Raw genomic sequence first — 57671 nt, forward strand, 5'->3', positions numbered from 1 at the left:
CACCTTACCCAGTCGCCACGCCTCGTATCCGCTTCCTGTTCGTCAGGCCAGCGCTTTGCCATCCGGCTTCCTTCAGACTCCCAGTCACCCGGGAAACCCTTGCCTTCGGCTAACTCTTCCCCTTGCCGGCCGAGTAGAGGATTTTCACCTCCGAGTGAATGCGCCCTGCCGGGCGCACACAAAAAATAGCCCGCGCTTCACGAGAAGCGCGGGCAAAACCGTCGCCCTACGAGGATAGGCGACGGGGCCACCGAGACCCGCGCGAATGCGCGGGTCATCGTCCAGTACGGCAGTTCGCCGGTAACGGCGACTGCCCGAAACGTCGACATCCACACTAGGTGGGAGGCACGCGAAGTCGAACCGGGCTGTTTTCTGGCGTCCTCCCTGACTGCTTGGTTAACGATAGAGAAAGCACCTTCCGTGCCAACCGAGAATAAATCCGTAAACGTTTGATTTTTAATCATTAATTCTCAAACGCCTGGCGAAAACGAGCATTCCTTCCGTTCGTTACGGGGTGACGTTACGTAACACGCCGGGCGTACGACAGGTTCGCGCACATATGCTCGAATCCGACGCAGTTGCCGGCGCGGACGCAAAAAAAGCCCGCCGAAAGGCGGGCTTCGCAGGCTTGGCGGCGAATGCCGCAGGCAGCAGCGTCAGCGCAGCTGATTGACGAGGAGCGACATGATCTGCCGCGCGGGCACCGACGCGTCGACGTTGCCCTTGTCGTCGACGATCGCAACGCGCGTCTGAGCCTCGGTCACCGCCTTCACGTTGACGAGGTACTGCTTCGCCTTCTTTTCCTTCTTGCCGTGGAACAACTGGCTCCAGAAGCCCTGCTCCTCGACGCTCAGATCCTTCGGATCGACATAGCGGACGTAGTACAGGCCCTTCGTACGATCGCGGTCGTCGACCGTGAAGTTCGCGCGATCGAGCGCGAGACCGACGTGCAGCCACGAACGGTCGTACGGCTCGGCGAGCGTCACTTCGGGCGGCACGTCCGGCACCGCCGCTTCGCTCGGACCGCGCGACGTCGATGCGCTCGCGACGTTCTGCGCGGCGATCGCCGCCGCCGCGTCCTTGCTCTTGCTGCTCGACCCCTTCGTGCCGCTCGCAGGCGCCGCATCGTCCGTGATCGGCACGCCGCCAGCCTTCACACGCGCATCGTTCTGCGCAAGCACGGCCATCAGGCGCTTCAGGTATTCGGTTTCGAGACCAGGATCGTTCGGCTTCGGCTCCCACTTGCTCGAATCGTTGTTCGCGCCCGTCAGCGCCTCGCGCATTCCCTTCTGGCTGATGAAGATGTACGTGCCGCCATTCGGCGCCGCGTCGAGGCGCGTGCGGTACTTGTTGCGCTCCGCCGTCACATACGAATTGCCCATCGCCTTCGAAATCACGCCGCGGATCAGGCCGTCGTTGATCTGCGGATGCGTTTCGTTCCAGTCGGTTTCCATCACCCCCTTGTCGCGCTGCTCGACGACGAGCAGGAAGCCCTGCTCCTGCCAGAAACGACGCACCTGGGGCCAGACTTGCGCAGGCACCTTGTCGTCGATCACGAGCCAGCTTTCGGTGCCGTCGCGCTGGATGCGCATGCCGGGCACGGCGGGCGCGACCGCCTCGGCGGGCGGCGCGGCCTGCTGGACCTGCTGCAGGCTGGAGAGCGAGGTCGCCCCGCCCTGCGGCGGCAGCGAACGCTGATCCGGCGTCTCGTCGAGCATGTTGGGCGGCACCGCGAGCGACACCTCCTTCGATTTCGAATCGCTCTTGTAGTCGATTTTCGTAGGCGACGGCGAACTGCAGCCGGCGACGAACACACCGGTTGCAAGCAGTGCTGCGAACCGCTTGGTAAGACGAAGATCAGTCATGTTCAGGGAATCCTTCCACTAGGTCACGGCGACTTTTCCGTGAGTCAACTTTGTATTTTACCGATCCGGCGGCAGACCGTGCAAAAAGCGCACAGTCTTACTCAGTCTTATTTACGCGACTGCGTTCTTTCTTGGTCCGCGCGCGCCCTGGCGGGCATGCCGACGCCGAATCGATGCGCAACGATTCACGGTGCCGCCTAGGGATAACGAGCATCCGATTTCCGAAAATCGCACCGATGCGCGCGCCGGGACTCACTATCATTGATTGGACAGTGACCCCAACCGTATTCACCTGCGGAGGGCAGTCGCATGAACAACAAGAGATCATTTCTCCCAACGCGCCGCCGCCCGGCGAGCGCCCTTCTCGTTGCCGCCGCCGTCGCACTCGCGCCCGCCGCCGCGCAATCGCAACTCGGCAGCACTGCGCCGAACCCGTCCGCCCGCACGTTCGCGCAAACGTCGACCCCGTTGTTCGGCGGCGCCGTCACCATGCGCAGCTACGTCGACACGGGTGGCACGACGATTCGCGAGTACGCGACGCGCGCCGGACTGGTCTTCGCGTACACGTGGGACGGCCCGACGTCACCCAACCTGCGGCAGCTTCTCGGCGAACGCTTCGCGACCTACCAAAGCCACGCTGTCTCGCCGGACGCGCGCGCCCGCACGGGACTCCATGCCGGGCGAATCACGCAATCGGATTTCGTCGTCGAAGCCGGCGGTCGCATGCGCGCGTACGTCGGCCGTGCGTGGCTGCCCGGCGCGGTGCCGTCCGGCGTATCGATCGACGATCTGCGGTAAGGAGGCGGCCATGACCATCAAGATCGCGTGGTGCATCGCCGCATTCGCGGCAATGCTCGCCGGATGCGGCGGCGGTGGCGGAGGCGGCGGATCGACGGCGTCGAACACCAACGGAACCGGTGTCGCGCCGTCCACCGCGGCGAACGTGCAGCCCGTCACTGTGTCGGCGGGCGTCACGGGCGCCGCCAACATGCTGATGACGACCGTCACCGTCTGCGTGCCGAACACGGGCCAATGCCAGACGATCAACAACGTGCAGGTGGACACCGGTTCTGATGGCTTGCGTATCCTCGCGTCGGCGCTGCCGTCGAGCGTCGCGCTGCCGATCGTGCCGGCCGCGGGCGCGCCGATCACGGGCGCATGCGCTGTGTTCGGCACGGGCTTCACGTGGGGCGCCGTGCGCCGCGCCGACGTGAAGATCGCGGGCGAAGTCGCGTCGAGCGTTCCGATCCAGGTGATCGCCGATCCAAGCACGCCGAACGCGCCGGCAGACTGCACGCAAAGCGCCGGGCCGATGCAAACGCAAGGAACGCTGCGCGCGAACGGCATTCTCGGCATCGGCCTTTTCGTCACCGATTGCGGCTCCGCGTGTGCGAGTGCCGCGTTGTCCGGCTGGTATTACGCGTGCACGACGAGCGGCGCATGCACGAGCGTGGCGCAGCCGATTGCGCAGCAGATCGCGAATCCGGTCGGCGCGTTCGCGAGCGACAACAACGGCTCGGTGATCGTGCTGCCGGCGATTCCGGTGACGGGCTCGGCGACGGTCAACGGCTCGCTGATCTTCGGCATCGGCACGCAAGCGGACAACGGACTCGGCTCGACGACGCCGCTCGCGACGACCTCGTCGGGCGCCTACGTGACGAGCGTACTGAACGGCAACACCAACATGCACACGTTCTTCGACAGCGGCTCGAACGGGATCTTCTTCGCGGATGCGTCGCTGCCGCAGTGCGGATCGTGGTTTTGTCCGGGCAGCACGCAGACCTTCGGCATCGCGCTCGGCAGCGGAAACGGCGCGTCGGTGAAAGCGACGACGTTCCAGGTCGCCAGCTCGCAAGTGTTGTTCTCGACGTTCAACTTCGCGTTCGACGATCTTGCCGGTCCGATCGGCAACGTCGTCGATCTGGGACTGCCGTTCTTCTATGGACGCAGCATCTACACCGCGATCGAAACGCGGCCGACGCCTGCGGGGCCCGGGCCATACTATGCGTTCTAGCGCGGACGCTCGCGCATGATCGTTTCCCGCCACCCTGCTCGTCGCGCAGCCTTACGCTCATCGCACAGGAGCGGAACTGAAGAAGCGCGTGAAAGTTCTGAACGATGGCGCTCGATTGGAACGATGCGCATGCCGATTCGTGACATTCAACCCGGCTTTTACAAGAGACGTTGCGCAGCATTCGACTAGGTGCATTTGAATCACGTCGTCACGCGATATCGGACATCGGATACCGACGGCACCCAGCTTGCCCTAAAACTCACGCGCAAAAGAAAAACCCGCGTCAGCCATGACTGACGCGGGTTCGATCCTGGTCGGGGCGAGAGGATTTGAACCTCCGACCACCTGCACCCCATGCAGGTACGCTACCAGGCTGCGCTACGCCCCGAAAGCGTGAAAGTATAACAGACACTTTGAGCAAATAGAACTGTCGAGATGCAAATTCCATTCAACGCAATGCCGCCACGAATCATGCACTGTTACATGCGTATTCGTTCATTGCTCACGCCCGCTTCATCGCCAGCATCACCAGCTTGTCGAAGATGCGATCGCCGAGCCACTTGCGCGCAAACATCGTCGGCCTCGCGAACCTGCCGGCGACGTAGCGCGTCCTCGGCCGACGGGCGCGCACCGCACGAACGATCAGATCGACGATCACTTGCGGATCGGAACCGCGAGCGTCCTGATAGAGCATCTTCGTCGCAGTGGCAACCGCGGCTGCCATCTTCGCGTACGGACCGTTGCCCGAACGCTCGAGCATCGGCGCAAGCATCACGTCGCCGAACTCCGTGACGATCGCGCCCGGCTCGACGATCACGACGTCGATGCCGAACGGCTGCAGTTCGAGCCGCAGACAATCGGACCAGCCCTCGACCGCGTGCTTCGTCGCGTGATACCAGCTGCCGAGCGGCGAATAAATCTTGCCGCCCATCGACGAGATGTTGACGATGCGCCCCGCACGCTTCGCACGCATCGACGGCAGCAAGAGCTGCGTCAGCCGCGCCATGCCGAACAGGTTGACTTCGAACTGGTAGCGCGCGTCGTCGATCCTCGTCTCTTCCATCGCGCCGAACATTCCGAATCCGGCGTTGTTGATCAGTACGTCGGCGCCGTGCGCCTCTCGCTCGATTCGCTCGACGGCCGCCCGCAAGTCCGCTTCGCGCGTGACGTCCATCTTCAGAACGGTCGCGCCGAGCGCGACCAGATCGGCCATCTGCTCGACCCTGCGCGCCGCCGCATAGACGGTCATCCCTTCGGCGAGCAACGCCTTTGCGAATGCCTTGCCCATCCCCGACGACGCGCCCGTCACGAGCGCAACCCTTTTGCCAGATGCGTGCGTTGTCATGCGAACTCTCCGATCGATCGAGACGAGCAACAGGACGATCGTAGCGCCTCGCCGATCGCCCGGCGCAAGTCAAGCGCGCCATCGTAGAAACCGATCACGCGAACTACGCAGTTGCCGGCGACGGAGCCGGCGGCTGTCTCGCCCGGCCCGCTCCGCGACGGGACGCCGAGCCCGAATCGCCCGTTTCCGCAACGCTCTGAATGCTCGAACGTCGATCGCATCGCGTGCCCGAACGGTGAACGGCGCGCGATCCGGACATCGCGGACAGCGGCGCGGCTCCGCCGCAATCCCGCGCCTGCCGGGCGTTTGCCGCTGCGCACACGATCCGCCCGATAGCGTCCGGGTATCCCCTGAAACGACCGCTTCTCGCCGAACTCGCGCGCCGCTTCTCGCCAACCGCACCGCCATGCGCGCATCATACGGGCGACATACAGGCGTTTGATTCATATCATTGTCATTGCGTCCTTCCCGCCGCAATGCGCCTCCTTGCAGCGCAGCACGACGCGCCGACGTTTGGTGCGGCTCCTCTAGCCAGGCTATGCCACACTGCGCCAAATCATCGGCGTCAAGCCGACGCGCGCGCTCGCGCGCCAGTCACGACAAAGATAGGGAGACATCAACGATGCGGACACCGGTCCAGCGCGTCCATCGCACGCCATTTCACCGCGCGCCTGGCGCATGGCACGCCCTACGCACCGCCATTTCGGCTTCGCGCTGGTTCTTGCGCTCGTGCGCGGGAACGGCGGTCACGCTCGCCGTCCTGAGCGCGGGATGCGCGGAATCGACGCCGAAAACCAGCAGCGGGGCCACCACCTCGACGACGATCGAACGCACGAAGGCCGACCGCCTCGCGCGCGAGCAGCAGATCGCGCGGACCGTGCCGGCGCTCGCGTCGATCAAGCTCACGCAGCCGCGCCCGTTTACGCTGCGCGACTCCGGGCAGAACGGCACGCTCACGTTCCTGCGCGAAGTCGACTTCCGTATCGTCGGCGACCTCGGCTTCCTCGTCCATGAGCTATCAGCGACGCTCGTGCCGACGCATCCCGGCGCGCCCGCCGTGTTCGACGACCCGACGAGCTTCGACATCGCCGTGCACCGCGGCACCGTGACGCTCGACAACACGAAGCTCAACGCGCTCTTCGGCGGCTACATATTCGGCTACCACAACGCGCCGCTGCGGCACGTGCGCGTGACGGCGGGCGACGGCGTCCTCGACATCCACGGCGAAATGCAGCGCGACGGCTGGGTGCCCTTCTCGCTGAAGGGCAAGCTGGAGGTTCGCGACGGCTCGACGCTCGTCTTCCGTCCAGTCGATGTGCACGTATCGGGCATCGACGCAGGCCCCGTGATGCGGGCCGCAAAGGTACAGGTGTCGGATCTGCTGAAGATCGACACGCCGATCGTGCGGCTGAACGGCAACGATCTCGTGCTGAATGTCGACAAGCTGCTGCCGCCCCCGCATCTGAAGATCAACATCGTCGCGCTGAAGTTGACGCCCGCCGGTCTCGACCTCGTGCTCGACGACGGCACGAAGGCGGGCTTCACGATGCCCGAAAACGCGCCGAAGCACGCGATATATCTGCGCGGCGGCGACGTGAAGTTCATGCGCACGATGCCGATGAACGCGGACATCATGATCTATCCGCCGCGCGAGTCCGCGCCGGATGACGCGTTCGTGTTCGACATGTATCACTATCGCGACCAGCTCGTCGCCGGCTATTTCAACTTCGAGCCGAGCGGCGCGCTGTCGATCCTGATGCCGTCATATTCGCAGGTCGCGCGCCCCGCCGCGCCGGGCGTCGGCAGCGCGTCCGCGCGGATGAACGACAGCCTGATTGCGGCGCAGCAGTCGAGCCTGAACGAAGCACGCCGAGAATGGGAGGCGTTTGCGATCGCGCCGAACGACGGCGCGCCGCGGTCCAACTTCCGCAAGGTGGCCATGAAGCACGGCGGCGACGTGACGGCGTTCGGCCCGCGCCACATATCGAGCGGCACGACGACGATCCACCTGCACAACGCGGATTTCTACATCGCCGGCAACATCGGCTTTCGGGTCGACGATCTCGTCGTTCAGCTCGTCGCGAAGCGCGCGGGCGAGCCCGTCGACCTCGACGATCCGAATCAGTACGACATCCGCATCCTGAGCGGCTCGGTGCTCGCGCCGTGGGACGCGATGTCCGATCTCTTCAACCGGCATCTGCTCGACTATTCGCCGCGCTCGCTGAACGACCTGAAGCTGAGCGCCGACGGCGACCAACTGCACGTGCAGGGCGGCCTCAAACTGTGGAACCAGGTGCCGCCTGGCGTCTGGCTGCCGGCCGACATGAAAGGCACGCTGACGCTGCTCGACGAACGCCATCTCGCGTTCACGCCGACGAAGGTGTCCGTACTCGGCGTGCCGCAGGCAAAGCTGCTTCGCGCGCTCGGCATCGAGCTGTCGTCGCTCGCACCGCTCAAGCGCCGCGGCGCCGAGCTGCGCGGCAATGCGCTCGTGCTCGACCAGTACACGGTGTTCCCGCCGCCCATGCTGATCGGCCGCATGTCGCAAGCGACAGCCGAGCCGGACGGTCTGCGCCTGACGTTCCGTTCGGCGCCGAACGCGCCCGTGTCGCGGCCGCCCGCAAACGTCCCGAAGAGCTACCTGTGGCTCGAAAGCGGCGACACGAAGATGTTCAACGTACTCGTGCTGAACATGCGCATTCTCGTTCAAGACACGACGAAGCAGCGGGTGCGTTTCGATCTCTACGACTACCGCGACGTGGTCGCGCGCGGCTCGGTGCGGATGGTGCATGACGGCACGCTGTACGTCGACGTCGGCAAGAAGGACCCGCTCGCGCCGTGATCCGCGCCGCGCGCGCGGCACGGCCGCCGCGGCGGAACACCCGATAAAAAGCCCGTGCGAACCAGCGTTCGCACGGGCTTTTTATCGTTTTCCGACTGCCTGCCCCTCGGAAAGCGCGCGGCGCGGCACGGCCCGAGGCTCTGCGTTCAGCTACGCTTGAGGCCGTCGATCACGTCGAGAAGCGCCCCGCGCAACTGCGCGACATCCACCGTCTCGCTCGACACCGGCTCCGCTGCGCGCGGTTCGAGCTCGTCGGCCGCCGGAGGCGCGCCCCGCTCGCTGCCGACCGCGTCGAGCCGGTTGCGGGCGCCGTTGATCGTGAACCCCTGCTCGTACAGCAGCTCGCGAATCCGCCGGATCAGCAGCACCTCGTGGTGCTGATAGTAACGGCGGTTCCCTCGCCGTTTCACCGGGCGCAACTGCGTGAACTCCTGTTCCCAATACCGCAGCACATGAGGCTTCACGCCGCACAATTCGCTCACTTCCCCGATCGTGAAGTAGCGCTTCGCGGGGATCGGGGGCAACACGACTTTCTCAACCGTCGACGTCATCGTCAGTTAACCGTCGGTAAGGGGCGCGGGCGCCGCGCGCGGGGCGAAGCGCCGGTTTAACGCACGAGATCCGATTCGGCGCCGTTTTCGACGAGCGCCTTCAGCTTCTGGCTCGCGTGGAACGTCACGACACGGCGCGCGGCGATCGGAATCGCCTCGCCCGTCTTCGGATTGCGCCCCGGCCGCTGCGGCTTGTCGCGCAGCTGGAAATTGCCGAAGCCCGACAGCTTCACGCTCTCGCCGTTTTCGAGGGCATCGCGGATCACCTCGAAAAACGCCTCGACCATGTCCTTCGCCTCGCGCTTGTTGAGGCCGACGCTGTCGAACAGCAGTTCGGCCAGCTCGGCCTTCGTCAGCGTCGGCGTATCGCCGACGGACGGCGACGCCGGAACGTCGCGGGACATGGCGCTGCGTTGCGCCGTCAGGAGGGCTTCAAATTCACTCGAGTTCATGTCGTTCATATCTGCAAAACTAGCGCGTCAAACTTGGACAAAAACACTGACGAAAGCGGCGGTTTCCGCCACTTTCGCGCCCTATCCGCGCAAACGCGCGCCATAGACTCGAGCCATGCGGTCCACGAGGGCCTGAATCGCCTGGTCGACCATCTCGTCCTGCAGGGTTCCGGCCGGGTCCTGCAGCGTGACGCGGAACGCAAGGCTTTTCTCGTGGGCTGACAGCCCACTGGAAGTATTTGATTTTGCACGAAATTCGTCGAAGAGCGCAACTTTCTGGACGAACTTGCATGCGTCTTCCGCGAGCGCCTTCTTCATTTCGTCGAAAAGCGCCTGCACTTCGACCTTCTGATCGACGACGACCGCGATGTCGCGACGCACCGGCGGGAACTTCGACACCTCGGACGGCGTCGGCAGCGCGCGCGCGACGAGCGCGTCCGCATCAATCTCGAACATCACGGGCGCATGCGGCAGCTCGTACTTCTGCATCAAGCGAGGATGCAACTCGCCGATCCAGCCGACCGCGCGGCCGTCGACTTCGATCTGCGCGCTGCGGCCCGGATGCAGCGCCGGATGCTCGGCCTTCACGAAACGCGCGACGACGGGCGCGAGCAGCGCCTCGAGATCGCCCTTCACGTCGAAGTAGTCGACCTGGCGCGTCGCCGCGCCCCATTGCTCTTCGACGACCGGCCCGTACGCGAGCGCGCCGACGCGCTTCGGCTGCGCATAGCCCTCGACCGCGAGCTCGCCCGCCTTCACCGACGGATCGGCGATGAACACGCGGCCCGTCTCGAAAACGCGCACGCGATCGGCGCGGCGGTTCAGGTTGTGGCGCAGCACGCCGGCGAGGCTGCCGAACAGCGTCGTGCGCATTACCGACAACTGGCTCGCGATCGGGTTCAGCAGACGCACCGGATTGTCGTTGCCGGCGAAGTCGCGCTCCCACTCGGCATCGACGAAGCTGAAGTTGACCGTTTCCGCGTAGTCGCGCGCGGCGAGCGCGTGACGAATCGCGTGGATCGAGCGTCGCGTCTCGTCGGTCGCGCGCATCTCGCTCGTCGCGACGGGCGGACGGGCGGGGATCTTCTCGAAGCCATAGATCCGGGCGACTTCCTCGATCAGGTCCTCTTCGATCTCGATGTCGAATCGGTGCGGCGGCGGCGTCACGCTGAACACGTCGCCGTCGCGCTCGAATGCGAGGCCGAGACGCGTGAAGATCCGTGCGACTTCGTCCTCGCCGATCTCGACGCCGATGATCCGGTTCGCGCGCGACGCGCGCATCGCCACCGGCGCGCGCTGCGGCAGGTTTGCGATCTGGTCGTCGACGGGGCCCGCCTGGCCGCCGCAGATGTCGAGGATCAGTTGCGTGATCCGCTCGACGTGCTCGACGGTCGTCGAGTAATCGACGCCGCGCTCGAAGCGGTGCGCCGCATCGGTCGAGAAGTTGTACTTGCGCGCGCGGCCGCGGATGCTGTCCGGCCACCAGAACGCCGCTTCGAGGTAGATGTTCGTCGTGTCGAGCGTCACGGCCGTGCTGTCGCCGCCCATGATGCCCGCGAGACTCTCGACTTGGGCGTCGTCGGCGATCACGCCGACCGTCTCGTCGAGCTCGACCGTGCCGCCGTTCAGGAGCTTCAGCGATTCGCCGCGCCGGCCCCAGCGGACGTCGATGCCGCCGTGGATCTTGTCGAGATCGAACACGTGCGACGGACGGCCCAGTTCGAACATCACGTAGTTCGAGATGTCGACGAGCGCCGACACGCTGCGCTGGCCCGCGCGCTCGAGGCGCTCGACCATCCATTGCGGCGTCTTCGCGCGCGCGTTCACCCCGCGGATCACGCGGCCGGAGAAGCGGCCGCACAGATCCGGCGCGGAGATCTTGACGGGCAGCGTCTCGGTCAACTCAGTGAGGACCGGCCGGATGTCGGGCGCCGTGAGCGGCGCCCCCGTGATCGCGGCCGTCTCGCGCGCGATGCCGAACACGGACAGGCAGTCCGCCTTGTTCGGCGTCAGCTTGATTTCGAAGACCGTGTCGTCGAGGTTCAGCGTATCCCGGATGTCCTGCCCGACGAGCGTGTCCTCGGGCAGGATCATGAGGCCGCTGTGGTCGTCGGACAACTTAAGCTCGCGCGCCGAGCAGAGCATCCCCTGACTCTCGACGCCGCGCAGCTTCGACAGCTTGATCGCAAACGGCGCGGCGCCTTCTTCGACGGGCGGCAGCTTCGCGCCGACGAGCGCGACCGGCACCTTGATGCCCGGCGCGACGTTCGGCGCGCCGCAGACGATCTGGAGCGTCGCGCCCGTGCCGGCGTCGACCTGGCAGACGTTGAGCTTGTCGGCATCCGGATGCTTGACCACCTCGAGCACGCGGCCCACGACGATCTTCTCGGTCGGCGGCGCAGCCGGGCGCAGCGACTCGACCTCGAGCCCCGCCATCGTCAGCGCGTGCGACAGCTCATCCGTCGTCAGTTGCGGATCGACAAAGGTTCTCAGCCAGGATTCAGGGAATTGCATGGATATCCACGTTCGAAACAGTTAGATCGAGGCCCGGCGCGCCGCCTCGGTAGGCCGGCCGGGCGCGGAGCGAGACGGTCGCGCCGTTACGCGAACTGCCGCAGGAAGCGCAGGTCGTTCTCGAAGAAGAGACGCAGATCCTGCACGCCGTAGCGCAGCATCGTCAGCCGCTCGAGGCCGCTGCCGAACGCGAAGCCGATATAGCGCTCGGGGTCGAGGCCCATGTTGCGGATCACCGTCGGATGCACCTGGCCGGAGCCGGAGATCTCGAGCCATTTGCCCGCATTCCTGCCGTGCTCGAACATCATGTCGATCTCGGCCGACGGCTCGGTAAACGGGAAGTACGACGGACGGAAGCGCACGAGGATATCGTCGCGCTCGAAGAATTTCTTCAGGAAATCGGTGTAGACGCCCTTCAGATCGGCGAAGCTGACATTTTCGTCGATCCACAAGCCTTCGACCTGGTTGAACATCGGCGAGTGCGTCGCGTCGCTGTCGACGCGGTACGTGCGGCCGGGCGCGATCACCTTGACGGGCGGCCGGTTCATCCGCGCATAGCGGACCTGCATCGGGCTCGTGTGCGTGCGCAACAGCAGCGGACGACCGTCGGCATCCTTGCCGTCGACGTAGAACGTGTCCTGCATCGAGCGCGCCGGATGGTTCTCCGGGCTGTTCAATGCGGTGAAGTTATACCAATCGGTTTCGATCTCGGGGCCGTCGGCCACGTCGAAGCCGATCGACCGGAAAATCTGTTCGACGCGCTCCCACGTGCGCATCACCGGATGCAGGCTGCCCGTGCCCGTGCCGCGGCCCGGCAGCGTGACGTCGATCGCCTCGGCGGCGAGGCGCTGGTTCAGGAGCGCGTCGGCGAGCGCCTGGCGGCGCGCATTGAGCGCGGCCTCGACCTGCTGCTTCGCGACATTGATGCGCGCGCCTTCCGTCTTGCGCGTTTCGGGATCGAGCTTGCCGAGGCCCTTCAGCAGCTCGGTCAGCGCGCCCGACTTACCGAGAAACCGCGCCTTCTCGTTCTCGAGCGTGGTGATATCCGCAGCCCCTTCGAACGACTGCTGCGCGTCGGCGACAATCTGGTCCAGATCCATTGATCCCATCACTTCCAACGTCAGTTGTGCTCGTCGAGCGAAACGCCCGACCCAACAAAAAAGGGGCTCGGAAGAGCCCCGTTTTCGCTGCAGCGGCCGCAACTACCGGAACATCGCTGCAACTCACCACGCAGTGCTAATTTCGCAATTAGGCTGCAACGGCGGCCTTCACCTGCTTCACGATCGCGGCAAAAGCAGCCTTGTCGAACACCGCCATGTCGGCCAGCACCTTGCGGTCGAGTTCGATCGACGCCTTCTTCAGGCCGTTGATGAACACGCTGTAGGTCATGTCGTGCTGACGCACGGCCGCGTTGATACGCGTGATCCACAGTGCGCGGAACACACGCTTCTTGTTACGGCGGTCGCGGTACGCATACTGGCCTGCGCGCATCACCGCCTGCTTGGCGATGCGGTAGACGTTATTGCGACGGCCGCGATAACCCTTGGCCAGGTTGATGATCTTCTTGTGACGGGCCCGTGCGGTTACCCCACGTTTGACTCGAGGCATGATTCGCTCCTTTGAGTATCGGTTGAGGGGTTACGCGAACGGAAGCATCGCGCGGACGGAGTTCAGATCGGAATCATGAACTGCCGTGGCGCCGCGCAGGTGACGCTTGTTCTTCGTGGTTTTCTTGGTCAGGATGTGGCGCTTGAAGGCTTGACCGCGCTTGACGGTACCGCCCGGACGCACCACGAAGCGCTTTGCAGCGCTCTTCTTGGTCTTCATCTTAGGCATGACGAACAACTCCAGTTTATTTGATGGAGGTGGGTGTGCGGTTGGCTCGCGCCCTCAACCCGCCCTTCGGAACCCAGTCCACTTGTGTACGGCGCGACGCTTGCGCGAGCACCGTCGTTTCAGGCGCGCCGCCCTGACCGGACGACGCGCCGAACCACTTCACCGAACCGCCGCGCGCCTGCGCGGCATGCTCGTTACTTCTTCTTTTTCGGCGAGAGCACCATGATCATCTGGCGCCCTTCCATCTTCGGCATCTGCTCGACCTGGCCGACTTCGTCGAGGTCGGTACGCAGACGCTCGAGCATCCGCATGCCGATTTCCTGGTGAGCCATTTCCCGGCCGCGGAAACGCAACGTGATCTTCGTCTTGTCGCCTTCCTCGAGGAAGCGCACCAGGTTGCGAAGCTTGACGTTGTAATCGCCGTCATCGGTCCCTGGGCGGAACTTCACTTCCTTGACCTGGATGACCTTTTGCTTAAGCTTCGCCTCGTGCTGCTTCTTGGCTTCCTGGTACTTGAACTTGCCGTAATCCATCAGACGGCAAACCGGCGGAGCCGCTTGCGGCGCGATCTCCACCAGGTCAACATCCAGTTCTTCCGATTTACGGAAAGCCTCGACGAGTTTCACGATGCCGATGGGCTCGCCATCGACCCCGACCAGACGCACTTCCGGTGCAGTGATTTCACCGTTGATGCGATGCGACGACTTATCAGTAGCGATGTTACGTTTCCTCTAAAAATTAAAAAAACGAGCCGCGCTGCCAGGGCGGTTACTTGAACGCCTGGATGTCCTCACGCAGACGCTCAACGAAGGCTTCGACGGGCATGACACCCAGATCGACGCCGCCACGGGCACGCACGGCTACCGTTTGTGCTTCACGCTCTTTATCGCCTACGACGAGCAGGTATGGAACTTTTTCGAGCGTGTGCTCGCGTATTTTATAGCTAATTTTCTCGTTGCGCAAATCGGCTGACACTCTAAGCCCTTGTTTTTGCAACGATTGAGCAACAGTCTGCGCATATTCCACCTGACTTTCGGCAATATTCAGCACAACTGCGTGGACGGGCGCGAGCCAGGCGGGCATCGCACCGGCGTGGTGCTCGATCAGAATCCCGAGGAAACGCTCCATCGATCCGACGATCGCCCGGTGCAGCATTACCGGCCGGCGGCGGCTGTTGTCCTCGGCGACATACTCGGCGCCGAGCCGCTCCGGCAGCATCATGTCGAGCTGCAGCGTGCCGCACTGCCACGAGCGGCCGAGTGCGTCCTTGATGTGGTACTCGATCTTCGGGCCGTAGAACGCGCCCTCGCCCGGCAACTCCTCCCACTCCACGCCGCACGCCTTCAGCGCCTTGCGCAGGCCGTCCTCGGCGTGATCCCACGTCTCGTCCGAACCCATCCGCTGCTCCGGGCGCAGCGACAGCTTGATGTCGATGCGGTCGAAGCCGAAATCCTCGTAGACGCTCATCGCGAGCTTGTTGAACGCGATCGCCTCGGAGTTGATCTGCTCTTCCGTGCAGAAGATGTGCGCGTCGTCCTGCACGAAGCCGCGCACACGCATCAGGCCGTGCAGCGCACCCGACGCCTCGTTGCGGTGGCACGAGCCGAATTCCGCGTAGCGCAGCGGCAGATCGCGATACGAGCGCAAGCCGTGCTTGAACACCTGCACGTGGCCCGGGCAGTTCATCGGCTTGACCGCATAGTCGCGCTTCTCCGACTCGGTCGTGAACATGTTCTCGCGATAGTTCTGCCAGTGGCCGGACGCCTCCCACAGCGAGCGGTCCATGATCATCGGCGTCTTGATCTCGAGGTAGCCGGCCGCGTCAAGACGACGGCGCATGTACTGCTCGACCTGCTGCCACAGCGTCCAGCCCTTCGGGTGCCAGAACACCATGCCGGGCGACTCTTCCTGGATGTGGAACAGATCGAGCTGCTTGCCGAGCTTGCGGTGGTCGCGCTTTTCCGCCTCTTCGAGCATGTGCAGGTACGCGTCCTGGTCCTCCTTCTTCGTCCAGGCGGTGCCGTAGATGCGCTGAAGCTGCTCGTTCTTCGAGTCGCCGCGCCAGTACGCGCCCGCGACCTTCATCAGCTTGAAGACCTTCAGCTTGCCCGTCGACGGCACGTGCGGGCCGCGGCACAGGTCGGTGAAGCCGCCGTGTGCGTACAGCTTGATCTCGTCGCTCGCGGGAATCGATTCGATGATCTCGGCCTTGTACTTCTCGCCGATGCTGCGGAAATACGAAACCGCCTCGTCGCGCGACACGACGCGGCGCGTGACGGTCTCGTCCTTCTTCGCGAGCTCCTGCATGCGCTTTTCGATCTTCTCGAGATCTTCGGGCGTGAAGGGACGATGGTACGAGAAGTCGTAATAGAAGCCGTTGTCGATCACGGGCCCGATCGTCACCTGCGCGTCCGGATACAGTTCCTTCACAGCGTACGCGAGCAAATGGGCGGTCGAGTGACGGATGATGTCGAGGCCGTCGGCGTCCTTGTCCGTGACGATCGCGAGCGACGCGTCGCGATCGATCAGCGTGGACGTATCGACGAGCTCGCCGTCGAGCTTGCCGCCGAGCGCGGCCTTCGCAAGACCAGGGCCGATCGACGCCGCCACGTCGGCGACCGTCACCGGATGCTCGTATTGGCGAACCGAGCCGTCGGGCAAGCGTATCGAAACCATATAGCAATCTCCGTGATGCCGTCAGTGAGCGGCAGACTAACAGCGCGCGAACCGGCAGCAAAAGCGCGCGACAAAAAAAATGCGGCCCCGCTTTCGAGGGGCCGCATTCCGATGCTTCAATACCACAAGGCGAAAACGTTCCTCGACTAGCGTCGCTCCGAATGGGGTTCGGTCAACGTTCGCGGTGTCATAACCGTATTCGCCTTTTGCGTAGAATTTTCTACTGCCGCAGAAGCTCGGCGAACCGAGCTCCAGCCGATGTCGTTGGTAGGCTCGATTGGATTCGAACCAACGACCCCCACCATGTCAAGGTGGTGCTCTAACCAACTGAGCTACGAGCCTGAAGAAGCTGAAATTATATGGAGCTCATTTTGTCTTGGCAAGTGTTTTCGTGCATTTTGTTTGGCAAAGTTCGCACCCGTTGCCGAGCGGCGCAGGCCACCGGCCACCGGCGGGCGGCGCTCACGCCTTGCGGGCCGCCCGAACGACGCCATGGACCTCGCCGAGCAGCGCGCACGCGCGCTGCACCTGCGACGCACTCGACACCTCGACCGTGAACTGCATGAACGCCGCATTGCGGCGGCTTTGTGTCTTCACGCCGATCACGTTCATCTTCTCGCGCGCGAACACTTCGGAGATGTCGCGCAACAACCCCTGCCGGTCGGTCGCCTCGATCAACAGGTCGACCGGATAGACGGACGCGCCGCGCCCGCCCAGCACGTCGGCGGACCAGGTCGTCTGCAGCACGCGCTCGGGCGCGCGCTCGGCCATCCGGCGAAACGTCGGGCAATCGCTGCGGTGGATCGACATCCCCTTGCCGCGCGTGACGAAGCCGCTGATCGGATCGGGCGGCGCCGGGCGGCAGCAGCGCGCGAGCTGCGTGAGAAGCGCATCGACGCCGACGACGAGCACGCCCGTCGACGCGCCGTGCGCGACGTTCGCCCCGCTCGCGCGCTTCTCGAAGTTCGCGGGCGCTTCCGGCTCGGGTTCCGGCGCGGGCGCGTCGGAAAGCGCCTGCTCGACGTTGCGCAGGCTGAACTCTTCCTTGCCGACGGCCGCGAACAGCTCGTCGGGCGACTTGAAGCCGAGCTTCGCCGCGAGGTGCTCGAGATTGACCGACGTCTTGCCTTCCCGCTGCAGCGTCTTCTCGACGAGCGCGCGGCCGTGCGCGACGGTCTCCTGCTGGTCGACCGCGTTGAACCATGCCCGCACCTTCTGGCGCGCACGCGAGCTGTGCAGATAGCCGAGCTGCGGATTGAGCCAGTCGCGCGACGGGCCGCCCTCCTTCACCGCGACGATCTCGACCGTCTGGCCGTTCGCAAGCGGCGTGTTGAGCGGCACCATCGCGCCGTCGACGCGCGCGCCGCGGCACCGATGGCCAAGCTCGCTGTGCAGGTGGTACGCGAAATCGACTGGCGTCGCGCCCTGCGGCAGCGCGATCACGCGCGCCTGCGGCGTCAGCACGTAGATGTGGTCGTCGTCGAGCGTCGTCTCGCGCAACTGCGCCCATGCTTCGCGGCCGCTCGCGTCGTCATCGCCGCCGCTGTCCGCGACCTCGTCCTTCCACGCGAGGAGCTGGCGCAGCCAAGCGATCTTCTCGTCGTACTTCTCGCTTGCCGAGAACTGGCCGCCGTAGCCGCGCGCGCCCGCTTCCTTGTAGCGCCAGTGCGCGGCGACGCCGTATTCGGCGAAGCGATGCATCTCCTGCGTGCGGATCTGCACTTCGAACGCGCGGCCATCGTCGCCGATCACGACCGTATGCAGCGATTTGTAGCCGTTCGGCTTAGGCCGAGAGATGTAGTCGTCGAATTCCTTCGGCACCGGCTGCCACAGGTGGTGAACGATGCCGAGCACCGTATAGCAATCCTTGATGTCCGGAACGATCACGCGAAACGCGCGCACGTCGTAGAGCTCGGAGAAGTCGAGCTCCTTGCCGCGCATCTTGCGCCAGATGCTGTAGATGTGCTTCGGACGGCCGCTCACCTCGGCCTGGATGTGCGCGGCCGCGAGCTCGTGCTGCAGCCGCTCGATCGCCTCCGCCACGTATGCCTCGCGCTCGACGCGCTTCTCGTCGAGCAGCTTCGCGATACGCTTGTACGTGACGGGATCCTCGAAGCGGAACGCGAGATCCTCGAGTTCCCACTTCAGTTGCCAGATGCCGAGCCGGTTCGCGAGCGGCGCGTAGATCTCGAGCGTCTCGCGTGCGGCGTCGGGCGTCGGCTCGATTTTCGCGCCCGCGTAATAGCGCAGCGACTGCAACCGCGACGCGAGCCTGATCAGCACGACGCGGATATCCTGCGCGAAGGCGAGCAGCATCTTGCGCAGCGCCTCGATCTGCGCGCGCCGCTCGGCCTGCGCATCGCGGCCCGCGTCGACGGGCGCGCTCTGCGCGACGCGCAGGCTCACGGTACCGAGACGCAGCAACTTGCGCACATCGGTGACGAGGCGCGCAACCTCGTCGCCGAAGCGCTCGGCGATCTGCTTTTCGGGATCGCTCAGATACGGCGCGAGCGCGAAGAGCGCGGCCGCCTGCACCGCGGGCGGATCGACGTTCAGCCGCTGCATGATCGTCGACGTGCCCGCCGCGTGGTCCGAGAGCAGTTCGCCCGACGACAAACGCGCGTCGCCCGCATGCTCGCGCACGAACGCGAGCACGTCGTCGATCGACGGCGCCGCGGCGGTGGAAGCGGAATCAGCTGTCATCGTCGGGTATTGCGTGTCGCTGAAAAAAACGTGTCGCGCTCCGGCTCAGTTGCGCTGCGCGGCGACGACCACCACTTCGACGAGGCACGCGGGGTTTGCGAGCTTCGCCTCGACGGTCGCGCGCGGCGGCGTCGCGCCCGGTGCGACCCATGCATCCCACACTTCGTTCATGCCCGGGAAGTTCGCCATGTCGGAGATGTAAATCTGCACCGACAGCAGATTTGTCTTGTCGCTGTTCGCCTCGCCGAGCAGGCGGTCGATGTGGCCGAGCACTTCGCGCGTCTGGCCCTTGATGTCCTGCGCCGTGTCCTCGGCGATCTGGCCCGCGAGGTAGACGGTGCCGTTGTGGATCGCGATTTCGGAAAGACGGGGGCCGACGTGGTGACGAGTAACTGCCATGAGAATTCCCGGTTGGATGGTTGATCAGTGGACGGTGCGGCAAGCCCACGGGCGGGCCGCACCGAACCGCATATTATGACGCGTGCGGCGCGTCCCCGACGAAAAATTGGCGAGCGATCGCGATCTGATCGGCGCTCACGAACGCGGGCGCATGGCCGGCTTCCGCAATCTCGACGCTCGACACCGCCCGGCCGCGCGCCTTCATCGCATCGACCGTGTCGCGCGACAGCAGATCCGACTGCGCGCCGCGCACGACGAGAAGCGGCCCCGCGAACGCCTCGAGCGAATGCCATAGCCATGCCTCGCCCTGCGCATTCGCCTCCGGCGTCGCCGCCTTGAACGGCACCGCGATGCGCGGGTCGTAGCGCGCGCGCCATGAGCCGTCATGGTCCTGCACGAGAAGCGGCCGGTTCAGCGCGCGCCACTCGTCGGGCGTGAGCGGGCCGAACGGCAGCGACAGCGACGCCAGGTAATCGACGCCCTCCTGCTCGGTTGCGAAGCGCTTGTCGAGCCCCGTGTATTCGCCGATGCGCTCGAGCGCGGCGGGCTCGATGTGCGGGCCGATGTCGTTGACGATCATCTTGCCGATCGGCGCATCCGGCAATCCGCCGAGCGCGAGGCCGATCAGGCCGCCCATCGACGTGCCGAACCAATCGACACGCTCGACATCGAGACGCGCGATCAGCGTCACGATGTCGGCGACGTATTGCGGCACGCCGTAGAGCCTCGGATCCGCGAGCCAGTCCGACCGGCCGCGCCCGGCCACGTCGGGACAGACGACGCGATAGACGTCGGACAGCGCCGCCGCGAGGCGATCGAAATCGCGCCCCGAGCGCGTGAGTCCGTGCACGCAGACGAGCACGCGCGGATTCGCGGGATCGCCCCACTCGGTGTACGCGACGTGGTGCAGGCCGGTCGGATGCGCGCATTGCACGCGACGCTCGCGCGGGGAAACGGAAGTGACAAGGTTCGATGACATCGGCGCATCCTGATGAACAATCGGCATGGTCGAACGCCCGGCGCCCCGATGGCGACGGGCCGCCGAACACATGGACCGATTGTAAACCGCTTCGCCACGCGCGGCCGGTCGGCCGAACGGCTCGTGACGCGACGCGCAGCGACTCGCGCGCCGCGTACCAGAGAAGAAATATCCCGTCGATATATTTCAAGAATCCATTTCAAGAATCGAATTTCAGGAAGGTCGAACTGAATGATCAAATCGATCAAATCGATCGCTGACGCCTCATCGACGAATCGATGCCTCGCATAGACAAACCGGCGACTGCTGCAACATGTCGCATGCCCCCCACGAACCGCTGCGGCGCGGCCCACGGCAGGCCTGGCCATCGCCGCCCGCTCGCGCTTCACGCGCGAAAACGCCGTCGTGTCATTGACTTCGCCCGGTTCATTTCATGCGCCCGGCCCAACAAAAAAACAATATCGCCCATTCACGGATTCGCGATTCGTTTCAGCCAGCTGTCGCGCCGATGTCCAGCGACGCATCATCCGTCCGGCAGAAGGAGGCGCACGATGCCCACGCAGACTCTGATCGCCGGCGGCGGGCTCGCCGGCACGATGCTCGCCAATCAGCTCGCGTCGACACTGTTCGACGAAGTCGTCCGCAACGATGTGCGAATCACGCTGCTGTCCGATTCGCCGTACCACGACTACAAGCCGGCGTTCATGGACGTCGCGTTCGGCTCATGATTTCGCAACGAGCTGACGCGCGCCGAGCGCTCGCCGCTGCGTCCCGAGATCGCGTTCGTCGTCGATCGCGCGACGCATTTCGACTTCGCGACGCAGCACGCGCACACGAAGAGCGGCAAGCGCTACGGCTACGACCATCTCGCGATCGCGACGGGCTGCGCGCCTTCTCCCGAGCGCATCGAAGGCCTCGCCGAAGCGGGCGACCATTTCCACCCGTACGAGCCGGCGCGACGGCTCGCCGGGCGGATCGCGTCGATCGAGCGCGGAACCGTGTTCGTCAACGTCACGTCCCCGAAGACGCACAACGTCCCGCATCAATGCGGGATTGCGCCGATCGAGGCCACGCTGATGCTCGACGACGGACTGCGCCGCCGCGGCGTGCGCGACAAGGTCGAGATCGTCTACACGTACCCGACCGTGTCGCAGTTGCTGCGCAATTGCCTGTTCGTGCAAAAGCCGGCCTGCGACGGGCTGCCCGCGCTCTTCGAGCAGCGCGGCTTCACGCTCGCGCGCGTCGATCCGGCGCGCAAGATCGTGTATTCGGGGGGAAGGCGCGAAACAGCCGTTCGACATCCCGATGGCGACGCCGCCCATCCGCGCGGCCGAAGCGGTGCGCGCGATCGGCGGCGCAATCGCCTGAGCGCCGAGCGCCGCGGGCGGCGCATGGCGGCGCGCGGCTCGCCGCCCCGATACGCCAGTGGCTATCGCGCGACGCCGCGGCGCAAAGCGCCGACCGATCCGAGACGCCCCGCACCGCGCATCGACACTTACCGCTCGATGTGCCGCCGAGCGCCCACCGTCGCCAATCGAAACGCGAAAACGAAAGCGCCCCGTGTCTTCCCGACACGGGGCGCTTTCATCCCGCCGTTGCAGCGGTACCGCCAGGCGACGGCGCGGCGCACGCAAGCGCGCCGCGCCGAAACCGCAACGTCACGCAACCTCGCTCACATCGAGCGGCGCGCCCGTCTTCGCCTTGATCTCGTCGACGCTCACGCCGTCGGCGAGCTCGAGCACCTTGAGCCCGTCCGGCGTCACTTCGATCACGCCGAGATCCGTGATGATCAGATCAACGACGCCGACGCCCGTCAGCGGCAGCGTGCATTCCTCGAGGATCTTGTGCTGGTCGCCCTTCGCGACGTGCTCCATCAGCACGACGACGCGCTTCACACCCGCGACGAGGTCCATCGCGCCGCCCATCCCCTTGATCATCTTGCCGGGAATCATCCAGTTCGCGAGGTCGCCGCTCTTGCTGACCTGCATCGCGCCGAGGATCGCGAGGTTGATGTGGCCGCCGCGGATCATCGCGAACGAATCGGCCGACGAGAAGATCGACGAGCCCGGCAGCGTCGTCACGGTCTGCTTGCCGGCGTTGATGAGATCGGCATCGACTTCGTCCTCGGTCGGCGACGGGCCGATCCCGAGCAGGCCGTTCTCCGACTGCAGCCACACTTCGACGCCCGTCGGCACGTGGTTCGCGACGAGCGTCGGCAGCCCGATGCCGAGGTTCACGTAGAAGCCGTCCTGCAATTCCTTCGCCGCGCGCGCGGCCATCTGGTCACGATTCCAAGCCATCTCAGTCTCCTTTCGCGCGCACGACGCGTTGTTCGATGCGTTTTTCCGGCGTCGCGTTGAGCACGAGCCGCTGCACGAAAATGCCGGGCGTGTGGACCTGATCCGGATCGAACTCGCCGTTCTCGACGATCTCCTCGACTTCGGCGACCGTGATCCGGCCCGCCATCGCACACATCGGATTGAAGTTGCGCGCGGTGCGGCGGTAGATCAGATTGCCGGACTTGTCGGCCTTCCACGCCTTCACGAGCGCGACGTCGGCCGTGAGCGAAGGCTCGAGGACGTAATGCTTGCCGTCGAACTCGCGCGTCTCCTTGCCTTGCGCGATCACGGTGCCGTAGCCCGTCTGCGTGAAGAACGCCGGGATGCCCGCGCCGCCCGCGCGCAGCTTCTCGGCGAGCGTGCCCTGCGGCGTGAATTCGAGCTCGAGCTCGCCCGACAGATACTGGCGCTCGAACTCCTTGTTCTCGCCGACGTACGACGAAATCATCTTCTTGATTTGCCGGGTGTCGAGCAGAAGGCCGAGGCCGAAGCCGTCGACGCCCGCATTGTTGCTGATGCAGGTGATGCCTTTCACGCCCGAGTCGCGCAGCGCGGCGATGAGCGCCTCCGGAATGCCGCACAGGCCGAAGCCACCGACCGCGAAGGTCTGTCCGTCATGGACGACGCCCTCGAGCGCGGCAGCCGCGCTTGGGTAGACTTTGTTCATCTCTATGTCCCTTCCTCTATGGAAACCAGCACGACGGTCCGCGCGGCTCGCGCGCACGACGGACCCGTCGCACCATTCTAAGCACGCGCGGCGAATGCTGCCGCGACGATGCGTTTTCTTCTCTTATCCGGTCGCGGCATGGGCCGCGACATGTGTGAAAGGGTACGATGCGCGACGGATACGGCACAATACGCAAAATTACATAAGCATTCGCCGCGGCTCGCGCGGCGCCCGATCACTGTCCGTCAGCGTACATGCCCGCCATCGATTACCAGACCGCCTTCCATCTCGCGCCGATCGGCCTCGTGCTGTCGCGCGACCGTGTCATCGAGGATTGCAACGACGAACTCGCCGCGATCTTCCGCTGCGCGCGCGCCGACCTGATCGGCCGATCGTTCGAGGTGCTCTACCCGTCGTCCGACGAATTCGAGCGGATCGGCGAGCGGATCTCGCCCGTGATGATCGCGCACGGCAGCTACGCGGACGACCGCATCATGAAGCGCGCGAGCGGCGAGCTGTTCTGGTGCCACGTGACGGGCCGGGCGCTCGACCGCACGGCGCCGCTCGCCGCGGGCGTGTGGACGTTCGAGGACTTGAGCGCGACGCGGCGCGTCGCGATCGAATTGACGCCGCGCGAGCGCGAGATCGCCGCGCAGCTCGCGACCGGCAAGACGAGCAAGCAGATCGGCCGCGTGCTCGACATCAGCTCGCGCACGGTCGACATCTACCGCGCGCGGCTGATGCGTAAATACGGGACGGGAAATACGGCCGAGCTGGTGCAACGCCTGCTCGGGCAGTGAAGACTCGGGAAACCGCCCGCCCGGGCAGGCGAGCAAGCGCGCACGAATGACCGCGTCCCGCCCTTGCCCGCCGCCCCGGGAATCAAGAACGCCAATGAACCGAGTTCTTGCCGCAGCCCGAGCCGATCCATTGCCACCCAAAACTCAATAATTTCATTTCCAGATTCCGATTAGAGCGAATTTCGGATCTACACTTTTTCGAAAAAATTATTTAACCTTGAGCAACACAGTCCGGATTAGATCGGCAATCTGAAATATCACACGGGAAGCAACACATTCGCATTTACCAAGCAATAAAGCTCATATAGATAGCGAAAATGTCGACCTCTCGGCCGGACGCTTCATATCGTCTTGGTCGAATTGGATAATCGGTCGATCCTGCTTCGCAGCACTTTCGATCGACACCAGGGCGCGACAATTTCATGCTGTCGGCCGCAAGGCCGCCAGCGCACTACGACAGGTGCCGCAGGGAACTGAATAATCGAGCGGCCGGGCGATCTCCCGAGGGGGCCACCTTGCCTCAGCAAAACGCCGCGGCGGACTCTCGCATCGATTGGATTATTTAAATCTCAAATTAACTATACCAATCAAAAAGGCCAGGTGAATTTATGATTATCGCGAGAGCAAGATATTTGTTCGTCTTTTTTATGATGAACTTGATCGGATGCCATTGCGCATTTTCTCAAACCAATACGCCGGCAACCGGCATCGATCTGGGCGGCGAAATCCTCGATATTATCAATCAGAATTCCCAAAATCCTGCGCAGGCGATCAATAACTATATGGCGGGCGTTGCCGGAATGAACGTGCGCTGGGTGCGCATTCATCTCGATTGGTCGCAGATCCAGCCGGCGTCGACATGGATCTTCACCAGCGATCCCAATCCCGGCATCAGTAGCGGCCTGACCTGGGGCACGACGGACCTCATCGTTCGGGCAGCGAGAAATTATGGAATGCGAATTCTCGGCGTGATCACATTGACGCCGCGCTGGGCAGTCAGTTCGCAATGTCCGAGCAACTACCGGCAGTCGAATAACGGCGCCTACGCGCTATGCGCGCCAAATCTCACGTCGTACACCAACTTTGCCCGGGCGGCCGCCAAACATTACAGCAGCGACAGTTACGGCGGAAAAATCGATGCGTGGGAAATCTGGAACGAGCCGAATTGCGGCCCCAATTTCATCCCTCATGATCCAGTGCTCTATACCCGGCTCCTGAAGAGCGCGTATCCGGCGATCAAACAGGGCAATCCATCGGCATACGTCTATGCGGGCGGCAGTTCGGGATGCAACACGTCTCCAAACAATGGAACCGGTGCGCTGCCGTCGACCGGCATAGCCGGTCTCGCGAATTCGGTGGATTCCCGATACCCGGCTCCGTCGCAATGGGAGCCCCGCGACTGGCTGGCCGTGATGTACGCGAACGGCGCCAAGGGGTATTTCGACGGGCTCGCTCACCATCCTCATTGTCACAGCGACGACTGGCAATCGCCCGGCGATCAGTGTCCGAGCACGACCCTCAACTCCGTGTACCCGGATTACTCAAATCCGTTCAACATCATGTGGCATACGTTCTCGTCGCCTTCCTACGGCTGGCCATCCCCCACCGGCAAGACCTTCGCCAGTTACACGGGAACGAGCCTGCGCGACCTGATGAGCGCAAACGGCGATGGAGGCAAACCCATCGTGATCACGGAATTCGGCGTTGCGACAACCGCATCGGACGGCGCCACCAATTTCACCGGCCAACTGGGCGGCAGTTCGCAGCAATACACGAACGCGGATTTTCAGACGATGGCGCCTTCCTACCTGACGCAGGCGAATCAGGCCCGCGAGTACAAGGCGCTGATGGCGTGGATAGCCAATCAGCCATACGGCCAATACGGGCCGGTTTACGCGTATTGCTACTCCGACATGGTGCTATCGTCGGCGTACAGCGCAAACATCTACGAGCCGTATTTCGGCCTGGTAACGATCACCTCCTCGACGGGATCGACCGGAACGGCAGGAGCACCCAAGATCGCCGGAACGTACCAGGCCGTGTCGGGACAGTACTATCCGGCCTGGCCCAACTTCGGCGCTGCCGCTGCGGCGGCAGCCAATCAAACCCCGGGCTACGCGCCGGTCGGCCCCGGCTGGTGAGGCCTCGAGAAAGCAAGCGGAAAAACGAGCGTCAGCGCGCCGCCGCGCTCAAGCAACCTTCGCCTGCAGCGCGCTTTCGATCGTATTGCGCAACAGATCCGGCAGCGGCGCCGACTTGCCGAGCGCGTAGTCGACCCACACGCAGCGCGCGGCACCGCGCGCGTACACATGCTCGGGGTCGTCCAAGCGGGTCAGTTCGAACGCCGTGTCGAAGCTGCTGCGGCCGGGCTTCGCGGCCGACAGCCGCGCGATGACATCGCCCGGATAGTGCAGTTGCCTCAGGAACTCCATCGACGCGTTGACGACGACGGGCCCCTGCCCCTCGCCGTTGCCGCCCGCGATGCCGAGCTTGCCGAACCATGTGACGCGCGCCTCTTCCATGTAGCGGAAGTAGACCGTGTTGTTCACGTGACCGAACGCGTCCATGTCGCCCCAGCGGATCGGCATCGACATTTCGAAAACAGGGGTGTAATCGCTCATCGCACTCTTCTTTTCTGCAAGGTGAAACCGTTCGGCGCGGCCGCTCACGCAAGGCCCAGGCCGTCGTCGGCCGATACGATCGAGCCGTTGATGAACTGCGACTCGTCGGCGGCGAGGAGCAGCAGCAGTCCGTCGAGATCCTGCGGCTTGCCGACCCGCCGGCGCGGCAGCGTCGACTGCAGCTTCTGGCCCTGCTCGGTATCCCACAGATAGTGATTGATCTCGGTGTCGATGTAACCGGGGCAGATCGCGTTGACGTTGATTCCGTGGCGGCCCCATTCGAGCGCCATCGCGCGCGTCATGTGGACGACGGCCGCCTTGCTCATCGCGTACAGGCCGATCTGCGAGAACGGCCGCAGGCCCGCGACCGACGCGATGTTGATGATCCGGTACGCCGGCTTTGCATTGCCGTTGCCCGCGCGCATCATCATCCGCTTCGCGACTTCCTGCGCGACGAAGAACGCGCCGCGCGTGTTCGTATCGAACACGTACTCGAAATCGGCAGGCGTCACGTCGACGAGCTTCTGCATCGTCGACACGCCCGAATTGTTGACGAGGATGTCGATCGTGCCCGCCTCCGTTTCCGCGTGCGCGACAGCCGCCTTGATGCTCTGGTAATCGGTGACGTCGAGCGACACGACGTGCGCGGCGCCACCCGCCGCCTCGATTTCCGCGCGCAGTTCCTTCAGGCGCTCGACGCGCCGGCTCGCGAGCACGACCTTCGCGCCCGCCTGCGACAGCACCTGCGCGAAGCGCTGCCCGAGACCGCTCGACGCGCCCGTGATGAACGCGACCTTGCCTTCCAGATTGATCGAACGGCCCATGCCGACTCCTCATTATTCCGATGACATCATGCCGCACCAGTATGAAGCGTTCCCGCGTGCGACCCAACCCCTCAAATAGAACGATCGTGCTAATCTAGGATCTCGCTGTTGCGGCAAGCGTTTTATTTCGCCGACAATACGGTCCCGAATAAAAGCATTCTAATGGTTAGAGGAGCGATCATGACCCCCGCAAGCCTCATCGAGCAATACGGCCCTCGCGAATCGATGGAATATGACGTCGTGATCGTCGGCGGCGGCCCTGCGGGCCTGTCGGCGGCCATCCGGCTCAAGCAGCTCGCCGCCGAGAAAGGCACGGAAATCGGCGTCTGCGTGCTCGAAAAGGGCTCGGAGATCGGTGCGCACATCCTGTCGGGCGCGGTGATGGACCCGCGCGCGATCACCGAGCTGTTCCCCGACTGGAAGGCGCAAGGCGCGCCGCTTTCCGTCGAAGTCACCGAAGACCGTTTCCTGTTCCTGACCGAGAAAGGTTCGATGCAAGTGCCGAACTGGGCGCTGCCGGACAACTTCAAGAACCACGGCAACTACGTGATCAGCCTCGGCAACGTCACGCGCTGGCTCGGCCAGCAGGCCGAGGCGCTCGGCGTCGAGATCTTCCCGGGCTTTCCGGCGGCCGAGATCCTCTACAACGACGACGGCTCGGTCAAGGGCGTCGTGACGGGCAACATGGGGATCGGCAAGGACGGCGAGCCGACCGAGAACTTCCAGCTCGGCATGGAGCTGCACGCGAAGTACACGCTCTTCTGCGAAGGCGCGCGCGGCCACCTCGGCCGCCAGTTGATGGACAAGTTCAAGCTGAACGCGAACAGCGATCCGCAGGCGTACGGGATCGGCATCAAGGAGCTGTGGGAGATCGATCCGGTCAAGCACAAGCCGGGCCTCGTGATCCACACGGCCGGCTGGCCGCTGTCGCCCGACACGTACGGCGGCTCGTTCCTGTATCACATGGACAACAATCAGGTCGTCGTCGGCTTCGTCGTCGGCCTCGCGTACACGAACCCGTACCTGTCGCCGTTCGAGGAGTTCCAGCGCTACAAGACGCACCCGGCGATCCGCCCGTTCCTCGAAGGCGGCAAGCGCGTGTCGTACGGCGCGCGCGCGATCACGGCAGGCGGCCTGCTTTCGCTGCCGAAGACCGTGTTCCCGGGCGGCGCGCTCGTCGGCGACGACGCGGGCTTCCTGAACGCGTCGCGCATCAAGGGCAGCCACGCGGCGATCAAGACCGGCATGCTCGCCGCCGAAGCTGCGTTCGACGCGGTGCAGGCAGGCCGCCAGGCCGACGAGCTGACCGCGTACCCGGACGCGTTCAAGACATCTTGGCTCTACACCGAGCTCTATCGCGCGCGCAACTTCAAGCAATGGATGGGCAAGGGCCTGTACCTCGGCACGCTGATGGTCGGCATCGAGCAGAAGCTGATGAACGGCAATGTGCCGTGGACGCTGCATCACCAGCACGCGGACCACGAGATGCTGAAGCCCGCGTCGCAGTGCCAGCCGATCGATTATCCGAAGCCGGATGGCAAGCTGACGTTCGACCGGCTGTCTTCGGTGTTCGTCTCGAACACGAATCACGAGGAGAACCAGCCGGCACACCTGACGCTGAAGGATGCGTCCGTGCCGGTGAACGTGAACCTGCGCACGTACGCGGGGCCGGAAGCGCGCTTCTGCCCGGCCGCCGTCTACGAGTTCGTGAAGAGCGACGACGGCACCGATCGTCTCGTGATCAACGCGCAGAACTGCGTGCATTGCAAGACCTGCGACATCAAGGACCCGACGCAGAACATCGTGTGGGTCACGCCGGAAGGCGGCGGCGGACCGAACTATCCGAACATGTGACCGTGCGCCCGCGCGACGCGCGGGCATATGGCGGTCGCATCGTCTCGGATGCGGCAAAACGAAACGGGCGCCGAGGCGCCCGTTTTTTCGACTTCGTCTTTTGCCGACTTCATCGATACGCGTCGATTTCCGCGCGCCGCACGCAGGCGGCGCGCGATGCGCCGCGCGTCCAAACCATGCTCACTCCGCCCCCGGCGCGCGCGCCGCGATCTTCGGCGTCGCGGTCGCCACGTCGCCGCACTGTGCGCGATGCCGCAGCGCGTGATCGATCAGGACGAGCGCGAGCATCGATTCGGCGATCGGCGTCGCGCGAATCCCGACGCACGGATCGTGACGGCCGAACGTCTCGACGACGGCCGGCTCGCCCGCTTTCGTGATCGAGCGGCGCGGCGTGCGGATGCTCGACGTCGGCTTGATCGCGATCGACACCGTGACGTCCTGCCCCGTGGAGATGCCGCCGAGCACGCCGCCCGCGTGATTGCCGACGAAGCCCTCCGGCGTCAGCTCGTCGCCGTGCACCGAGCCGCGCTGCGCGACGCTCGCGAACCCCGCACCAATCTCGACGCCCTTCACCGCGTTGATCCCCATCATCGCGTGAGCGATGTCCGCATCGAGGCGGTCGAAGAGCGGCTCGCCCCAGCCGGCCGGCACGCCTGACGCGACGACGCTGATCCGCGCGCCGATCGAATCGCCGTCCTTGCGCAGCGCGTCCATGTAGTCCTCAAGCTGCGGGACGACATCCGCGTTCGGCGCGAAGAACGGGTTCTCGCGCACGTGCGACCAGTCGACGAACGGAATCTCGATCTCGCCCAGCGCGCTCATGTAGCCGCGCACCTCGACGCCGAAGCGCTCGCGCAGCCACTTCTTCGCGATCGCGCCCGCGCCGACGACGGGCGCCGTCAGCCGCGCCGACGACCGGCCGCCGCCGCGATAGTCGCGCACGCCGTACTTCTGCCAGTACGTGTAGTCGGCGTGGCCGGGGCGGAACGTGTCGGCGATGTTGCCGTAGTCCTTGCTGCGCTGGTCGGTGTTGCGGATGAGGAGCGCGATCGGCGCGCCCGTCGTCACGCCTTCGAACACGCCGGACAGGATCTCGACCTGATCGGGCTCCTGACGCTGCGTGACGTGGCGCGACGTGCCGGGCTTGCGGCGGTCGAGCTCGAGCTGGACGTCGGCTTCCGTGAGCGCCATGCCCGGCGGGCAGCCGTCGATCACGCAGCCGATCGCGGGACCGTGCGACTCGCCGAAGGTCGTGACAGTGAAAAGCGTGCCGAGGGTGTTGCCGGACATAGGGCCGTCCAAAGAGAGTCAGTCGGGGAAATCGTTATTATGCCAGCCCGTTTCGGGCGATGCGGCGATATGGCGCGCGGCCGGCCGATGTCGCGCGCCGCCGCCTTGCCGCATCGCGCGATCGGCCATGGCGCCCATTGCAGCGGTTCGCTTCGGAGCAAAGCGGGAAAGCGGCCGGCGCGCGATGCAACGGGCTTTCTCGATCGGACATCGAGGCGACCGGGCGGGCACCGGAACGCACCGCCCTGCCTGAACCACGTTCGAACGCGGGCGGCCGCCACGACGCGGCTGCCGCTCCGCCCGCCGCGTGCGCCGCTTACTTCCGCGCGCCGCGCAGCTCCGCCACGGCGGACTGCAGCGCCTCGGGCGTCGCCGCCGCGGCCGGGATCGGCTCGCCGACCGCGAGCGTGAGACGGCTCATCACGCCGCGCTTCACGGGACGCGGCCAGCGCGCGTCCTCGTGCCGCGAGAACACGCTGCCCCACAGCCCGCGCAGCGCCACCGGCACGACGGGCACGCTCGCACGCGCCAGGATCTCGGTGGCACCGTGGTGGAACGCGTTGATGTCGCCCGTCTTCGTCAGCTTGCCTTCCGGAAAGATGCAGACGAGCTCGCCTTCGCGCAGCGCGGCCTCGCATGCGTCGTACGCGCGCGCGAGCATCGCGGGGTCCTCGCGGCGCGGCGCGATCGGGATTGCCTTCGCGTGGCGGAACGCCCAGTTCGCGAAGCGCGTCTTGAAGATCCGGTGATCCATCACGAAGCGGATCGGCCGCGGGCTCGCCGCCGCGAGCACGAGTGCATCGACATAGCTCACGTGGTTGCAGACGAGGAGCGCGGCGCCGTCGTCCGGAATCCGCTCCGCGTGCACGAGTCGGATCCGGTAGAACGTGTGCACGAGCGCCCACGCGATGAAGCGCAGCAGGAACTCCGGCACGAGCGAATAGATGTACGACGCGACGACGACGTTCAGGAGCCCGGTCACGAGGAAGATCCCCGGAATGCTGACGCCCGCCTTCGTGAGCAGCATCGCCATCAGCGCCGACACGATCATGAAGAGCGCATTCAGGATGTTGTTCGCGGCGATGATCCGCGCGCGGTGCGTCGGCGCGCTGCGGCTCTGGATCAGCGCATAGAGCGGCACGCTGTAGAAGCCGCCGAACATCGCGAGCAGGAACAGGTCCGCGAGAATCCGCCAGTGCGCCGCGTGGCCGAGGAACTCGCCGACCGTCAGCAGATGCGCCTGCGCGGGCAGCGCGTGGCTCGCGAAGTAAAGCTCGATCGCGAACGCGCTGATGCCGAGCGAGCCGAGCGGCACGAGCCCGATCTCGACGCGCCGCCGCGACAGCCGCTCGCACAGCAGCGAGCCGAGGCCGATGCCGAACGAGAACGTCGCGAGCAGCACGGTGACGACGTCCGGGTTCGCCGACAGCACGTCCTTCGCGAAGCCGAAGAACGACGTGAGGAACGTCGCGCCGACGAACCACAGCCACGAAATGCCGAGGAGGCTCAGGAACACCGTGCGATTCTCGCGCGCGAGCTTCAGGTTGCGCCACGTTTCCGAGAAAGGGTTCCAGTTGATCGCGAGGTTCGGCTGCGGCGCGGGCGTCGCCGGCACGCCCGCCGCGGCGAGCCGCCCGACGAGCGCGACGCCGACGCAGCAGACGGCGAGCAGCACCTCGCCGCGCCCCGAAATGCCCGCCGCTGCGCCGCCGACGATCGTGCCGATCAGGATCGCGACGAACGTGCCCATCTCGACGAGCCCGTTGCCGCCGACGAGTTCGTGATCGTTCAAATGCTGCGGCAGGTACGAATACTTGACGGGCCCGAACAGCGTCGAGTGCATGCCCATCATGAACGTGCACAGATACAGCAGCAGCGCGCCATGCGTGACGAAGCCCGCCGCGCCGACCGCCATCAGCGCGATCTCGAAGGTCTTCACGAAGCGCGTGAGGCGCGCCTTGTCGTACTTGTCGGCGATCTGCCCCGCCGTCGCCGAAAACAGCACGAACGGCAAAATGAAGATCGCCGAGATCACGAACGCTGCGGTTTTCGGATCGATGCCGCTGAATTTCGCCGTCTGATAGGTGACAAGCGACGTGAAGCCGATCTTGAAGACGTTGTCGTTCAGCGCGCCCATGAACTGCGTCGCGAAAAACGGCGCGAAGCGGCGCTCGCGCAGCAGATCGAACTGCGACGGGTGGGCGTGGTGCTTCCCGCGCCGCGCGGTCGGAAGAATGGAGGGATCGCTCATGCGTGGGTGCGCCCGCGCATCGCGTCGGCACGATCGCACACGCAGGCGGACGAAGAAATGATGGTGATCGCCGGGCCGGATGCGCCGCCCGGCGGCCTGCACGCGCGGCCGCGCGCGGGCTCAGCTTGCAAGCGGCTTGCGCTCTTCGCTGTCGGGTTCCGGCCAGTCGCGGATGTACGCCTTCAGCATGCGGTTCTCGAAGCTTTGCGCCTCGACGACCGTCTTCGCGACGTCGTAGAACGAGATCACGCCCATCAGCACGCGCTTGTCGAGCACCGGCATGTAGCGGGCGTGCCGCTCAAGCATCATCCGGCGCACTTCGTCGATGTCGGTCTCCGGCGTGCACGTGAGCGGCTCGTCCATCACGGTGCGCACGAGCACCTCGCCGATGCTGCCGCCGTTCGCCTTCAGGCGCAGGATGATCTCGCGGAACGTCAGGATCCCGACGAGATCGCCGTACTCCATCACGACGAGCGAGCCGATGTCGTGTTCCGCCATCGTGTCGACCGCATTGCGCAGCGGCATGTCGGGCGTCACGGTAAACAGCGTGTTGCCCTTGACTTTCAGAATATCGCTGACGCGCATCGTTGTCCCCTATTGCAACTTGTGCATAATCGGCTTTCGATCCTAACGGAAAGCCCCGCAAAAGGAAAGCGCGCGGCGGTGGGCAGCCGCACCGGTTGCGGCGGGCGGCGCCCCGCCGCACAATGAAACCCGTGACGCGCCGCGCGGCTGCCGCCGGCGCCCAAGGAGACTGTCATGGCACATTCCGCGCATACTGAGCATTTCTCGAGTTTCGCCGAGTTCTATCCGTTCTATCTCGACGAGCACCGCAATATCGTCTCGCGGCGACTGCATTTCATCGGCTCGCTCGGCGTGATCGGCTGCGTCGCGATGGCGCTCGCGACGGGCCTCTGGTGGTGGCTGCCCGCCGCCGTCGTCTGCGGCTACGGATTCGCGTGGATCGGGCACTTCTTCTTCGAGAAGAACCGCCCCGCGACGTTCCGGCACCCGATCTACAGCCTGATGGGCGACTGGGTGATGTTCAAGGACATCTGCACCGGCAAGCTTTCGATCTGACCCGCTTGGGCGGGCGGCGGGCGGCGGGCGCTTCGTCCGCGCGTCAGGCAGTGCGCGGCGGCCGCGCCGACGTCGACCGCGCGGCCTCCTGCGCGCCCCGCGCCGCCCCCGTCTTGCGGCGCGCGATCAGCTCCGCGAGCGACAGATCGAGCTTCTCGCTCACGAACGCATCGAGAAGCGCCGTGCAGTCGACCTCCGTCTTGCCGCGCTGCGCCTGGTAGACGAGCTCCGACCGGTCGATCACGAGCACGTCGAACAGATTCGCGACCGTCAGGCGCTCCGGGTTCGCGAGCATCACGTAGTGCGGCGCGGCGTCGTTGCCGCTTTGCAGCCGCGCGACCCACTCGCGTTCCTCGAGCGTCGACAGGAGCCGCTGCGCGGTTTCCATGTCGCAGCGCGCCATCAGCGCGAGCCGCGCGGCCGTATAGCCCGGCTTGCCCGCCTCCTGCGCCTCGGCGAGCCGCGCGAGCAATTCCAGCGAATCGAGCAGGTCACTGCCCGGATAGTGGATTCTGTGAAACTGGCCGACCCGGATCGCCGGCAGCGCCGACGCGATCATCGCGCCCGCGAGCGTGACGAACCAGCTCAGATACATCCACAACAGGAACATCGGCACGGTCGCGAACGCGCCATACACCGCGGTATAGGTCGGGATGCGCCGCACGTAGTAGCCGAAGCCGCGCTTCGCGAGCTCGAACGCAACCGCCGCGCAGACGCCGCCCACCGCCGCGTCGCGCCACGCGACCGTGCAGTTCGGCAGATACACGTAGAGCAGCGTGAACGCGAGCACCGTGAGCGGCAGCGACGCGGCCGTCAGCAGCCATTCGAAGATGGGCGGCGTGCTCGTCGACCCGGCGAACGCGAGCGATTTCGTGAACAGATACGACGACATCGACAGGCTCACGCCGAACAGGAGCGGCCCGAGCGTGATGAGCGCCCAGTACGCGAGCACGCGCTGCGCGAACGGCCGCGGCTTGCGCACGCGCCAGATCAGGTTGAACGCGGATTCGACCGTCATCATCGTCATCACGGCCGTGACGACGAGCACGATGAGGCCCGCCGTCGTCAGCCCCTTCGCCTTCGACGCGAACTGGTTCAGGTACTTGAAAATCTGGCTGTTGAACTGCGCGGGCATCAGGTGATCGGCGAGGAACCCCTGCAGCGAGTTCTGGAACGACGCGAACATCGGAAACGCGGTAAAGAGCGCGAAGGCGACCGTCACGAGCGGCACGAGCGCGAGCATCGTCGTGAACGTGAGACTGCCCGCGACCTGCGGGATCCGGTCTTCCGCGCTGCGCTTCGCAGCGAAGCGCGCGAGACGCTTGATGATGTCGAGATCGACGCTCAACTTCGGCAACGGCTTTCTCCTTTTGCTGCACCTGCCGCGCGCGTCGCGCGGCAGGTCGAGCCGCGCCCCTTCGCAGCGGCTTCAGCCCCTATAATAGCCGCTCATTCAAGGGGCCTATGAAAGACATCCTCGTGCTCTATTACAGCCGCCACGGCGCGACGCGCGAACTCGCGCTCGCGATCGCGGCGGGCATCGACAGCGTTCCGGGCATGCAGGCTCGCATCCGCACCGTGCCGCCCGTGTCGGCCGTCTGCGAGGCGACGCAGCCCGACATCCCCGACGACGGCCCGCCGTATGCGGAGCCGCGCGACCTCGACGAATGCGCAGGCCTCGCGCTCGGCTCGCCCACTCGTTTCGGCAACATGGCCGCGCCGCTCAAGTACTTCCTCGACGGCACGACGCCGCAATGGCTGTCGGGCGCGCTCGCGGGCAAGCCGGCCTGCGTGTTCACGTCGACGGGCAGCCTGCACGGCGGCCAGGAATCGACGCTGCTGTCGATGATGCTTCCGCTCCTGCACCACGGCATGATGATCGTCGGGATTCCTTATACCGAATCCGCGCTGTCCGTCACGCAGACGGGCGGCACACCGTACGGCGCGTCCCATTTCGCGCGCGCGGCCGACGCCGCGCACGAGCGCATTTCCGCCGACGAAAAGGCGCTCGCGCACGCGCTCGGCGCGCGGCTCGCACGCACCGCGTCGCTGCTCGGCGCCGCGTCCGCATGAACGCGCCCGCGCCCGGCTCGGCGAAGCCGCTCGCCGCGCGCGCGGCCGTGCTTTGCCTCGTCGCGCTGATCGCGCTTTGCGTCGCGTGGGAAACCTGGCTCGCGCCGCTGCGGCCGGGCGGCTCCGCGCTGATCCTGAAGGCCGTGCCGCTCGCGCTGGCGCTGCCCGGCGTGTGGCGGCGCAGCGTCTACACGCTGCAGTGGGCGTCGATGCTGATTTTGATTTATCTTGCAGAAGGCATTGTGCGAGGCATGACGGACGGCGGCCTGTCCGCGCGGCTCGGCTGGCTCGAGGCCGCGCTCGCGCTCGGCTCCTTCGGCGCGGCGCTCGCCTACGTCGCGCCGTACAAGCGCGCCGCGAAACAGGCCACAAAGCAGGCGGCGAAGCACGCGCAAGACCGTCCGTCCGCACCCGGCCGCCCACGTTCCTGATTTTTTCGATTGCCAGACCTCCGAACGAACGCCATGTCTTCCTCCTCCGCTTTCGTCGACGCGTGCCGCCAGGCGATCGGCGCCGACTACGTGCTGACCGATCCTCACGACACCGCCCCGTTCCTGACCGACTGGCGCCGCCGCTATCAGGGCGCCGCGTGCGCGGTGCTCAAGCCCGCGAACACCGAGGAGGTCGCGGCGCTCGTGAAGCTCGCGGCCGAGCACCGTGTCGCGCTCGTGCCGCAAGGCGGCAACACGGGCCTCGCGGGCGGCGCGACGCCCGACGCGAGCGGCGCGCAGGCGGTGCTGAGCCTCGCGCGCCTGAACCGCGTGCGCGCGCTCGATCCGCACAACAACACGATCACCGTCGAGGCGGGCGTGATCCTCGCCGACGTGCAGGCGCGCGCGCAGGAGGCGGACCGGCTCTTCGCGCTGAGCCTCGCCGCGGAAGGCAGTTGCACGATCGGCGGCAATCTCGCGACGAACGCGGGCGGCACCGCGGTGCTGCGCTACGGCAACGCGCGCGAGCTGTGCCTCGGTCTCGAGGTCGTCACGCCGCAAGGCGAGATCTGGGACGGCCTGCGCGGGCTGCGCAAGGACAACACCGGCTACGATCTGCGCGATCTCTTCATCGGCGCCGAAGGCACGCTCGGCATCATCACGGCCGCGGTGATGAAGCTGCATCCGCGCCCCGCCGCGAAGGTCACGGCGCTCGCCGCGCTCGAATCGCCGCACGCGGCGCTCGATTTCCTCGCGCTCGCGCAACGCGCCGCCGGCCCGTTGCTGACGGGCTTCGAGCTGATGTCCGATTTCTGCATGAAGCTCGTCGGCAAGCACTATCCGCAGTTGCGCTACCCGTTCGACGCGACGCATCCGCAGACCGTGCTCCTCGAATTGTCCGACAACGAAAGCGAGACGCACGCGCGCGCGCTTTTCGAGACGATGATGGAAGCGGCATTCGAGGCGGGGCTCGTCGTGGACGCGGTCGTCGCCGAGAACCTCGCGCAGTCGCGCGCGTTCTGGGATCTGCGCGAGCACATCCCGCTCGCGCAGGCGGACGAAGGGCTCAACATCAAGCACGACATCGCGGTGCCGATCTCGTCGGTCGCGCGCTTCATCGACGAGACCGACGCGGCGATCCAGGCGGCCGCGCCCGGCGCGCGCATGGTCACGTTCGGCCACCTCGGCGACGGCAACCTGCACTACAACGTGCAGATGCCCGAGGGCGGCGATCCGAAGGCGTTCCTCGCCGCGCACCAGGCGCCCATCAACCGGATCGTCTACGACAATGTCCACAAGCATCGCGGGACGATCAGCGCCGAGCACGGCATCGGCCAGCTGAAGATCGACGACGCGCAGCGCTACAAGCCGGCCGTCGAGATCGGGCTGATGCGCGCGCTGAAGACGGCGCTCGATCCGCTCAACCTGATGAACCCCGGCAAGGTGCTGCGCTGACGCCGCCAACCGAGACACGAAGGAGCCTTCCGTGAAGATCCGCGTGCTGTCCGACCTGCATCTCGAATGCAACGAGCCCGACACGATCCCGTTCGCGCACGCGGATCTCGTCGTGCTCGCGGGCGATATCCACAATCACGCGGAAGGCTTGCGCTGGGCGGCGGAGACGTTCGATCCGGACATGCCCGTCGTCTATGTGCCCGGCAACCACGAGTACTACGACGGCGAGTTCGGCGCACTCGAAGCGGCGATGCGCGATGCCGCCGCGACGCTCGATCACGTCCACTACCTGAACAACGCCGCTTACGTCGATCCGGCCGGACGCTTTCGCGTACTCGGCACGACGCTCTGGAGCGATTTCGAGCTGTTCGGCAGCGACGCGGACGCGCGCGCGCAGTCGATCGCCGCGTGCGAGCGCGTGATGCTCGATTTCAAGGGCTTGATTCAGGTGGATTGGCCGAGCGATGCCGGCGACGGGGAGAAGGCCCGCGCGCATGGCGCCGCACGGAAGGCGTCGGCCCGAGCCATCGACGCCGAGCCGGGTCCGCGCAGCTTCGCGCCGCGCGACGCGCTCGCGTTGCATCGCACCGCCCGCGCGTGGCTCGAGCGCGAGCTCGCAAAGCCGTGGGCGGGCGCGACGATCGTCGTCACGCATCACGCGCCGCACCGCGCGAGCCTCGCCGCGCGCTACGCCGACGATCTCGCGTCGGCCGGCTTCATCAGCGATCTGAGCGCGCTCGTGCGGCCGCCCGTCGCGCTATGGATTCACGGCCACACGCATACGTCGTTCGACTACACGACCGCGGAAGGCACGCGGGTCGTCTGCAATCCGCGCGGCTACATCCGCCGGCGCACCGGCGAGCGGGAAAATCCGTCGTTCGAATGGGGCAAGATCGTCGCGCTCGCGTGACGCGAGCGCGCGGTGAAACGGAACAGGAACACCACGCCGCGCAGGCGTTCAGAGCACGGTGCGGCGGCCGTCCCGATGCGGACGATGCGTGCGCACACGCACCGGCACCGGCGCGCGGCGCTTTTGCGCTTCGAGCGCGCGCAGCATCTCGCGCGACGCGGCGATCCCGATTGCGCCGAACAGCGAGAGCGCGCCAAAACCCAGCAGCAAAGGCGTATTCATCGATTCCCCCCCGATCCGTCGATTGCGTTAAACGAATACACGGGACGACAGTAGCAAACCCGGCGCGGCATGAGCGTAAAAAAGTGTTGCGACAGCGTCAAAATGCGTCAATTCCGTCGAGCGCCGCCTCAGGTCTGCACGGTGAAGCGCTCGAGCGCCGCTTCGTCGGCTTCGAGAATCGAAGGCAGTTCGTCGCGCAGGAAGTCGACCCACGTGCGGATCTTCGCGTCGAGATACTGGCGCGACGCGTAAAGGGCATAGATGTTCATCACGTGCGACCGGTATTCGGGCATCACGCGGACGAAGTCGCCGTTGCGCAACCCGGCGATCGCCGAATAGAGCGGCAGCACGCCGATCCCCATCCCTTCGCGAATGCCGGTCGCGAGCGCCTCCGCGACGTTCACGCGAAACGGCGGCGGCGCGAGCGTCACGCTCTCTTCGCCGCGCGGCCCCATCAGCTTCCATTCGTCCCAGTAGAGGCCCGGCGCGACCATCCCGAGGCACACGTGACTCGCGAGATCTTGCGGCCGCTGCGGCGCGCCGTGACTCTCGATATAGGCGCGCGACGCGCAGACGACGCTGAACGTCACGCCGAGCCGCTGCGACACGAGCCCCGAATCGGGCAACTCGCGCCCGACGACGAGCGACACGTCGAATCCTTCGTCGAGCAGGTCCGGCAGCCGCTGCGCGAGCGTCAGATCGACGTGGACCTCCGGATAGCGCTGCTGATAGCGTGACACCGCAGGCACCGTGTAGTGCTGGCCGAGGCTCGTCATGCAGTGCACCTTAAGCTTGCCGGACGGGCGCGCGTGCGCATCGCTCGCCTCCGCCTCGGCCTGCTCGACGTACGCGAGAATCTGCTCGCAGCGCTGCAGGTAGCGCTCGCCCGCCTCGGTGAGCGCGATGCGGCGCGTCGTCCGGTTCAGGAGACGCGTGCGCAGGTGCGCTTCGAGATCGGAAACCGCTCTCGAAGCGTATGCCGTCGTCGAATTGAGCTGCTGCGCCGCCGCCGTGAAGCTGCCCGCATCGACCACGCGGACGAACACACGCATGTTTTGGAGCGTATCCATGCTATTTCCCTATTGAATCCGGGAGGATTGTTGCATAAATATTCAACAATATTATCTCAATGTCCGTAAGAATCCGTTGCATCATTGTCGGTTTATTTGGCAATCCGCAAAAAAATATAATCGCATCCGACTCATCTTTATCCGAAAGGGAGAAAATCGTGCAGTCTCCGGCAACAAGAGGGACGCTTGCACTCGCGGTTCTTGCAATCTCATTAATAATGGCCGGTTGCGCGAGCATGGGCGATGTTGCACCGCAAGCAAAGCAGGTCGATCCGGCGTCGCTCGACGCGGGCGCGGCGATCGCGGCGGCCGACCGCGACGCAGGCTGGCCCGCGTCCGACTGGTGGCGCGCGTATCGCGATCCGCAGCTCGACGCATGGATCGCCGCGTCGCTTGTCGGCAATCCGTCGCTCGCGGCCGCTCAGGCGCGCGTGCGCGAGGCGCAGTCGCTCGCGCGCATCGCGCACGCCGACGAACTGCCGCAGATCAACGGCAACCTGTCGCTGATGCGCCATCACTGGCCGGACAACGTCTATTACGGCCCCGGCCGGCTCGCCGACACCGACACCTGGAACAACACGGGCACGCTGAGCCTGTCGTACCACCTCGACCTGTGGGGCAAGGACAAGAACAACGCCGAGCGCGCGCTCGACGCGGCGCGCGCCCGCGCGGCCGACGCCCGTGCCGCGCAGCTCGAGCTCGAAACGAACGTCGTGCGCGCGTACATCGACTTCGCGATGAATTACGCGCTCCTCGATATCGCGCACACGACCTACGAGCGTCAGCGCGCGCTCGCCGAGCTCGCGCACAAGCGTCTTCGCGCGGGCATCGGCACGCAGCTCGAAGTGAGCCAGGCCGAGGCGCCGCTCCCCGACTATTCGCGCCAGATCGATTCGTACGAAGAAGCCATTCAGCTCGGCCGCCACCAGCTCGCCGCGCTCGCGGGCAAGGGACCGGGCGCGGGTGCGTCGCTCGCGCGGCCCAAGATCGCGCTCGACGCGAACGCCGGCCTGCCGTCCGCGCTGCCCGCCGAGCTGATCGGCCGCCGGCCGGACGTCGTCGCCGCGCGCTGGACGGTCGGCGCGCAGGCGCGCGGGATCGACGTCGCGAAGGCCGCGTTCTATCCGAACGTCGACCTGATCGCGTCGCTCGGCGGCTTCGCGGTCAGCGCCCCGTTCGCGACGTTCCTGCGCGCGATGAACGGCGGCTGGTCCGCGGGCCCCGCGCTCACGCTGCCGATCTTCGACGGCGGCCGGCTGCGCGCGCAGTTGGGCGTCGCGTCGGCCGGCTACGACGAGGCGGTCGAGCAATACAACCAGACGATCGTCGGCGCGCTGAAGGACATCGCCGACAACGTCGTGCGGCTGCATTCGCTCGACTCGCAGCAGAAGGACGCCGCGCGCGCGGTCGCGCTCACGCAGCGCTCGTACGATCTGTCGCATGCGGGCTTCAGCCGCGGGCTGACCGACTACGTGAACGTGCTGCTCGCGCAGAGCCAGTTGCTCACCGCGCAGGAGAACCAGACGCGCATCGAAGCCGCTCGGCTCGCCGCACATGCGTCGCTGATGGCCGCGCTCGGCGGCGGGCTCGAAACCGAGAGCGACGCGCCGCACGATGCGCCGGCAGGCAATGCGCGGCGCGCGGATGCGGGTGCGCCGACGGCCGCTTCAGGTACTTCGGGTACTTCGACCAGCGCCCGTGCGCCGACCGGCGCGGCTGCATCGACTTCGTCGACCGGCAACCGCGCCGCCATCGCGGCGCGCGCGTCGGCGACGCCCCCCGTCGCGACCGTGACCGACATCGTCGCGCCCGCCGCGGGCGCATCCGTGCCGACGTCCGCCGCAGCGAACGCCGCCACGTCCGCCGCGCGCGCCGACCGCTAACCGAGGAGCCGATCATGTCAGCCGCCTCCCCCGCATCCACCCCGCCGCCGCAATCGGCCGGCGCCGCGTTCGTCGCGTCGATGAACGACTGGGCGCACACCGACGGCGCCGCGTGGCTCTATTTCGCGAAGGCGCTCGTCGCCGCGTTCCTCGCGCTCGGCGTGTCGATGGTCCTCGACCTGCCCGCGCCGAAGACCGCGATGACGACCGTGTTCATCGTGATGCAGCCGCAAAGCGGTGCGGTATTCGCGAAGAGCTTCTACCGGCTCATCGGCACGTTCGTCGGCCTGAGCGCGACGCTCACGCTCATCGGCCTGTTCCCGCAGCAGCCGGTGCTGTTCCTCCTCGCGGTCGCGCTGTGGGTCGCCGTGTGCACGGCGGGCGCCGCGCGCAATCGCAACTTCCGCAGCTACGGCTTCCTGCTCGCCGGCTACACGGCCGCGCTGATCGGCCTGCCCGCGTCGCAGCATCCCGACGGCGCGTTCATGACCGCGATGACGCGGGTGTCCGAGATCTCGGTCGGCATCCTGTCGGCGGGCATCGTGAGCGCGCTGATCTTCCCGCAGTACACGGGAGAACAGATGCGCACGACGGTGCGCCAGCGCTTCGGCGCGTTCGTCGATTACGTCGCGGCCGCGCTCGCGGGTGCGCTCGACCGTTCGAAGATCGAGAGCGTCCATACGCGCTTCGTCGCGGACGTCGTCGGCTTCGAGTCCGCGCGCAGCATGGCCGTGTTCGAGAACCCGGACACGCGGATGCGCAGCGGCCGGCTGTCGCGCCTGAACAGCGAGTTCATGACCGCGTCGAGCCGCTTCCACGCGCTGCATCAGTTGATGAACCGGCTGCACGCGACGAGCGCGCAGGCGGTCGACGCGCTCGAGCCGTACTTCCGCGAGATCGCGCCGCTCCTGTCGAAGGACGGCGAGCACGTGCGCACGTCCGCCGACGCCGCGGGCGCGGCCGAGCACCTGCTCGCGTATCGCGACGCGCTGCCGCGCCGCGTCCGCGCAACGCGCGCCGAGCACGAGACGCAGCCCGGCTTTCCGCTCCTCGACTTCGACACCGCGTCCGAGCTGCTGTACCGCTTCATCACCGATCTGCACGCGTACGCGGCGACCTATGCGTCGCTCGCCGCGAGCACGCACGAGCGCGAGCGCTGGATCGAGCGCTACGAGCCGCGCACGAACGTGACGGCCGCGCTGATCGCGGGCATCCGCACCGCGAGCGTGATGCTGCTCCTGAGCGTGTTCTGGATCGCGAGCGCGTGGCCGAGCGGCGTGACGCTCGTGCTGAACGCGGCGGCCGTGTGCGCGCTCGCGTCGTCGTCGCAGCAGCCGACCAAGATGGCCGCGCAGATGGCGATCGGCACCGCGTTCGGGGTCGTCACGGGCTTCGTGCTGATGTTCGGCGTCTATCCGCACATCGACGGCTTCGTGCTGCTGTGCGCGGCGCTCGCGCCGTTCCTCGCGCCCGGCGTGTTTCTGTCGCTCAAGCCGAAGTACGCGGGCTGCGGCGCGGGCTACCTGATCTTCTTCTGCACGCTCGCCGGCCCGGAGAACGTCACGCACTACGACCCGGTCGGCTTCATGAACGACGCGCTCGCGCTGGTGCTGTCGATGATCGTTGCGGCGATCGCGTTCGCGGTGCTGTTCCCGCCGAGCGCGCCGTGGCTCAAGAAGCGCCTGTTCGCCGATCTGCGCCATCAGGCGATCGCCGCGTGCCATGCGCGCCTCGCGGGCCTGCGCACGCGCTTCGAGAGCGGCGCGCGCGATCTGATGTTCCAGGCGCACGGACTGTCGGCCGACCAGCCCGACGCGCAGCGCGACGCGTTGCGCTGGATGTTCGCGGTGCTCGAGACCGGCAACGCGGTGATCGATTTGCGCCACGAGCTCGCGACGCTGCCGCGCGATCCGCGCTACGCGGCGACGATGCCGTGGCGGCGCGCGATCGAATCGGCGCGCGACGCGCTCGCCGCGCTGTTCGGCAAGCCGACGCCCGCGCGCTTCGACGCGGCGCTCGCGGCCGCCGTCGACGCGATCGCGGCGACCCAGCAGGCGCTCGTCACGTTCGCGCCGCCGCGCGAAGAGCGTCGTCAGATGCAGCGAATCCTGTCGCAACTGCATTTCGTGCGCACCGCGCTGCTCGATCCCGAATCGCCGTTCGCCGCGCTCAACGGCGGGCGTGTGCCCCCCGCCCAACAAGGAGCTCCATCATGATGCCGCGCGACCTCGCCATCCTCGACGCGTACGTGCCGACCGTCGTGCTGATGTTCGTCATCGGCGCGTTCGCGACCTGGCTGATCGACCGCCTGCTCGCTTATACGGGCCTCTACCGCGTCGTCTGGCACCCGTCGCTGTTCCGGGCGAGTCTCCTCGTCTGCATTTGCGGCGGACTCAGTCTCGCCGTCTACCGTTGATATGAATCGAATCATGCTCTTGCGAAAACTCTTCGGCTTCGTCGCGACAGCCGCCATCCTGATCGTCGCGATCCTGATCGGGCGCACGCTGTGGGTCCATTACATGGACGAGCCCTGGACCCGCGACGGCCGCGTGCGCGCGGAGATCGTCAACGTCGCGCCGGACGTGTCGGGCGCGGTCGTCGAGCTGCCGGTGCGCGACAACCAGCTCGTGAAGAAAGGCGACCTCGTGATGCAGATCGACCCGTCGCACTACCAGATCGCGGTCGAGCAGGCGCAGGCGGCCGTCGCCGCCCGCCGCGCCGAGCTGCAGATGCGCCGCGCCGACGCCGCGCGCCGCGCGGACCTCGACGCGCTCGTCGTGTCGAAGGAAAACCGCGAGAACTCGGTGCAAACCGCGTCGAGCGCCGAGGCGCAGTACCAGCAGGCGATCGCCGCGCTCGACGCCGCGAAGCTCAATCTCGAGCGCACGCGCGTCGTCGCGCCGGTCGACGGCTACATCACGAACCTGAGCGTGTTCAAGGGCGACTACGCGACGGCCGGCCAGGCGAAGCTCGCGATCGTCGACAGCCACTCGTTCTGGGTCTACGGCTACTTCGAGGAAACCAAGCTGCCGCGCGTGAAGATCGGCGCGAAGGCGCAGATGCGGCTCATGAGCGGCGGCGTGCTGAAGGGCCACGTCGAGAGCATCTCGCGCGGCATCTACGACCGCGACAATCCGCAGAGCCGCGATCTCGTCGCCGACGTGAACCCGACGTTCAACTGGGTGCGGCTCGCGCAGCGCGTGCCGGTGCGCATCCATATCGACGAAGTGCCGAAGGATCTCGTGCTGTCGGCCGGCACGACGTGCACGGTGATCGTCGAGCCGGACGGCGGCGGCAAGCGCAAGTCGTAGGTCGTAGGTCGTAGGTCGTAGGTCGTAGGTCGTAGGTCGTAGGTCGCGATTCGAATGCGTGCGTGTCCGCGCGAAACGGCGCGCGGCATGAGAAAACGGCCGGTGCGGGATTGCGCGCCGGCCGTCTTGCGTCAGGCGCGCTTGCCGGCAAGCCACGGCGGGAAGGGCCGACGGCGGGCAGCAACACGCGCTTCGTCACTGGGGAGCACGACTCTGCGCAAGAGAACGAGCGGACGCAGCGGCTTGCTCCAGCGCCGCCGCCTCGCAGCGCGCGCCGCGACGTCGAGCGCCGCGTTCGCGGCCACGGCTGTCAGGGCATCTCGGCCTGTCCGCCGCCGCGCGATGCGATGCACGCGCGACAGCGAGCGAGCCGAGGCGCACCCGCTCAACCCACCGCGTGCGCGGGCAAATGAAAGCGCCCGACCATCGCCTTCAGCATCTGCGCCTGTTCGTCGAGCGAGCGCGCGGCCGCGGCCGCCTCCTCGACGAGCGCCGCGTTCTGCTGCGTCCCCGCATCCATCTGCGTGACCGCGCGCTCGATCGCGTCGATGCCCGAGCTCTGCTCGTTCGACGCGGCCGAGATCTCGCCCATGATGTCGGTCACGCGCTTCACCGCGCGCACGACTTCGTCCATCGTGCGCCCGGCGTCCTGCGCGAGCAGCGCGCCGTTCGCGACCCGCTCGACCGACGCGCCGATCAGCGCCTTGATCTCCTTCGCGGCCGTCGCCGAGCGCTGCGCGAGCGAGCGCACCTCGCTCGCGACGACCGAGAACCCCCGCCCTTCCTCGCCCGCGCGCGCCGCCTCGACGGCCGCGTTCAGCGCGAGGATGTTGGTCTGGAACGCGATGCTCTCGATCACGCCGATGATGTCGCGGATGCTCTTCGCGCTCTCGTCGATCTCGTTCATCGTCGTGACCACGCGGCCGACGACCGTGCCGCCCGCTTCGGCGACCGAAGACGCGTTCGCCGCGAGCGTGCTCGCCTGGCGTGCGTTTTCCGCATTCTGGTGGACAGTCGACGTCAGCTCCCCCACGCTCGTCGCGGTTCGTTCGAGTGCGACCGCCTGCTGCTCGGTGCGCTGCGACAGATCGAGATTGCCCATCGCGATCTGGCCCGCGGCGGACGCGATCGCCTCCGCGCTCGCCGAGATCTCGCGCACGGTGCCGGCCAGGCCCTCCTGCATGTCGCGCAGCGCGTGCAGCATGCTGTCGTGATCGCGGCGGTCGAGCCGGATCGCGTTCGACAGATCGCCGCGCGAGATGCTGACCGCGATCTCCTTCGCATACGCGGGCTCGCCGCCCAGCTGCGCGCCGAGCCGCCGCACGACCCACGCGGCGATCACGAACGCGAGCACGACGAGCGCGGCCGTCATCGCGACGAGCATCGCGAACGATTCGCGGTAAATCGCGCCCGATGCGTCGAGCGTCGCCTTCGACGCGTCGCCGCGCGCGTCGACGAGCCCATCGACGAGTTTCTCGAGCTTGCCCGTCTCGACGAGCAGCGACACATCCTGCGAGCCGACCTGCCAGCTCATCTGCGACAGATCGAGCGGCTGTTCGCGCACGAGCTTCACGAAATCGCGCAGATGCCCGCTCCACGCGGCGACGGCCGCGCTGAACGCCTTGAGCCGCGCGGCGTCGTCGGCCGCGTCGTCCGCATGCCGCTGCAGCGTCGCGAGCTCGGCGCCGATCGCCGCGAGCCCTTTGTCGATGTCCGCGCCGAGGTCGTCGCGCTCTTTCGCGGTCGTCGCCGTGATCAGCATCTTCTGCGCCCGGCTCGCGCGCAGCACCGACGCGCGCACTTCCTCGGCCGCGCGGCTCGCGACGTGCCCCTGCTCGTAGACCGACTTGATCGAACTGTTGAGCCGGCTGATCTGCGCGAGCGAGAACAGGCCGACGGCGAGCGTGCCCACGAGCAGCACGGCGAACGCGGCGCGCAGCGTCGTCTTCACCGACCACGCGCGGCGCCCTCGGCGCGACTTGCCGGGCTTGGGCGCGTGCCCCTGGCTCCCCGTCGAGTCGTCGGGCAGGAAATGCTTGCCGTGCAGCGATACTCCTTTCATCGATAGATCCCCGTTCTTGTGCTGCGGCCGAAAAGGCGGTTTCGGCGTGACCGTCGGCGCTCGCGCGAGACGTCTCGCCTGACTCTACGGCAGACGTTTTTTTTTCTTGAGTGGGGTGAAACCCGTTTTGCCGCACGCGGCGCCCGGCCGGCAACCACGCAAACGCTAAACACGTCCGGCACGCGTGCCGGCGCGCAAAAGCGTGCAACAGTCGCGCGCAGAATTGTCCGATTCACGATAAAAGTTGGCCGGACATTGCCGATGAGACACACTACACTCCGTTGACGCATCAAAGAAAAACACGTGCCGTGCCCTTTCGAGCACGCAGCGCCCCTTCCGAGACACTCGCATTCCTATGGAAACCAGCCTCGACAACCGTCCGTCCGTTGCCCGCTCCGCCGCGCCGTCCGCCGCCGTCTCGCGCACCGTCTATCCGGTGCTCGGCGCGATCAGCTTCTCGCATCTGCTCAACGACATGATCCAGTCGTTGATTCTCGCGATCTATCCGATGCTGAAATCGGCGTTCGCGCTGTCGTTCGCGCAGATCGGCCTCATCACGCTGACCTACCAGATCACCGCGTCGCTGCTGCAGCCCGTGATCGGCCTCTACACGGACAAGCGTCCGCAGCCGTACTCGCTGCCCATCGGCATGGGCTTCACGCTCGCGGGCCTGCTGCTGATGTCGTTCGCGCCGACATTCCCGCTCCTGCTCGTCGCGGCGGCGCTCGTCGGCTGCGGCTCGTCGGTGTTCCACCCGGAATCGTCGCGCGTCGCGCGGATGGCGTCGGGCGGCCAGCACGGGCTCGCGCAGTCGCTGTTCCAGGTCGGCGGCAACGCCGGCTCGTCGCTCGGGCCGCTGCTCGCCGCGCTCATCGTGATTCCGCACGGCCAGCGCAGCATCGCGTGGTTCTCGGTCGCGGCGCTCGTCGCGATCTTCGTGCTCGTGCAGATCGGCCGCTGGTACCAGCGCCATCCGGCCGCGAAGAAGAAGGCCGTGGATACGGCGCACCCGACGCTGTCGCGACGCCAGGTCATGCTCGCCGTCGGCGTGCTCGTGATGCTCGTGTTCTCGAAGTACTTCTATCTCGCCAGCATCAACAGCTATTTCACGTTCTATCTGATCGACAAATTCCATCTGTCGGTGCAGGCCGCGCAGATCCACCTGTTCGTGTTCCTCGCGGCCGTCGCGGCGGGCACGATCATCGGCGGGCCGGTCGGCGACCGGATCGGGCGCAAGTACGTGATCTGGACGTCGATCCTGGGCGTCGCGCCGTTCACGCTGATGCTGCCGTACGCCAACCTGTTCTGGACCACCGTGCTGACCATCGTGATCGGCGTCGTGCTCGCGTCGGCGTTCGCGGCGATCATCGTCTATGGACAGGAGCTGATTCCGGGCAAGGTCGGGACGGTCGCGGGCCTCTTTTTCGGCCTCTCGTTCGGCCTCGGCGGCGTCGGCGCGGCGGTGCTCGGCCAGCTCGCCGACGCGACGAGCATCGCGTTCGTCTACAAGGTCTGTTCGTTCCTGCCGCTGATCGGCGTGCTGACGGTGTTCCTGCCGAACGTCGAGAGCAAGAAGACACCCGGCAAGCAGGCTGCTTGAGGGAGCGGCGCGATCCGGGGGCCGCCTGAGAGAGAAGCGATCGGCGGACGGATGCAAAGGCGAGGCCGGATTCTGGGCCGCCGCCGGCGCGTTGCCCGCGTCGGCTGTCGATGAATCGATGTCGATCTGCGCGTAGCGTGGTGTGTGCGGTGCGTGCAGCGAGCGCCGTGCGCCGCAAACGCCGCATCGCGGCGGCGACAGATACCGGGTGGTTCCGGTCAAAGGAAATGGCGCGCGGTGAAAATGGCGTGCCGTGGTGGCGGCCTCGACGAGCGGCTCCGCTGCCGAACCGACCGCCCCACGCTGCGCATCGAACCGCCGTCATCCGGCGCGCTCCGCAGTTGCACGCCGCTCAACCCGCCATCGAATCAAGCCGCCTTCGCGTGCGCGGCGAGAAAGCGCTTCAGAATGCCCGACGAATACGTGCCGGCGATGTCGGTCAGGAACGTCGTGAACGACGCGCTCGCGTGATCGTCGGCGGTATCGGAAATCGTCCGGACGATCGCGCACGGCACGTCGTACTCGTGACACACCTGCGCGAGCGCCGCGCCTTCCATCTCGACCGCGAGCGCATCCGGCAGCGCGTCGCGCAGCGCGGTCACCTCGCGCTCGCTCGACACGAAGCGATCGCCGCTGACGATGAGCCCCTCGCGCACGCGCGCGCCGCGCAGCCGGAAGCGCAGGTTCAGCGCATCGCCCTCGTCCTCGACGAAGCGCGCGCAGGCGGCCTTCAACTGCGCGGCGAGCGCGGCGTCGGCGGCGAAGCGCGTGACGCCGAGGAGCGGCACCTCGAAGCGCGGAAAGAGCGGCGACGCGTCTAGATCGTGCTGCAGCAGCGTGTCGGCGACGACGACGTCGCCGACGCTCACGTCGCTCGCGACGCCGCCCGCGACGCCCGTGAACACGACCGCGCGCACGTCGAAGCGATGAATGAGCGCGCTCGCCGTCGCGGCGGCCGCGACCTTGCCGATCCGCGCGAGCGTGACGACGCACGGCACGCCGTACGCGACGCCGGCGTGGTAATCGCGCTGGCCGAGCGTGACTGTGTCGACCGGGCCGTCGTCGCGCATCGCGGCGACGAGGTCGCCCAACTCCTCCGGCAGCGCGGCGAGGATGCCGAGCGGCCGGTTCGAAAACGTCTGCTGAATCATTCGACCGCCTGCAGTTTCGCGACCGCGAGCGCAAGCCACTTCTCGCCGTGCCGCTTGAATTTGACTTGCGCCTTCGCGTCGGCGCCGCTGCCTTCGAGCGCGGTCACCGTGCCTTCACCGAACTTCGTGTGGAACACCTGCTGGCCGATCCGGAAGCCGTTTTCGGCCTCGCGCTGCTGGTTCGCAAACGCGGGCAGCGGCGCGGACACCGCCGCGTCGACGACGCTGTCGCGCGCGCCGCCCGGCCGCGCGAACCAGTCGCGGCCCCAGCCGGCGTTGTCCGATCGGCCGCCCCAGCGGGCGCCCGCTTCGGCCTTCGGCGTCAGCCATTTGAGCACGTGCTGCGGCAGCTCGTCGAAGAAGCGCGAGCGGATGTTGTAGCGGGTCTGGCCGTGCAGCATCCGGCTCTGCGCGAACGACAGGTAGAGCCGCTCCTTCGCCCGCGTGATCGCGACGTACATCAGCCGGCGCTCTTCCTCGAGGCCGTCGGATTCGGCCGCGCTGTTCTCGTGCGGGAACAGGCCTTCTTCGAGCCCGGTGATGAACACCGCGGTGAACTCGAGCCCCTTCGCCGCGTGGACCGTCATCAGTTGCACCGCGTCCTGGCCCGCCTGCGCCTGGTTGTCGCCCGCCTCGAGCGACGCATGCGACAGAAAGCCCGCGAGCGGCGTCATCGCATCGGGGTTCTGCGCGGGATCGGCGAGGTTCGCGGGCGCGAGCACCGCATCGGCCGGATCGGCGTCGCCCTCGGCAAGCTCGGGCGCCGCGCTCGCGCGCGCATGCAGCGGAATCGACCGCGCGGGCGTGTCGAGCCCATAGCCTTCCTCGGAGACGAACGCGGCGGCCGCGTTCACCAGTTCCTGCAAGTTCTCGAGGCGATCCTGCCCTTCGCGCTCGCCCTGGTAAAAATCCGCGAGGCCGCTCGCGCGCACGACGTACTCGACCGTCTCGGGCAAGCTCATCTGCGCCGTTTCCGCGCGCATCTTCGCGATCAGGTTCGCGAACGCGCCGAGGCTCGTGCCCGCCTTGCCCGTCACGTACGGAATCGCGGCCGCCATCGCGCAGTCGTACAGGCGCGCGGCGTCGGCCAGCTGCTCGATCGAGCGCGCACCGATCCCGCGCGTCGGGAAGTTGACGACGCGCGCGAACGCGGTGTCGTCGCTCGGATTGTCGATGAGGCGCAGGTACGCAAGCGCGTGCTTCACTTCCTGCCGCTCGAAGAAGCGCAGGCCGCCGTACACGCGGTACGGGATGCCCGCCGTCATCAGCGTGTGCTCGATCGAGCGCGACTGCGTGTTGCTCCGGTACAGCACCGCGACCTCGCTGCGCGCGAGGCCCGTATTCACGAGCGAGCGGATCTCCTCGACGATCCACGCCGCTTCCTGCGCGTCGGTCGCCGCCTCGTAGACGCGCACCGGCTCGCCGTGGCCCGCGTCGGTGCGCAGGTTCTTGCCGAGCCGGTGCGCGTTGTTCGCGATCAGATGATTCGCCGCGTCGAGAATGTTGCCGTGCGACCGGTAGTTCTGCTCGAGCTTGATCAGGTTGCGCACGCGGAATTCGTTCTCGAAGTCGCGCATGTTGCCGACGTTCGCGCCACGGAACGCGTAGATCGACTGGTCGTCGTCGCCGACCGCAAAGATCGCGTTGTGGCCGCCCGCAAGGAGCTTCAACCACGCGTACTGCAGCTTGTTCGTGTCCTGGAACTCGTCGACGAGGATGTGCTTGAAGCGCGCCTGGTAGTGCGCGCGCAGCGGCGGGTTGTGCGCGAGCAGCTCGTAGCAGCGCAGCAGCAGCTCGGGGAAATCGACAACGCCCTCGCGCTGGCACTGCTGCTCGTAAGCCTGGTACAGCTCGACGAACTTGCGGTTGAAGCTGTCGGTCGCGTCGACCCGGTCGGGACGCAGCCCCTGCTCCTTCGCGTTGTTGATGAAGTACTGGACGTTCTTCGGCGGATATTTCTCGTCGTCGACGTTCGCCGCCTTCATCAGCCGCTTGATCGCGGAGAGCTGGTCGGCCGTGTCGAGGATCTGGAACGTCTGCGGCAGGCCCGCGTCGCGGTAGTGCGCGCGCAGCATCCGGTTGCAGAGGCCGTGGAACGTGCCGATCCACATGCCGCGCGTGTCGATCGGCATCATCGCGGACAGGCGCGCCATCATTTCGCGCGCGGCCTTGTTCGTGAACGTGACGGCGAGCACCGTCGCGGGCGACGCGTAGCCGTGCCGGATCAGCCACGCGATCCGCGTGATGAGCACGCGGGTCTTGCCGCTGCCCGCCCCGGCGAGGATCAGCGCCGGCTCGTTCGGCAACGTGACGGCGGCGAGTTGTTCGGGGTTCAGGTTTGCGAGCAGATCGGGCATGGAGAGAAGGCGGTCGAGCGGATGGACGCAGGCCGGACATTATAAATCGCGCGCGGCCTGCGCCGCCCGGCGGATGCTCATCCATTTATAATCGAAGGTTTCCGCAACAATCACCCCATCTTTCGGCGAATTTCCTACCATGAGCGACACCACGCTTGCGAAGAGTTTCGAGCCCCAGACCATCGAATCCCAATGGGGGCCGGAATGGGAAAAGCGCGGCTATGCCACCCCCGCACTCGACCCGAGCCGGCCGGACTTCTCGATCCAGTTGCCGCCCCCGAACGTGACGGGCACGCTGCACATGGGCCACGCGTTCAATCAGACGATCATGGACGGGCTCGTGCGCTACCACCGGATGCTCGGCCACAACACGCTGTGGCTGCCCGGCACCGACCACGCGGGCATCGCGACGCAGATCGTCGTCGAGCGCCAGCTCGATGCGCAAGGCGTGTCGCGGCACGACCTCGGCCGCGAGAAATTCGTCGAGCGCGTATGGGAATGGAAGGAAAAGTCCGGCTCGACGATCACCGGCCAGATCCGCCGGCTCGGCGCGTCGCCCGACTGGACGCGCGAGTACTTCACGATGAACGACAAGATGTCGGACGTCGTGCGCGAGGTGTTCGTGCGCCTCTATGAACAGGGCCTCATCTATCGCGGCAAGCGCCTCGTCAACTGGGACCCCGTGCTGCTCACCGCCGTGTCCGACCTCGAAGTCGCGAGCGAAGAGGAAAACGGCCACCTGTGGCACATCAGGTATCCGCTCGCCGACGGCTCGGGCCACCTGACGGTCGCGACGACGCGCCCCGAGACGATGCTCGGCGACGTCGCGGTGATGGTCCATCCGGAAGACGAGCGCTACAAGCAACTGATCGGCCGGCACGTGAAGCTGCCGCTTTGCGATCGCGAGATTCCGGTGATCGCCGACGACTACGTCGACCGCGAATTCGGCACGGGCGTCGTGAAGGTCACGCCCGCGCACGACTTCAACGACTACCAGGTCGGCCTGCGCCACAAGCTCGAGCCGATCGAGATCCTGACGCTCGACGCGAAGATCAACGACAACGCGCCCGGGCAATACCGGGGCCTCGACCGCTTCGACGCGCGCCGCGCGATCGTCGACGAACTCGACGCGCAAGGCTTCCTCGAATCCGTGAAGCCGCACAAGCTGATGGTGCCGCGCGGCGACCGCACGGGCGTCGTGATCGAGCCGATGCTCACCGATCAGTGGTTCGTCGCGATGACGAAGCCCGCGCCGGAAGGCACGTTCCATCCGGGCAAGTCGATCACCGAAGTGTCGCTCGACGTCGTGCGCGGCGGCCAGATCAAGTTCGTGCCGGAGAACTGGACGAGCACCTACTACCAGTGGCTCGAGAACATTCAGGACTGGTGCATCTCGCGCCAGCTGTGGTGGGGCCATCAAATTCCCGCGTGGTACGGCGAGAACGGCGAGATCTTCGTCGCGCGCAGCGAGGACGACGCGCGCGCGCAGGCCGCCGCGAAGGGCTACGCGGGCCCGCTCAAGCGCGACGACGACGTGCTCGACACGTGGTTCTCGTCGGCGCTCGTGCCGTTCTCGTCGCTCGGCTGGCCGAACGACACGCCGGAACTGAAGCATTTCCTGCCGTCGTCGGTGCTCGTGACGGGCTTCGACATCATCTTCTTCTGGGTCGCCCGGATGGTGATGATGACGACGCACTTCACGAACAAGGTGCCGTTCGAGACGGTCTACGTGCACGGCCTCGTGCGCGACGCCGAAGGCCAGAAGATGTCGAAGAGCAAGGGCAACACGCTCGACCCGATCGACATCGTCGACGGCATCGGTCTCGACGCGCTCGTCGCGAAGCGCACGACGGGCCTGATGAATCCGAAGCAGGCCGCGACGATCGAGAAGAAGACGCGCAAGGAGTTCCCCGACGGCATCCCGGCGTTCGGCACCGACGCGCTGCGCTTCACGATGGCGTCGATGGCGACGCTCGGCCGCAACGTGAACTTCGACCTCGCGCGCTGCGAAGGCTACCGCAACTTCTGCAACAAGCTGTGGAACGCAACCCGCTTCGTGCTGATGAACTGCGAAGGCCACGACTGCGGCTTCGACAAGCCGGAAGTGTGCGGCGCGGGCGACTGCGGCCCGGGCGGGTATCTCGACTTCTCGGCGGCGGACCGCTGGATCGTGTCGCTCCTGCAGCGCGTCGAGGCGGACATCGCGAAGGGCTTCGCCGACTACCGCTTCGACAACATCGCGAACGCGATCTACAAGTTCGTCTGGGACGAATACTGCGACTGGTACCTCGAGCTCGCGAAGGTGCAGATCCAGAACGGCGCGCCCGAGCAGCAGCGCGCGACGCGCCGCACGCTGCTGCGCGTGCTCGAAACGGTGCTGCGTCTCGCGCACCCGATCATCCCGTTCATCACCGAGGCGCTATGGCAGAAGGTCGCGCCGCTCACCGGCCGCTATCCGGCGGGCACGGCGGAAGGCGAAGCGTCGCTGATGACGCAGGCGTATCCGATCGCCGATCCGAAAAAACTCGACGAGGCCTCCGAACAGTGGGCGGCCGAACTGAAGACCGTGGTCGATGCATGTCGTAATCTCCGTGGCGAGATGAATCTGTCTCCCGCGACCAAGGTGCCGCTCCTCGCAGCCGGCGACGGCGCGAAGCTTCAGGCGTTCGCGCCGTACGTCCAGGCGCTCGCGCGCCTGTCCGAAGTGCGTGTCCTCGCGGACGAAGCGGCGCTCGACGCAGAAGCGCACGGCGCGCCGATCGCGATCGTCGGCGACAACAAGCTGGTGCTGAAGGTCGAGATCGACGTCGCGGCGGAGCGCGAGCGTCTGTCGAAGGAGATCGCGCGTCTCGAAGGCGAAGTCGTGAAGTGCAACGCGAAGCTCGGCAACGAGGCGTTCGTCGCGAAAGCGCCGCCCGCCGTGGTTGAACAAGAGCAAAAGCGGCTCGCAGAGTTTCAGAATACGTTGACGAAACTGGGTGCGCAGCTTGCCCGCTTGCCGTCGTAACAATCCGTAAGGAATCTTGCGCCCACTATAATGCTGCAATCACCATTTGATTCGACCGAATCAATACGAGGAACAAGGGTTCAATCATGCTGAAAGTCACCAAGGCGGTTTTCCCGGTCGCGGGCTTGGGCACGCGGTTCCTGCCCGCCACGAAGGCGAGTCCGAAGGAAATGCTGCCGGTCGTCGACAAACCGTTGATCCAGTATGCGGTGGAAGAAGCGATTGCAGCGGGCATCACCGAAATGATCTTCGTGACGGGCCGCAGCAAGCGCGCAATCGAGGACCACTTCGACAAGTCGTATGAAGTCGAGGCGGAGCTCGAAGCGCGCGGCAAGGAAAAGCTGCTCGAACTCGTGCGCAGCATCAAGCCGAGCCACGTCGACTGCTTCTACGTGCGCCAGCCGGAAGCGCTCGGCCTCGGCCACGCGGTGCTGTGCGCGGAGAAGCTCGTCGCGGACAACCCGTTCGCCGTGATACTCGCGGACGACCTGCTCGACGGCGACCCGCCCGTGATGAAGCAGATGGTCGACGTGTTCGACCACTATCACAGCTCGGTGATCGGCGTCGAAGAGATTCCGCCCGAGGACACGAAGTCCTACGGGATCGTCGACGGCAAGGAGTGGGAAGACTCGATCATCAAGATGTCGGCGATCGTCGAGAAGCCCGCGCCCGAAGTCGCGCCGTCGAACCTCGGCGTCGTCGGCCGCTACGTGCTGAAGCCGCGGATCTTCGATCACCTGCGCGCGTTGAAGCCGGGCGCGGGCGGCGAGCTGCAATTGACGGACGCGATCCAGGCGCTCCTCGCCGACGAGCAGGTGCTCGCGTACAAGTATCGCGGCACCCGCTTCGACTGCGGCAGCAAGCTCGGCTATCTGAAGGCGACGGTCGAGTTCGCGCTGCGCCATCCCGAAGTGAAGACCGAGTTCGAAGCGTATCTGCGCTCGCGCAGCGAAACGCAGCAGCCGTAACCCCAGTCAGGCGCGGCGAGCGACCATGCCCGCTGCTGCCGCGCCGCGCGCCCCCGCCCGCCCCCGCTCAGTTCGAGCGGGCGGGCTTCACCGATACGAAGTTTGGCATCGCGTCCGCGTCGCGCTTCTTCGTTTCGACCAGCCAGCCATTCCCGTCCGTGTACGGCACGCGCGCGAGCGCGCTGCGCACGAGCGCGGGCGCTGCCTGCAGCGCGTCGGAACGCCGGTCCTGCACGGCCGCCGAGACACGATACGCCTCGGCGCCGCTGCTGAGCTCGACGAAACGCAACGTCAGCACGTGCCGGTAGACCGTGCCCGCGAACGGCAGCGCGAACGGCGTCGGCCCGTCGACCGCGACGCACGCCGGTTGCTGCGCGCCGCCGCAACTCGGCATCGTCAGCGCGACGGATGCCGGCTGCGTCGCATAGGCGATCGTCACGCGATAGCGGGCCCGCGCGTCGGCCGCTTCGTCGAAGCCGCGCTGCGCGAGCTCGCGGCGCACGAGCGTTTCCACTTGCCGGTAGTCCGCGTTGTCGGCCTGCACGGCCGTCCGCGCGAAATCGTAGGTCCGCGTGCCCGCGAGCGCGCCCGGCGCCGCCGAAGCGCTGACGCCTGTCGTCACCGACGCGCATCCGGACAACAATGCGACCGCCAGCGCCGCCCCCGCCCACAAGATCTTCATAGCTTCTCCCATATCGCTGTTCGCCCCCGTCCTAGCCGTTCGCCCATGCGCGGGCCCCACCCGCGCCGAGCGTCGAATCCTGCCGACGTCACGCCGACATCACGCCGGCGGCTCGTCGAACGTCGGCAGCGACACGGTGATCGCCGTGCCGACGCCCGGCGTGCTGTCGACGCCGATGCAGCCGCCGTGCCGCACGACCACGGTCTTGACGAACGCCATCCCGAGCCCGGACCCGGCAACTTCCGGCCGCTCGTTCGTGTGAAACCGCTTGAAGCGCTCGAACAGGTGCCGCTGATCCTCGAGCGAAATGCCGTAACCCTGGTCGCGGATCGTGCAGTGCAGGCGCTTCGTGTCCGGCTCGACCGATAGCGTACACGTGATCACCGTATCCGTCGGACTGTATTTGACCGCATTGTTCAACAGGTTCACGAGCGCGCGGGTCATCAGCGAGCGGTCGGCGCCGACCCAGCACGGCTCGTCGCCGAGCGACGTGTCGATGCGAATCCGCTTCGCCTGTGCCTGCGGCCAGACCTCGTCGCTTGCGTCGATCAGCAGGTCGGTGAAGCTCACCGCTTCGAGCTGGTATG

46 protein-coding genes, 2 tRNA genes and 1 pseudogene (1 of these 49 running past the window's edge) are annotated in these 57671 nt (G+C 66.3%); 19 read left to right on the forward strand and 30 right to left on the reverse strand.

Translation table 11 applies throughout. The features are described 5' to 3' along the window. Positions 1–656: 656 nt before the first annotated feature. Positions 657–1865, reverse strand: coding sequence for an outer membrane protein assembly factor BamC (gene bamC, locus WS62_RS20100; protein WP_066574391.1), 1209 nt, complete (start codon positions 1863–1865; stop codon positions 657–659). A gap of 309 nt (positions 1866–2174) precedes the next feature. Between bamC and WS62_RS20105 the strand changes: the two genes are divergently transcribed. Further along, the gene (locus WS62_RS20105) at positions 2175–2663 is read left to right on the forward strand and encodes a DUF2844 domain-containing protein (RefSeq protein ID WP_066574393.1); all 489 of its coding nucleotides are present in this window, start codon (positions 2175–2177) and stop codon (positions 2661–2663) included. 10 nt (positions 2664–2673) lie between these two features. Beyond that, the gene (locus WS62_RS20110; protein ID WP_066574395.1) at positions 2674–3879 is read left to right on the forward strand and encodes a DUF3443 domain-containing protein; all 1206 of its coding nucleotides are present in this window, start codon (positions 2674–2676) and stop codon (positions 3877–3879) included. A 311-nt stretch (positions 3880–4190) separates the two neighbouring features. Here the strand turns inward: WS62_RS20110 and WS62_RS20115 are convergent. Together WS62_RS20115 and WS62_RS20120 are read right to left on the reverse strand one after the other, a co-directional pair. After that, positions 4191–4267: transfer RNA gene (locus WS62_RS20115), tRNA-Pro, on the reverse strand. Positions 4268–4381: 114 nt separating this feature from the next. Then, positions 4382–5224, reverse strand: coding sequence for an oxidoreductase (locus tag WS62_RS20120; protein ID WP_066574397.1), 843 nt, complete (start codon positions 5222–5224; stop codon positions 4382–4384). A gap of 721 nt (positions 5225–5945) precedes the next feature. Here WS62_RS20120 and WS62_RS20125 point away from each other — a divergent pair. After that, positions 5946–8066: a hypothetical protein gene (locus tag WS62_RS20125; protein ID WP_066574400.1), complete on the forward strand. Its 2121-nt coding sequence runs from the start codon at positions 5946–5948 to the stop codon at positions 8064–8066. Positions 8067–8212: 146 nt separating this feature from the next. Here the strand turns inward: WS62_RS20125 and WS62_RS20130 are convergent, their stop codons facing one another. The 12 genes from WS62_RS20130 to WS62_RS20185 all read right to left on the reverse strand — a co-directional run bounded on the left by WS62_RS20130 (position 8213) and on the right by WS62_RS20185 (position 20359). Next, complete coding sequence (locus tag WS62_RS20130; protein WP_066574403.1) at positions 8213–8617, reverse strand: MerR family transcriptional regulator; 405 nt, start codon at positions 8615–8617, stop codon at positions 8213–8215. A 56-nt stretch (positions 8618–8673) separates the two neighbouring features. Further along, positions 8674–9078, reverse strand: coding sequence for an integration host factor subunit alpha (locus WS62_RS20135; RefSeq protein WP_059469574.1), 405 nt, complete (start codon positions 9076–9078; stop codon positions 8674–8676). A 72-nt stretch (positions 9079–9150) separates the two neighbouring features. After that, positions 9151–11583 carry a phenylalanine--tRNA ligase subunit beta gene (pheT, locus tag WS62_RS20140; protein ID WP_066574405.1) on the reverse strand — a complete coding sequence of 811 codons (2433 nt, stop codon included), beginning with the start codon at positions 11581–11583 and terminating at the stop codon, positions 9151–9153. 86 nt (positions 11584–11669) lie between these two features. Next, on the reverse strand, positions 11670–12683 hold the full coding sequence (pheS, locus tag WS62_RS20145) for a phenylalanine--tRNA ligase subunit alpha (RefSeq protein ID WP_066574408.1): 1014 nt from the start codon (positions 12681–12683) through the stop codon (positions 11670–11672). 148 nt (positions 12684–12831) lie between these two features. Beyond that, positions 12832–13191, reverse strand: coding sequence for a 50S ribosomal protein L20 (gene rplT / locus WS62_RS20150; protein WP_004192938.1), 360 nt, complete (start codon positions 13189–13191; stop codon positions 12832–12834). Between the two features lie 30 nt (positions 13192–13221). Continuing rightward, positions 13222–13419, reverse strand: coding sequence for a 50S ribosomal protein L35 (rpmI, locus tag WS62_RS20155; protein WP_004191477.1), 198 nt, complete (start codon positions 13417–13419; stop codon positions 13222–13224). Positions 13420–13613: 194 nt separating this feature from the next. Then, positions 13614–14138: a translation initiation factor IF-3 gene (infC, locus tag WS62_RS20160; protein ID WP_082715934.1), complete on the reverse strand. Its 525-nt coding sequence runs from the start codon at positions 14136–14138 to the stop codon at positions 13614–13616. Positions 14139–14187: 49 nt separating this feature from the next. Next, a complete protein-coding gene (gene thrS, locus WS62_RS20165) occupies positions 14188–16095 on the reverse strand; it encodes a threonine--tRNA ligase (RefSeq protein ID WP_066574411.1) in 1908 nt (635 codons plus the stop codon). Between the two features lie 265 nt (positions 16096–16360). Next, positions 16361–16437, reverse strand: a tRNA-Val gene (locus WS62_RS20170). A gap of 120 nt (positions 16438–16557) precedes the next feature. Beyond that, a complete protein-coding gene (locus tag WS62_RS20175) occupies positions 16558–18798 on the reverse strand; it encodes a RelA/SpoT family protein (RefSeq protein ID WP_066574413.1) in 2241 nt (746 codons plus the stop codon). Between the two features lie 45 nt (positions 18799–18843). Further along, positions 18844–19197: a RidA family protein gene (locus tag WS62_RS20180; RefSeq protein ID WP_066574415.1), complete on the reverse strand. Its 354-nt coding sequence runs from the start codon at positions 19195–19197 to the stop codon at positions 18844–18846. 73 nt (positions 19198–19270) lie between these two features. Further along, positions 19271–20359: an alpha/beta fold hydrolase gene (locus tag WS62_RS20185; protein ID WP_066574417.1), complete on the reverse strand. Its 1089-nt coding sequence runs from the start codon at positions 20357–20359 to the stop codon at positions 19271–19273. Positions 20360–20727: 368 nt separating this feature from the next. Here WS62_RS20185 and WS62_RS20190 point away from each other — a divergent pair. Beyond that, positions 20728–21529, forward strand: a pseudogene (locus tag WS62_RS20190) (FAD-dependent oxidoreductase); the annotation flags it as partial. Positions 21530–21834: 305 nt separating this feature from the next. Here the strand turns inward: WS62_RS20190 and WS62_RS20195 are convergent. Then, complete coding sequence (locus WS62_RS20195; protein WP_066574420.1) at positions 21835–22476, reverse strand: CoA transferase subunit B; 642 nt, start codon at positions 22474–22476, stop codon at positions 21835–21837. Position 22477: 1 nt separating this feature from the next. Continuing rightward, on the reverse strand, positions 22478–23182 hold the full coding sequence (locus WS62_RS20200; RefSeq protein WP_066574422.1) for a CoA transferase subunit A: 705 nt from the start codon (positions 23180–23182) through the stop codon (positions 22478–22480). A 254-nt stretch (positions 23183–23436) separates the two neighbouring features. On the opposite strand from WS62_RS20200, the gene WS62_RS20205 reads away from it, so the two are divergent. Then, positions 23437–23982: a LuxR C-terminal-related transcriptional regulator gene (locus tag WS62_RS20205; protein ID WP_066574423.1), complete on the forward strand. Its 546-nt coding sequence runs from the start codon at positions 23437–23439 to the stop codon at positions 23980–23982. A 608-nt stretch (positions 23983–24590) separates the two neighbouring features. After that, positions 24591–26123, forward strand: coding sequence for a cellulase family glycosylhydrolase (locus WS62_RS20210; RefSeq protein WP_066574428.1), 1533 nt, complete (start codon positions 24591–24593; stop codon positions 26121–26123). 48 nt (positions 26124–26171) lie between these two features. On the opposite strand, the gene WS62_RS20215 is transcribed toward WS62_RS20210, so the two are convergent. Both WS62_RS20215 and WS62_RS20220 read right to left on the reverse strand, forming a co-directional pair. Next, entirely contained in the window at positions 26172–26603 is a 432-nt protein-coding gene (locus WS62_RS20215; protein ID WP_066489469.1) for an acyl-CoA thioesterase, read from the reverse strand. Positions 26604–26647: 44 nt separating this feature from the next. Then, on the reverse strand, positions 26648–27427 hold the full coding sequence (locus WS62_RS20220; RefSeq protein WP_059474193.1) for an SDR family oxidoreductase: 780 nt from the start codon (positions 27425–27427) through the stop codon (positions 26648–26650). A gap of 180 nt (positions 27428–27607) precedes the next feature. Between WS62_RS20220 and WS62_RS20225 the strand changes: the two genes are divergently transcribed. Then, complete coding sequence (locus WS62_RS20225) at positions 27608–29281, forward strand: electron transfer flavoprotein-ubiquinone oxidoreductase (protein ID WP_082721130.1); 1674 nt, start codon at positions 27608–27610, stop codon at positions 29279–29281. Between the two features lie 180 nt (positions 29282–29461). Here the strand turns inward: WS62_RS20225 and aroC are convergent, their stop codons facing one another. From aroC to WS62_RS20245, 3 genes are all read right to left on the reverse strand, one after another. Next, positions 29462–30571: a chorismate synthase gene (aroC, locus tag WS62_RS20235; protein ID WP_066574436.1), complete on the reverse strand. Its 1110-nt coding sequence runs from the start codon at positions 30569–30571 to the stop codon at positions 29462–29464. Positions 30572–30887: 316 nt separating this feature from the next. Continuing rightward, positions 30888–32822, reverse strand: a complete 1935-nt coding sequence (locus WS62_RS20240) for an MFS transporter (protein ID WP_066574438.1) — start codon at positions 32820–32822, stop codon at positions 30888–30890. Between the two features lie 120 nt (positions 32823–32942). Then, positions 32943–33407 carry a CBS domain-containing protein gene (locus WS62_RS20245; RefSeq protein WP_059474189.1) on the reverse strand — a complete coding sequence of 155 codons (465 nt, stop codon included), beginning with the start codon at positions 33405–33407 and terminating at the stop codon, positions 32943–32945. 174 nt (positions 33408–33581) lie between these two features. Here WS62_RS20245 and WS62_RS20250 point away from each other — a divergent pair, with 174 nt between their 5' ends. After that, entirely contained in the window at positions 33582–33902 is a 321-nt protein-coding gene (locus WS62_RS20250) for a DUF962 domain-containing protein (RefSeq protein WP_010104217.1), read from the forward strand. Between the two features lie 43 nt (positions 33903–33945). Here the strand turns inward: WS62_RS20250 and WS62_RS20255 are convergent, their stop codons facing one another. Then, positions 33946–35259: a YihY family inner membrane protein gene (locus tag WS62_RS20255; RefSeq protein WP_066574440.1), complete on the reverse strand. Its 1314-nt coding sequence runs from the start codon at positions 35257–35259 to the stop codon at positions 33946–33948. A 107-nt stretch (positions 35260–35366) separates the two neighbouring features. On the opposite strand from WS62_RS20255, the gene wrbA reads away from it, so the two are divergent. From wrbA to WS62_RS20275, 4 genes are read left to right on the forward strand one after another with little or no spacing between them, the layout of a single operon-like run. Further along, positions 35367–35975 carry an NAD(P)H:quinone oxidoreductase gene (wrbA, locus tag WS62_RS20260; protein WP_059597795.1) on the forward strand — a complete coding sequence of 203 codons (609 nt, stop codon included), beginning with the start codon at positions 35367–35369 and terminating at the stop codon, positions 35973–35975. Next, positions 35972–36406, forward strand: coding sequence for a DUF2069 domain-containing protein (locus WS62_RS20265; protein ID WP_066574442.1), 435 nt, complete (start codon positions 35972–35974; stop codon positions 36404–36406). The genes wrbA and WS62_RS20265 overlap by 4 nt, the downstream gene beginning before the upstream one ends. Positions 36407–36439: 33 nt before the next feature. Beyond that, on the forward strand, positions 36440–37861 hold the full coding sequence (locus tag WS62_RS20270) for an FAD-binding oxidoreductase (protein ID WP_066574445.1): 1422 nt from the start codon (positions 36440–36442) through the stop codon (positions 37859–37861). A gap of 31 nt (positions 37862–37892) precedes the next feature. Further along, complete coding sequence (locus WS62_RS20275) at positions 37893–38771, forward strand: metallophosphoesterase (protein ID WP_066574446.1); 879 nt, start codon at positions 37893–37895, stop codon at positions 38769–38771. Between the two features lie 48 nt (positions 38772–38819). Here WS62_RS20275 and WS62_RS37490 read toward each other — a convergent pair whose 3' ends face one another. Both WS62_RS37490 and WS62_RS20280 read right to left on the reverse strand, forming a co-directional pair. Beyond that, positions 38820–38993: a hypothetical protein gene (locus tag WS62_RS37490; RefSeq protein WP_197422880.1), complete on the reverse strand. Its 174-nt coding sequence runs from the start codon at positions 38991–38993 to the stop codon at positions 38820–38822. 128 nt (positions 38994–39121) lie between these two features. After that, a complete protein-coding gene (locus tag WS62_RS20280; RefSeq protein WP_066574448.1) occupies positions 39122–40063 on the reverse strand; it encodes a LysR family transcriptional regulator in 942 nt (313 codons plus the stop codon). A gap of 218 nt (positions 40064–40281) precedes the next feature. On the opposite strand from WS62_RS20280, the gene WS62_RS20285 reads away from it, so the two are divergent. Genes WS62_RS20285 through WS62_RS20300 form a run of 4 tightly spaced genes read left to right on the forward strand, consistent with a single transcriptional unit; the run spans position 40282 to position 45257 of the window. After that, positions 40282–41946, forward strand: a complete 1665-nt coding sequence (locus WS62_RS20285) for an efflux transporter outer membrane subunit (protein ID WP_066574450.1) — start codon at positions 40282–40284, stop codon at positions 41944–41946. 14 nt (positions 41947–41960) lie between these two features. Further along, positions 41961–44162, forward strand: a complete 2202-nt coding sequence (locus WS62_RS20290; RefSeq protein ID WP_066574452.1) for an FUSC family protein — start codon at positions 41961–41963, stop codon at positions 44160–44162. After that, positions 44159–44362, forward strand: coding sequence for a DUF1656 domain-containing protein (locus tag WS62_RS20295; RefSeq protein WP_004191885.1), 204 nt, complete (start codon positions 44159–44161; stop codon positions 44360–44362). Before WS62_RS20290 ends, WS62_RS20295 begins: the two co-directional genes overlap by 4 nt. Before the next feature lie 13 nt (positions 44363–44375). Next, positions 44376–45257 carry an efflux RND transporter periplasmic adaptor subunit gene (locus WS62_RS20300; protein WP_066574608.1) on the forward strand — a complete coding sequence of 294 codons (882 nt, stop codon included), beginning with the start codon at positions 44376–44378 and terminating at the stop codon, positions 45255–45257. 385 nt (positions 45258–45642) lie between these two features. Here the strand turns inward: WS62_RS20300 and WS62_RS20305 are convergent, their stop codons facing one another. After that, positions 45643–47319: a methyl-accepting chemotaxis protein gene (locus WS62_RS20305; RefSeq protein WP_066574455.1), complete on the reverse strand. Its 1677-nt coding sequence runs from the start codon at positions 47317–47319 to the stop codon at positions 45643–45645. Between the two features lie 355 nt (positions 47320–47674). On the opposite strand from WS62_RS20305, the gene WS62_RS20310 reads away from it, so the two are divergent. After that, the gene (locus WS62_RS20310; RefSeq protein ID WP_066574457.1) at positions 47675–48919 is read left to right on the forward strand and encodes an MFS transporter; all 1245 of its coding nucleotides are present in this window, start codon (positions 47675–47677) and stop codon (positions 48917–48919) included. 368 nt (positions 48920–49287) lie between these two features. Here the strand turns inward: WS62_RS20310 and WS62_RS20315 are convergent, their stop codons facing one another. Both WS62_RS20315 and WS62_RS20320 read right to left on the reverse strand, forming a co-directional pair. Further along, positions 49288–50070: a 5'-methylthioadenosine/adenosylhomocysteine nucleosidase gene (locus tag WS62_RS20315; RefSeq protein WP_066574459.1), complete on the reverse strand. Its 783-nt coding sequence runs from the start codon at positions 50068–50070 to the stop codon at positions 49288–49290. Next, positions 50067–52427 carry a UvrD-helicase domain-containing protein gene (locus WS62_RS20320; RefSeq protein ID WP_066574466.1) on the reverse strand — a complete coding sequence of 787 codons (2361 nt, stop codon included), beginning with the start codon at positions 52425–52427 and terminating at the stop codon, positions 50067–50069. The genes WS62_RS20315 and WS62_RS20320 overlap by 4 nt, the downstream gene beginning before the upstream one ends. Before the next feature lie 139 nt (positions 52428–52566). Between WS62_RS20320 and WS62_RS20325 the strand changes: the two genes are divergently transcribed. Together WS62_RS20325 and galU are read left to right on the forward strand one after the other, a co-directional pair. Next, a complete protein-coding gene (locus WS62_RS20325) occupies positions 52567–55434 on the forward strand; it encodes a valine--tRNA ligase (protein WP_066574471.1) in 2868 nt (955 codons plus the stop codon). 86 nt (positions 55435–55520) lie between these two features. Next, positions 55521–56402 carry a UTP--glucose-1-phosphate uridylyltransferase GalU gene (gene galU / locus WS62_RS20330; RefSeq protein WP_066574474.1) on the forward strand — a complete coding sequence of 294 codons (882 nt, stop codon included), beginning with the start codon at positions 55521–55523 and terminating at the stop codon, positions 56400–56402. Positions 56403–56469: 67 nt separating this feature from the next. On the opposite strand, the gene WS62_RS20335 is transcribed toward galU, so the two are convergent. Together WS62_RS20335 and WS62_RS20340 are read right to left on the reverse strand one after the other, a co-directional pair. Next, the gene (locus tag WS62_RS20335; protein WP_066574476.1) at positions 56470–57084 is read right to left on the reverse strand and encodes a DUF4136 domain-containing protein; all 615 of its coding nucleotides are present in this window, start codon (positions 57082–57084) and stop codon (positions 56470–56472) included. Between the two features lie 99 nt (positions 57085–57183). Next, a protein-coding gene (locus WS62_RS20340) for a CHASE2 domain-containing protein (RefSeq protein WP_066574478.1) crosses the window boundary here: on the reverse strand, positions 57184–57671 show its 3' end. Its footprint extends 1906 nt past the window's final position; only the last 488 of its 2394 coding nucleotides appear in the window; the start codon falls outside the window, past its right edge; it ends in the stop codon at positions 57184–57186.

It is taken from the genome of Burkholderia sp. ABCPW 14, from assembly GCF_001523835.1.
GTDB lineage: Bacteria > Pseudomonadota > Gammaproteobacteria > Burkholderiales > Burkholderiaceae > Burkholderia > Burkholderia mayonis.

Bases quoted from the DNA above. Each gene is read 5' to 3' on its own strand.
- bamC (WP_066574391.1), bottom strand. From the start codon at position 1,865: ATGACTGATCTTCGTCTTACCAAGCGGTTCGCAGCACTGCTTGCAACC.
- WS62_RS20105 (WP_066574393.1), top strand. From the start codon at position 2,175: ATGAACAACAAGAGATCATTTCTCCCAACGCGCCGCCGCCCGGCGAGC.
- WS62_RS20110 (WP_066574395.1), top strand. From the start codon at position 2,674: ATGACCATCAAGATCGCGTGGTGCATCGCCGCATTCGCGGCAATGCTC.
- WS62_RS20120 (WP_066574397.1), bottom strand. From the start codon at position 5,224: ATGACAACGCACGCATCTGGCAAAAGGGTTGCGCTCGTGACGGGCGCG.
- WS62_RS20130 (WP_066574403.1), bottom strand. From the start codon at position 8,617: ATGACGTCGACGGTTGAGAAAGTCGTGTTGCCCCCGATCCCCGCGAAG.
- WS62_RS20135 (WP_059469574.1), bottom strand. From the start codon at position 9,078: ATGAACGACATGAACTCGAGTGAATTTGAAGCCCTCCTGACGGCGCAA.
- pheT (WP_066574405.1), bottom strand. From the start codon at position 11,583: ATGCAATTCCCTGAATCCTGGCTGAGAACCTTTGTCGATCCGCAACTG.
- pheS (WP_066574408.1), bottom strand. From the start codon at position 12,683: ATGGATCTGGACCAGATTGTCGCCGACGCGCAGCAGTCGTTCGAAGGG.
- rplT (WP_004192938.1), bottom strand. From the start codon at position 13,191: ATGCCTCGAGTCAAACGTGGGGTAACCGCACGGGCCCGTCACAAGAAG.
- rpmI (WP_004191477.1), bottom strand. From the start codon at position 13,419: ATGCCTAAGATGAAGACCAAGAAGAGCGCTGCAAAGCGCTTCGTGGTG.
- thrS (WP_066574411.1), bottom strand. From the start codon at position 16,095: ATGGTTTCGATACGCTTGCCCGACGGCTCGGTTCGCCAATACGAGCAT.
- WS62_RS20175 (WP_066574413.1), bottom strand. From the start codon at position 18,798: ATGACAGCTGATTCCGCTTCCACCGCCGCGGCGCCGTCGATCGACGAC.
- WS62_RS20180 (WP_066574415.1), bottom strand. From the start codon at position 19,197: ATGGCAGTTACTCGTCACCACGTCGGCCCCCGTCTTTCCGAAATCGCG.
- WS62_RS20195 (WP_066574420.1), bottom strand. From the start codon at position 22,476: ATGGCTTGGAATCGTGACCAGATGGCCGCGCGCGCGGCGAAGGAATTG.
- WS62_RS20200 (WP_066574422.1), bottom strand. From the start codon at position 23,182: ATGAACAAAGTCTACCCAAGCGCGGCTGCCGCGCTCGAGGGCGTCGTC.
- WS62_RS20205 (WP_066574423.1), top strand. From the start codon at position 23,437: ATGCCCGCCATCGATTACCAGACCGCCTTCCATCTCGCGCCGATCGGC.
- WS62_RS20210 (WP_066574428.1), top strand. From the start codon at position 24,591: ATGATTATCGCGAGAGCAAGATATTTGTTCGTCTTTTTTATGATGAAC.
- WS62_RS20215 (WP_066489469.1), bottom strand. From the start codon at position 26,603: ATGAGCGATTACACCCCTGTTTTCGAAATGTCGATGCCGATCCGCTGG.
- WS62_RS20220 (WP_059474193.1), bottom strand. From the start codon at position 27,427: ATGGGCCGTTCGATCAATCTGGAAGGCAAGGTCGCGTTCATCACGGGC.
- WS62_RS20225 (WP_082721130.1), top strand. From the start codon at position 27,608: ATGACCCCCGCAAGCCTCATCGAGCAATACGGCCCTCGCGAATCGATG.
- aroC (WP_066574436.1), bottom strand. From the start codon at position 30,571: ATGTCCGGCAACACCCTCGGCACGCTTTTCACTGTCACGACCTTCGGC.
- WS62_RS20240 (WP_066574438.1), bottom strand. From the start codon at position 32,822: ATGAGCGATCCCTCCATTCTTCCGACCGCGCGGCGCGGGAAGCACCAC.
- WS62_RS20245 (WP_059474189.1), bottom strand. From the start codon at position 33,407: ATGCGCGTCAGCGATATTCTGAAAGTCAAGGGCAACACGCTGTTTACC.
- WS62_RS20250 (WP_010104217.1), top strand. From the start codon at position 33,582: ATGGCACATTCCGCGCATACTGAGCATTTCTCGAGTTTCGCCGAGTTC.
- wrbA (WP_059597795.1), top strand. From the start codon at position 35,367: ATGAAAGACATCCTCGTGCTCTATTACAGCCGCCACGGCGCGACGCGC.
- WS62_RS20265 (WP_066574442.1), top strand. From the start codon at position 35,972: ATGAACGCGCCCGCGCCCGGCTCGGCGAAGCCGCTCGCCGCGCGCGCG.
- WS62_RS20270 (WP_066574445.1), top strand. From the start codon at position 36,440: ATGTCTTCCTCCTCCGCTTTCGTCGACGCGTGCCGCCAGGCGATCGGC.
- WS62_RS37490 (WP_197422880.1), bottom strand. From the start codon at position 38,993: ATGAATACGCCTTTGCTGCTGGGTTTTGGCGCGCTCTCGCTGTTCGGC.
- WS62_RS20280 (WP_066574448.1), bottom strand. From the start codon at position 40,063: ATGGATACGCTCCAAAACATGCGTGTGTTCGTCCGCGTGGTCGATGCG.
- WS62_RS20285 (WP_066574450.1), top strand. From the start codon at position 40,282: ATGGCCGGTTGCGCGAGCATGGGCGATGTTGCACCGCAAGCAAAGCAG.
- WS62_RS20290 (WP_066574452.1), top strand. From the start codon at position 41,961: ATGTCAGCCGCCTCCCCCGCATCCACCCCGCCGCCGCAATCGGCCGGC.
- WS62_RS20295 (WP_004191885.1), top strand. From the start codon at position 44,159: ATGATGCCGCGCGACCTCGCCATCCTCGACGCGTACGTGCCGACCGTC.
- WS62_RS20300 (WP_066574608.1), top strand. From the start codon at position 44,376: ATGCTCTTGCGAAAACTCTTCGGCTTCGTCGCGACAGCCGCCATCCTG.
- WS62_RS20305 (WP_066574455.1), bottom strand. From the start codon at position 47,319: ATGAAAGGAGTATCGCTGCACGGCAAGCATTTCCTGCCCGACGACTCG.
- WS62_RS20310 (WP_066574457.1), top strand. From the start codon at position 47,675: ATGGAAACCAGCCTCGACAACCGTCCGTCCGTTGCCCGCTCCGCCGCG.
- WS62_RS20315 (WP_066574459.1), bottom strand. From the start codon at position 50,070: ATGATTCAGCAGACGTTTTCGAACCGGCCGCTCGGCATCCTCGCCGCG.
- WS62_RS20320 (WP_066574466.1), bottom strand. From the start codon at position 52,427: ATGCCCGATCTGCTCGCAAACCTGAACCCCGAACAACTCGCCGCCGTC.
- WS62_RS20325 (WP_066574471.1), top strand. From the start codon at position 52,567: ATGAGCGACACCACGCTTGCGAAGAGTTTCGAGCCCCAGACCATCGAA.
- galU (WP_066574474.1), top strand. From the start codon at position 55,521: ATGCTGAAAGTCACCAAGGCGGTTTTCCCGGTCGCGGGCTTGGGCACG.
- WS62_RS20335 (WP_066574476.1), bottom strand. From the start codon at position 57,084: ATGAAGATCTTGTGGGCGGGGGCGGCGCTGGCGGTCGCATTGTTGTCC.